A 54,319-nucleotide genomic window follows, 5' to 3' on the forward strand; every position below is an offset into this window, starting at 1 on the left:
TCGACTTTGACTGGGTAGACGCCTTCAGCGATCGCGCCTTTGGTGGCAATGGGTGCGCTGTTGTTCATGGTGGGGCAGCTCTGTCCGAAGACGTCTGCATGGCCTATGTGCGCGAGACGTCCTTGGTTGAATGCACCTTTACTGGCCCGTCCGATGTGGCCGATTTCCGGGTTCGTTATTTTCTGGCCAGTCGCGAAATCCCCTTTGCCGGGCATCCCACGATCGCAACCGTAGCTGCAATGCAGTCCAGAGGAATGCTGCAAGGCAATACCCTGACGCTTGAAACCGGCGCGGGGATCGTTTCGATCTGCATCAGCGGTGATGAAATCGAGATGACGCAGATTGCACCACAATTCGGCGCCTATGTTCCCGCCGAGCTGGTCGCCTCTGCCATCAGCCTGCCCAAAGAGGCGATCATCTCGCCGCCGCAATTTGTTTCTACCGGGCTGCCCTTCTGTGTCACTGTTCTTCGTGATCACGACGCCCTGCGCGCGGCAAAACTGGTCGAAAGGCCTTTGCGCGAGATTGCCGAAAAGGCGGGCTTTTCCGGCTCCGATATGGCCGAACCTTTTCTTGTAACGCTCAAAGGCGCGACCAAAGCAGGCGATACATTCTCGAGATTGCTGTTGGCCCCGCCCAGCCCGCCCGAGGATCCGTTTACCGGATCTGCCACTGGTGCGATGGCGGCGTATCTCTGGAAACATGGGCTGATGCCAAAGGACGTTTTTATTGCCGAGCAAGGCCATGATATGGGGCGCCCCGGTCAGGCGACTGTTACCCGAGCTGGCCCATCGGATGCGATGACAGGCATCAAGGTCGCCGGTCGCGGGCATATCCTTATGCGGGGTCAGGTTAATTTACCAGATGCCGGATGATGACAGAACCTGCAATCGCCATACTGCCCTATGGGCATCGGTTGGGGCCGAAACTGGCCACGGTTCCTTTGTCGGAACTGACTTGGCCCGAAGGTTGCCCGGATCGTCTGATCGGAAAAAAAGTGGGCGATCTTGCGCACACGGACCATCTGATCATGTACCCCAATTCCACCGTACATTTGCGTCTTCGTCGGGGAACACGTGCGCGGATATCTTTGATGATGGGAGAGCCTTCGGCCATCCATGCCAAACATGATCGCATGTTGCGCTATACGTGGCGGCGGTTCTTCCGGGTGCTGACCTTTCATGATGTATTGTTGCAAGGTATCCCAAACGCCGTGTTTCTGCCTTATGGCGTGACGATGGTGCCTGATTGGCGAGAACTTTTGGTCGAGAAATCTAAATCCTGTTCTTTGATCGCCTCGGCCAAACGTGATCTCGAAGGACATCAGCTGCGCCATTCCGTGATCGACTGGGTTCGTGAATCCGGGGCAGATGTCGATATTATGGGGCGTGGCTATACTCCGTTTGACCGAAAGTCTGACGGGCTGGCCCCATATCGCTATTCGGTGGTGATCGAGAATGTGCGGGAGCGAAATTACTTTTCGGAAAAGCTGACAGACGCGATCTTGTGCTCGACTGTGCCGATCTATTGGGGCTGTCCCAATATTGGTGATTTCTTCGACACATCCGGGATGGTCCTGTGCGATTCCGAGGCCGACATTCGGAGTGCGATTCAAGCCGCTTCGGTCGATGACTATGCCGCGCGTCTAGATGCCCTGCGGGCCAGCCAGTCCAAAGCGGCGGAATTTGGTGATTTCGAAGGACGCGCTGTCGCCGCCATTCGGGCAGAACTATAATCCAATAGAAAAAGGCCCCCGGAAACCGAGGGCCTTTTGCTTGATTCTTTGCGCAGGTTACGATCCGGCGATCAAACCCATGCTTTCCAGCTTGAGCAGAACCTGGTGGGCACAGTTGTCTACGTCCACATTCTCGGTCTCGACGCTCAGCTCAGGATTGGCAGGTACGTCGTAGGGATCGGAAATTCCGGTGAATTCCTTGATCTTGCCTTCACGCGCCAGCTTGTACAGGCCCTTGCGGTCGCGGCGTTCGCATTCTTCGATGCTGGTGGCCACGTGAACCTCGCAAAAAGCGCCGAACGCTTCGACATCTTCACGGACGGCACGGCGGGTCGTGGCGTAGGGTGCGATTGGGGCACAGATAGCGATGCCGCCGTTCTTGGTGATCTCGCTGGCCACATAGCCGATGCGGCGGATGTTCAGGTCGCGGTGCTCTTTCGAGAAGCCCAGTTCCGATGACAGGTTTTTACGAACAATGTCACCATCCAGCAGGGTCACCGGACGACCGCCCATCTCCATCAGCTTTACCATAAGCGCGTTGGCGATGGTCGATTTGCCCGAGCCGGAGAAACCGGTGAAGAATACGGTAAAACCCTGCTGACTGCGCGGCGGTTTGGTCTTGCGCAGTTCGGTCACAACCTCAGGGAAGCTGAACCATTCGGGGATTTCCAGGCCTTCGGCCAGACGGCGGCGCAGTTCTGTGCCGGAGATGTTCAGGATCGTGACGTTGTCTTTGTCGGCGATCTCGTCATTCGGTTCGTATTGAGCGCGTTCCTGCACAAAGACCATGTGCTTGAAATCGACCATTTCGACGCCGATTTCATCCTGGAACTGGCGGAACAAATCCTGTGCGTCGTAGGGGCCATAGAAATCTTCGCCGGCTGAGTTCTTGCCGGGGCCTGCGTGGTCACGGCCGACAATGAAATGCGTGCAGCCGTGGTTGGCGCGGATCAACCCGTGCCACACCGCCTCGCGCGGGCCTGCCATACGCATCGCCAGGTTCAGCAGTGACATCGAAGTTGTCGAGGCCGGGTACTTGTCCAGAACAGCCTCATAGCAACGTACGCGGGTAAAGTGGTCCACGTCGCCCGGCTTGGTCATACCAACAACCGGATGGATCAGCAGGTTGGCCTGCGCCTCTTTGGCGGCGCGGAAGGTCAGTTCCTGATGCGCGCGGTGCAGCGGGTTGCGGGTTTGGAACGCAACAATACGGCGCCAACCCAGCTTGCGGAAATAGGCGCGCAGCTCGTTCGGTGTGTCGCGGCGAGCGCGGAAGTCATAGTGAACGGGCTGTTGGATACCAACAACAGGACCGCCCAAGTAAACCTTGCCCGCAGTGTTGTGCAGGTAGTTGACCGCCGGGTGAGCATCGTCATCTGCGCCAAAGACCTTTTCCGCCTCGCGCGCCTTGTTCGGCGTCCAGCGGTCGGTCACAGTCATGGTGCCCAAAATGACACCTTCTTGGTCGCGCAGTGCAATGTCCTGACCCAGTTTGATGCCCTCAGCGAAGTCTTCGCTGACATCCAACGTGATTGGCATCGGCCAAAGGGTGCCGTCGGCCAGGCGCATGTTTTCGACGACATTGTCGTAATCGGCCTCGCTTAGGAACCCTTTCAGCGGGTTGAACCCGCCATTCATCAGCAGTTCCAGATCACAGATCTGACGAGGGCTCAGGTCCCAGCTTGTCAGGTCGGCAGCTTCTACTTTCAGTTTCTGTGCGGACTCGTACGAAACATAAAGTTCAGAGATCGGCGCCAGATTGCTTAACATCGTCATGGGAATTCTCTTGTCGAAGGATGGATTGGCCAGTGATTCAGGGGCGTTTGCCGGGCATGTGCCCCGGCGGCCGGGTGAAGTCCAGATGGATTTATGAAACAAAGGACGATATGCGCGGTTTTTCTCCGGATTGGAAGGATTTTCCACATTTTGACGCGAAACCCGACGACAATCCCTTGGATCAAGGCCAAATAGACCGGTTTGAATGAGTGTGTTCTCAGGCGGCAATCTTGGGGCTGAGGTCGGATGCACGTTCGACCGGCAGGGCAGAAATTGGCCTTGTTACCCCACGCAACTGGAAGGGGCGCAGATCGTTCTGCCAACCGTCATGCCCCGCTGCCTTCAGCAGATCGCCCGAAACCAAAAGCTCGACACCCAACCCCTTGGTCTCGGCCTCCAAGCGGCTGGCGACATTCACGGCGTCGCCGATAATCGTGCGGCTTGCAGTGCCCACGGCGCCGATTTCGCCCAGAACCAGATCGCCCAGATGTAACCCCATTCCAATGCGAATAAGCGGGCTGCCCTCGGTTTCGAGTTGCTCGTTGAACCGTTGCAATGCGCGGCTGACATTGGCTGCAGCTTTCATCCCGGCCCGTGCTGAACTTGCAGCATCGGTGGTTTCAAACACTGCCAGCAGCCCGTCACCCATATACTTGTCGACCACACCCCCATCCGAGGTGATGGCTGGTACGATGGCGTCAAAGAACCGGTTGAGCAGGAAAACGATGTCATAGGGCAACTGCCCGGTGGTCAGTGCCGTGAACCCACGCATGTCCAGAAACAGCACCGCCAGTTTACGTTCCTGCCCCTGACTGGCATGGGCGCGATTGCGACCGCTACCGGGATTGTACATCCGAAAGGCCGTGATTGGCTCGGTCGGGCGGATCTGACAGGCCAGGCGTGCGCCTTCGGGTGCTTTTACGGCAGCCAAGCTGCGGGCCTCGATCTCACTGGGGACGGGGAGCTGATCTGCACCATTCTCGACAATAACGCGACAGGTGGTGCAGCGCCCCTTGCCACCACATAGCGCAGTGTGGGGAATGCCGTTGGCCTGAGAAATCTCAAGCAGAGTCATGCCTTTTTCGGCCACAATTTCGGGGCCTTCCACATATTTGATGCGCACCGAATGCCGGCGTCGCAAAATTTTGCGCACCAGAAACACAAGCAATGTAGCGCCAACCGCCAGCCCGAATGCAAGCAGCGTATCTTGCCTCACACCCATCAGAGCCTGAAATGCCTCGGGCGATGGCCAGTTGTAATGTTCGATATACTGATCGCGCAGAAACGGGTCGGCGAAATCAGCCCAGATGCGTCGGCCCTCTGTCAAAAGACCTGCCAGAGCGAAAGACGGAATGAACACGGCGAGCCCGATCAAATAAGGTAGCGTCCTTTGCCACCAGGATGTCAGGCGCAGCCACATGTGAAGACCGATGCAACTGTGGACCCAAACCACCAGCAAAAGCAGGCTTTGTGTCCAGATTGCATAGCTGGGCCACATTAGCGCGATGATATAACCCATCTCATCATTAACCCCGAAAACTGAATGTGCGTATCGGGTGTGAACAAGGTGCGAGATCAGTTGCAGTGGAATCACAAATCCAAGCACCACCTGTAGCCCCAGACTGAAAGGCATTCGCATGGTTCTGCGCTGAGCTAACGAATACAGCGCCAGCCCAAAATGCACGAGCAAGGCCAGATATAGAATCGCGCTGCCGATGTTATTGCGCGTAATGACATGGCGGCCTTTCTGCATTCCGTGGAGATAATCAGTATGAAACAGTCCCAGACCGATATTGATGAAGTGAAAGAAGGCAAAGATGAACAGGATCAGGCCGCTCATGATCCTCAGCCGGGTAGCCCACCCGCCTTGCCATAGTACGCTTTTCACTCGGTTCACCTGTGTTCGTTTTGCTCGCATCTCAGAGTCTGTAACGGCGCAGAGCGGGGGTCAAGCGAAGCCTCTATGCCCCGGCAACCAGGGATGCGGATCCCCATCCAGGCACACTACCTCTGGCGAGGTGCTAAACAAAACCGCATGACTGAGTTCTGGCCGGGATCGCGAGCTGTATAGCAAGCCATCGGCGCCTTTGGCGCGGGCGTCATCCGAAAATAGCCAGGTGGGTGAGGCGCCTTCTTTTTCGTGGGTATCCTGCCACACGACCGAGGCTTCGCTGCGCCCCCGCAGATCTACCAGCCGAGCGCCGGTGATCCGGCATTTTTGAAGAATGCGTGGTGGATCGGATGGGCAGACATAGCGTTTGATGGCTATTTCGGCACCCTCAGCGCTCAGCGAAGAATAAAGCGCGAATTGGCCCGCATAATGAAAACGCCCCTCTGGCGCCCGTGCTGGGGCCAAAGGGGCGTCTATCTGTGACAGGAACAGAATTCTCCAGATCGGGCCGGAGAATTCGATCACCTGATTAATCCTGCTCGGCCAGGAACCGTTCAGCATCCAGCGCGGCCATACAGCCCATCCCGGCGCTGGTAACGGCTTGACGGTAGATGTGATCTGTCAGGTCTCCGGCAGCAAAGACACCTGGAATGGAGGTTTCTGTGGAGCCCGGTTTGGTGATCACATAGCCGCCCATATGGGTTTCCAGCGAGTCCTTGACCAGCTCATTCGCGGGCGCGTGGCCGATGGCGATGAAAACACCTTTGCAGGGGATTTCGCGAATCTCACCGGTTTTCACATTCTTGACGCGCACGCCTTCGACACCCAAAGGCGCATCGGTTCCGGTGACCTCGTCCAGTTCGTGGAACCACAGGGGCTCGATCTTGTCGTTCTTCATCAGCCGATCCTGCAGAATCTTTTCGGCGCGCAATTCATCGCGGCGATGGATCAAGGTGACCTTGCTGGCAAAGTTGGTCAGAAACAGCGCCTCTTCCACGGCGGTATTGCCGCCGCCGATTACAACGATCTCCTGCCCGCGATAGAAGAACCCGTCGCATGTGGCGCAGGCGGAAACGCCAAAGCCTTTGAACTTCTCTTCCGAGGACAATCCCAGCCATTTCGCCCGCGCGCCAGTGGCCAGAATGACCGCATCGGCGGTGTAGATGGTGCCGCTGTCGCCCTTTGCGGTGAACGGGCGTTTCGAGACATCCAGATCGCTGATGATGTCGCCGATGATCTCGCACCCCATCGCGGCGGCGTGCTCCTGCATCTTGATCATCAGATCAGGCCCCTGGACTTCGGTAAAACCGGGATAGTTCTCGACCTCGGTGGTGGTCGTCAGCTGTCCGCCCGGCTCGATGCCCTGAACCAGGATCGGTTCCAGCATCGCACGGCTGGCATATACGCCCGCAGTATAACCGGCAGGTCCTGATCCGATTATCAGAACCCTGGTGTGTTTTGTTTCGGCCATGATACCCCCGACTCGATCTGCCTGATACGGGCCTGCGGCCCCTTGGCGAATGGATATAGCGACCCCCTTGAGGCGCTTAAAGCCCCTTCGTGCCGTATCGGAGAATCCGTTTCACAACTCGCGCTAGAAAAATACCTGGAAAACCAAAGAATATTGCGCAAACGCGAAACATTATTGCGCATCCCTTGGGTGCTGATATAACAACCGAAAATTCAGGAGCTTTTTATGGTCGCGACACGGCTGGACGAGATTGACCGCAAGATTCTGGCAGAATTGCAGGCAGACGGTCGCATGACCAATGTAGAGCTCGCGAAACGTGTGGGAATTTCCGCGCCTCCGTGCCTGCGGCGCGTGCGCACATTGGAGGACTCGGGCCTTATCCGCGGATACCACGCGGAAGTGAATGCGCGTGAGCTGGGTTTTGAGGTTCAGGTCTTTGCAAGCGTCGGACTGGAAAGCCAAGCCGAAGCCGAACTCAGCGCATTCGAGGAACGCTGCCGCGAGTGGCCACTTGTCCGTGAATGCCACATGTTGAACGGCGAAGTGGATTTTATTCTGAAATGCGTCGCTCCTGATCTCAGCAGCTTTCAGCAGTTTTTAACAGGCGAGTTGCTGACCACGCCAAACGTAGCCAGCGTTAAAACCTCACTTGTGATACGCGGCGCTAAGGACGAGCCCGGTGTACCGTTTGACGTCCTGGAAGAACGAATGAACCGGACGGCGTAAAGCGCATCCTTTTGTGACGGCTGGTGCACGGCGGCAGAATCGCCGTGACAACCAGAAACAAAACCCAACTAATTAAAATCTGCATAAAGCCCCCACTTTGCAGTACTGGTTAAAACTCAGGCAGTGATTGCGTCCACCTCTCCATCTCCGGCACGCGGTAACTGCAGCGGGCCAAAGTCATTCAGCGATTCGACATGCTCGAACAAGTTCAAATAGATTGAGCGAAGCGAATGGCTGATCATCCGAACCGCATTTACGCCTGGATGATATGATTCAAACTGTAATCCGTCTACCTTGATAACCGAATGGCGTTTCAGACAGATGTGAAACAATTCGATTGGGGTAGGCGGTAGCATCTCGATGACGCCCATCCCGTCTTGGAACTCGTGTGCGGGCGTCAAAACAGGAGATCCGCCATACAAGTGCCGCAGATGTGCTGGGGTGCCTAACAGGCGCGCAGCCGGACCGACAGTCACGCCTGACATCGGTTTTTGCATTCCGAAGGTATCCGCCATGATGCGTGTCAGCGGGCGCGTGCGACCACGCGAGTCTTCGCGCCCGGGGATCAAAGTAACCGAGCCCTTCCAGACCACGGTTTCCGAAGTTCCATTCTGGGTCAAAACCGTATCGCCAGGTAAAAGATCTTCGATCGCTATCGGCCCGTTTTCGGTTTCGACAAGCGAACCCCGCGTAAAGGCACAAAACGCATCCTCGAACATGGGCAGCGCTGGCGCGATGTGGCGGGTTTGGGATACCTCGCCATTGCTCAACAATGAACTGACCTCATAGCGCCGCAGCTGCGCTTTTTGTTTTGTTGTATTTCTTGGAATCTCGCGCAGCATTGTCGACGTATCGACGGCGTTTCTGGCGGCGCGGGCCAAAGAATGTGGAATAGTCATACTAATTCCGTCCCCTCAAACATCCGCTCAGGAAGGCTGAACCCCCGTACAGGCCCGCCTGATCGGTTTTCTTTGTCTTGAATGCTATGGCGACTTCGAGACGTCGGCTGTAACGGCCGCGCGGTGCGATGGAATTTCGCAAACTCTTGGTCAACACATTGACCCCCCAGACAAACTCACAACTCGCAGACGAAAATTGTCTACGCACACAAACCCCTAAACACATTCACAGAAAGCGTCTGTGAAGCGCCACACACCGGATCGGAGCACCCCCGCTGTGTGTCTTGACCCTCAAAGCCGGCAGAATGGCTTTGGTAGGCCTGTCTAATCAGCGTCGCGAAGCCAAACGGCGCGCCACACTGGCAGAACGGCTGGAAACCCGCTTCCACGGCATCTCCAGTTTTTGCTCTCTGGACGCTTTCAGAACAGCGCTGAGAAAGCGGGATCTTTGTTTCATCCTGTTGTCCTACTCGTTCAAGGCTTAGTGCCTAACGACCCAATCTGAGCCTAACGTGTCGCCATATTGAGGCGGCCATAAGGCTGACGCGGGTTGAATCTGGGACAAAAGAAAGTTGGTTGTTTCCTTTTCTTAATCTAGCCGCGCTCACATTCGGAAATATGCAGATAACCATCTGAGAGAGGGCAATAAAACCTAATTTTGGCGACTCATATAGACACAACAAATGTGGCGAAAAAGCGGCGATTTCGCCACAATCAGGACGCGCGTCACAGTTTGATTGCGGAAATCAGGCGGCCGTAGTCGGCTTCTTTTGCATGAACCGATCGGCGGTACGAATAGAATCTGTTCGGGTCCGAATAGGTGCAATGACGAATCCACTCTGCATGCCCGACACCAGCCTGACGTAACCGGTGCAGCCCATAGGACGGGAGGTCAAATTGCATCCGATCACCCGTTCCATTTGCGAAGAATCGCAGGTTTTCTGATGATTCAGTGGCAAATTCTTCTAGGAACTCGGGTCCGACCTCATACACAGTTTGAGAGATTGTGGGCCCTATGACAGCCACTGTATTCTCGCGCCGTGCTCCTAGCGCCTCCATGGAGTCCAACGTGGCCTCAAGCACACCGTCTAGCGCGCCGCGCCAACCCGCATGTGCAGCTCCTATCACTTTTGCGTGGGTGTCGGCAAAAAGAACAGGTTGGCAATCCGCCGTGAGGATGGTCAGCGCCAGCCCGGGATAGGCCGTAACCAACGCGTCTGCTTTAGGCTTTTCCCCGTCGATTGGACCATCAACAGTTATGACCGTCGGTGAATGCACCTGATGCACCCCGATAAGGGATCCGGGATCGACCTCCATCGCATCCGCTACGCGGTTACGGTTTATCGCGACAGCCTCGGTCTGGTCAGATGATCCATGACCGCAGTTGAGCCCTGCAAATATCCCGGATGAGGCCCCGCCTCGGCGGCAGAAAAAACCATGGCGTACGGATGACAAGAGATCCGAAGTCAGAATTTCCAGCGTCATGATTCCAGTCCCGGTGGTAATGCGGCATAAGATGGGTACAGGCCCAGTACTTTGAACAGGTTTCCCATTTCCTCTGGGTGCGTCAACCGGCGATGTGCGGCTACCAACGCCTCAAGCTTGGACCCGCTGAGTGGTTTCGCCAATGCTTGCGCCCGCGCAGTGATGCCCAGCCGTTCCAGAAAAACGCCTTGGGGTGTCAGGCGCGAATGGGCGCAGCCTGCCGCTCGCGCTGCGCTCGCTAGAGGTTCGAAGTCCACATGGGCGGTCAGATCAGCTTGTCCGGGGCTGGAAAGCGGGTCTATCGGCTTGTGGGCATGTAGCGCCTGAAAAGTATCCCCAAGCGAATGCCAGTCGCCATAATCCTGGATCAGTCCGGCCCCGCCATGTGTCGCGATCCGTCCGGCGATCACAGTGATGATCGGTATGGCCGAAGGGCAAAGCTCGACCAGATCCCCATCCTGCGTGTCCTCAAGCCGGTTCTTCAAAGCGATCTGTGGCGACCGCGGCCCCAGGCCAAAAGCCAGTGATTCGTCCTTCATCCCGATCAAACGTTCCCGCCAATCGCTGTCATCGCGGATGAATTGGCGAATGGGCAGAGCGTCAAAGAACTCGTTTGCCACCAGCAAAAGCGGGGAATCGGGTAGATCGGTGACCGATGTAATCCAGCGTGGAGCATAGGCATCCAGCGTCTTTGCCTGAATGGTGCGCAGGGTTGGTGAGGCCTCAAGCAGAACAATATCTGCCGCCGCGTGAAAGCCATCCACGCCCTGTGTTGCACGCAGTATGTCAGCCATCAGCGTTCCGCGCCCGGGACCCAGCTCCGCTAGCGTGAAACGGCCCGGACGCCCCTGGTCAATCCAGCATTGCGCAAGGCTGAGCCCGATCAGTTCGCCAAACATCTGGCTGATTTCCGGGGCGGTGATGAAATCGCCCTGCGGGCCAAGGGGATCGCGGGTGGTGTAATATCCCAGTGTCGGGTGCAGCAGGCATTCGGTCATATAGTCGGCTACACTCATCGGGCCGTCTTGTGCGATACGAGCCTGTAAGAGGTTGGCGAGGGTCATCACTTGGCCTTAGCGCGTGATGCCAGCCAAAGGCCAAAGGCAATCATTGGCAAAGACAGTAACTGGCCCATGGTCAGGCCGTAGCCGCCCATTTGCCAGGCAAGTCCAAGCGGATTTCCGGCCGAAACAAACTGCGCATCGGGCTGCCGGAAAAACTCGACAATGAAACGCGATGCGCCATAGCCGGACAGAAACACTCCCGTGACCAATCCAGGTCTTTGGAAAGCGTGGCGCCGATAGACCAGCCACAAGAGCAAGGCACCCAGCAGCAACCCCTCAAGCGCGGCTTCGTAAAGCTGAGAGGGGTGGCGGGCGCAAAGACCAATAACCTCCGGGCAGTTTTGGGCGGCGGCACCGGGGAATACAAAGGCCCAGGGCAGGTCGCTGGGCCTTCCCCACAGTTCGGCGTTGATGAAATTCGCGACACGACCCAATAACAGCCCAGGCGGCACGGTATGCGCGATCAGATCAGCAAGCGGCAAAATCGAAATTTGGTGACGTCTTGCATAGATATATGAGGCCACGACGACGCCTAGCAATCCACCGTGGAAGGCCATGCCGCCCTGCCAGACCATCAGAATTTCGATCGGGTTCGAAAGGTAATAGGCTGGTTGATAAAACAGCACGAACCCAAGTCGCCCGCCCAGAATCACGCCCAGAATGATCCAGGTGATCAGATCCTCAAGCTGGGCGGGTTGCATAGGTGGCGCCTTGTCGGGCCACAGGGCGGGGCGCTTTAGGGCGATCACCCCCAGGCGCCATGCAATCACAATCCCAGCGATATAGGCGAGGGCGTACCATCTAAGTGCGAACTCCATCCCGAACAGCGAGATCGAGAAAAGTTCGGGCGACAGATCGGGGAAATTCAGAACAGCCTGCATGTGCGTCTCATTGCCCGGGCTTTGAGGGTTAAGTCAACCTTGAGCCTGCGCCAATCATTCCCCATATAGAGACCAACCGCCAAATCGGAGGATAACCATGCAAACCCGCAACAAGATTCTGGATGATGTTTCCCAACTCATGACCAACGCCATGGGTGTTGCCCAAGGCGCAAAGGACGAGGCGGAGAACGCCATGAAGTCGATGATCGACCGTTGGCTGGCTGATCGCGATTTCGTCACACGCGAAGAATTCGACGCTGTCCGTGCCATGGCTCAGAAAGCGCGCGAGGAAAACACAGCGCTCGAGGCGCGCATTGCAGCGTTGGAAGCCAAGCTGGGCGAATAATCCCCCGCGAAATTTTCGAAAAAAGACAAACGCCGCGCAATCCGGTTCTGGGTTGTGCGGTGTTGTGCATCATGCCGTCTTGCGGGAATTAATCAAGACAAAGCTGCATCTGATGCCAATATTTTGATCCCCGTTGCCAGCTATCCACAACTTATTGCTGTTATCCCCAAAAATGGGGGTTGTCAGGCCACCACCCACAGCGCACCATATTTAGTACAGGCCTATGGGGGAAGCCCGGCTTGTAGAGCAGGCAACTAGCGCTGGGGCGCTGCCAGCCCCGAAGTGCTAGAAATTAGTGAGGTGGCATTATGGCCCTTTCCGAGCAGTTTCTTGAAGAAGACCTTCATCCAATCGACATTGTTGAACATCTTGCCGAACATCACGATTGGGACTTTGATCGGATCGGGGATGATCAGATCGCAATGGCTGTCGAAGGACAGTGGCGCACCTACTCGATTACGCTAGCCTGGTCGAATTATGACGAAACGCTGCGTATGGTGTGCTCGTTCGAGATGGAGCCACCTGAGGCGCGCGAGGCCGAGCTTTATGAACTGCTGAACAAGATGAACGATCAGTGCTGGGCCGGGGCCTTCACATACTGGGCCAATCAGAAGCTGATGGTTTACCGCTACGGTCTGGTTCTTGCGGGTGGTCAGATGGCCAGCCCGGAACAGATTGATACGATGATCACTGCAGCGGTCCTGAGCGCCGAGCGTTATTATCCCGCGATCCAACTGGTCACATGGGGCAACCGTACCCCGGAAGACGCGATGCAAGTCGCCATTGCAGAGGCCTACGGCCGCGCGTAAAGCTTTGCCCCGAGCCAAATAAGCGGAGGGGCAATCATGGACATGTCACGCGTCGCCGAACAGGGGCTGGTGCTTTTGGGATGCGGAAAGATGGGATCGGCCATGCTTGCCGGGTGGTTAGAGCATGGCCTTCCTGCCTCGTCAGTCTGGGTGATTGATCCTTTCCCGTCGGATTGGCTGAAATCGTCGGGCGTCAACATCAATACCCCGCTACCCGAAGCGCCTGCGGTAGTGCTGGTCGCGGTAAAGCCACAGATGATGGGCGATGCACTGCCCGCAATTACAGCCCTGGGCGGTGGGCGCAGCCTGTTCGTGTCGGTGGCGGCGGGCACCTCGATCTCAACATTCGAAGAGGTGTTGGGCCAGAAAACACCAATCGTGCGTGCCATGCCGAACACCCCGGCGGCGATCCGACAGGGAATCACGGCGTTGATTGGAAATTCTGCTGTTTCGGATGCGGATCTGGCCCTAGCCGAAAACCTGCTATCTGCGGTCGGTGAGACGGTCAGATTGCAGGATGAGGCGCAGATTGATGCCGTTACCGGGCTGAGCGGGTCCGGCCCTGCCTATGTATTCCACCTTATAGAAACGCTCGCTGCTGCGGGTCAGGCTCAGGGCCTGCCACATGATTTGGCGATGAGGCTGGCCAAGTCCACGGTCGCCGGGGCAGGGGCCTTGGCCATGGCGTCTGACGAGGACCCTTCGCAACTGCGCGTCAATGTCACTTCGCCTAATGGAACCACGCAGGCCGCGCTTGAGGTCCTGATGCACGACGAATTCGGTTTTCCCGACCTGCTGCACCGCGCTGTTAAAGCCGCAACTGATCGGTCCAAGGAGCTGTCTCGTGAGTGAAATTACATTCGACGATTTTCTCAAGGTCGACATTCGCGTCGGCGAGGTTATCCGCGCCGAGCCCTTCCCCGAAGCGCGCAAGCCAGCGATCAAGATGTGGATCGATTTTGGACGAGATATCGGCGAGCGGAAAACCTCGGCCCAGATCACTGCGCATTATGATCCCGCCTCATTGGTGGGCAAGCAGGTGATGGCGGTGGTAAATTTCCCTCCGCGCCAGATCGGCAAGTTCCTGTCCGAAGTGCTTGTTTTAGGATTGCCGGATGAGACTGGTGAGATCGTCCTGATCGGGCCGGATGGCAAGGTTCCAACCGGTGGGCGGATGCACTGATGCGTGTGTTCATTGCCCGACCGATGACCGCCTCTGTCGCAGCACGTGCACGCGCAGAGTTTGACGCAGAGATGCGCAGTGAAACCTTGCCGATGTCACTCAAGGAAATGGGGCATGCGCTGTCCGAATTCGATGTGGTGGTGCCGACCTTGGGCGACCTGTTTTCTGCCCAGATCTTTGCTGAGGTGCCGGAACCGCGGTGCAAACTGCTGGCAAACTTTGGGGTTGGGTATAATCACATAGATGTGGAGGCGGCCCGTCAGGCCGGAATCGCGGTGACCAATACGCCGGGCGCTGTCACAGATGCGACTGCCGATATTGCCATGACATTGCTGCTGTCCACGGCCCGCCGCGCCGGAGAAGGCGAACGGCTGGTACGTTCAAACCTTTGGCAGGGCTGGCACCCGACACAGATGTTGGGCCATCACGTGACCGGCAAACGGGTCGGCATTGTGGGCATGGGGCGCATTGGGCAAGCCATCGCGCGACGTTGCCACTATGGGTTTGGTATGCACGTCGCCTATCAATCGCGCAGTCCAAAGGAGTTAGAGTTTCCGGCGGATTATGTCTCAGACCTCAAAGCTTTGGCTGCCGGTGTCGATTTCCTGATCCTGGCTGTGCCGGGCGGTGCCGAAACCCGGCATCTGATCAATGCGCAGGTGCTGCAGGCGATGAACGCTGCTGCCATCCTGATCAATATTTCTCGGGGAGAGGTATTGGATGAATCGGCCCTGATTTCGGCGTTGCAAGAAAAGCAAATCGCGGGTGCGGGTCTGGATGTCTACGAATTCGAACCCGCAGTGCCGCAAGCTCTGATAGATTTGCAGAACGTGACCCTGTTGCCCCACCTGGGTACCGCGACTGAGGAGGTCCGCAGCGCTATGGGGCACATGGCGCTAGATAATGTTGCGGCCTTTGTTCAGGGGCGCCCGCTGCCAAATCCGGTTTAGGTGCCCACGGCCTCGCGCCAATGCCTGCGGCACAGCGAGACATAGGTTTCGTTGCCACCAATTTGGACCTGAGCACCTTGGGTGATGGGATTTCCATTCTCGTCCTGACGAATCACCATTGTTGCCTTGCGGCCGCATTCGCAGATCGTGCGAACCTCACGCATCTCATCCGCCAGCGCCAGCAAGGCGGCCGATCCGGGAAACAGCCGGCCCTGAAAATCGACCCGCAACCCATAAGCCAGCACCGGCACGTTCAGGTCATCTACGGCGCGGGCCAGTTGCCAGACCTGATCTTCGGTCAGGAACTGGGCTTCGTCGATAAAGACACATGCAATTTTGCCTTGCGCCAGACGGGCTTCGATCATGGCGAAAACATCATCATCGGTGTCAAAAGTATCAGCCTCGGATGATATCCCAATCCGCGAGGCAATTTTCCCAGCACCGGCGCGCCCATCCAATGCAGCCGTCATCAGGTAAGTATCCATGCCGCGCTCGCGATAATTATGCGAGGCCTGCAGCAACACGGTCGATTTGCCCGCGTTCATAGTCGAGTAGTTGAAGTAAAGTTTTGCCATGGCTCGGGTCTAATTCGCCAGCCCCGCCTGGGCAAGCCATCTCATGTGGCGAAATGAGCGACGCCGCCGTTGTCCAGTTAGGGGATGAGCTCACGCTCTTTGGGGATGGAGCCCCTGCACTCACAACAGCGACGCCTTCGGCCTATAAGCGGCCTAAACGAAGCGGGGCTAATATGTGCCCCGCTATCACTCGCTACCGGCATTATTGCCGCCACTCACTCACAAAACCCTCGCATATCTGAGGGATAGCCAACATATCGCATTTCAATTATGAATCAGGTATGGGAAATTTCATTTCCCTTTCCCCCGCAATGGCAGATGTAGTGGGGAAGGCAGGTAGCAAAGGTAAAAACATGGCAGATATCGGGGCCTATCTCAAAAAGCACACCGAAGCGTTGGTCAAGGACGTTGGAATTGAGTCCGCGTGCGAGATCACGGGTAAATCCAAAGCCACGCTTGGCCGATATTATTCAGATAATGCAGAGCATGCTGATCGGTTCATGCCGGTTGATGCGGTTGCACGCCTTGAAGCGGTGGCCAACTTTCCGCATGTGACGTCGGCGTTGGCCGACCTCAAGAACATTACGCTGTCATATGATGGCCGCAACACGGACGCTCCTCGCACCGGAGGTGTGAATTCGGATGTCATCGCGTTGAGCCAACGCTTTGCCATGCTTATGACCGAATATCAGTCAGCTATCGAAGACGGTATCATCACGGTGAACGAGGCCAAACGCCTGTTGAAGGAAACCAGCCTGCTGCAGCATGTTCTGATCGAGATGAAGCTGCACCTGGAAGAAGAAAGCGTGAGCTGAGGCAAGGGAAGTTGCGTGTCTTGATCCAGTTTGGTGTGCGTACCGATACTCATGACATGCTAGGTCAAACTTGACCCGATCTGAACGCTCGCATGCTGGGGCTTTTGCCGCTTGCCGCCGGACGGGGTGATGCCAGTGCTGAAACAAGGATCAAACAACCAAGCAGGGTAGAATAAGCCAGGCTTTCTTGTACGAATTTGTGGTTGCGCGGAGTGTTGTCTTAACCGTGCCGTTTCACGATTACCGAACCCACGGAATACCCTGCTCCGAAGGAACAGATAAGGCCGATCTCGCCATCGGTGAAATCGTCAGAGTATTTCGAAAATGCGATGATCGACCCAGCCGAGGACGTGTTCGCATAGTCTTGCAGGATGTTTGGCTGCTCTCCGGGGGCGGGTTCGCGGCCCATGACTTTTTTACCGATAAAATCATTCATCGTTTTGTTCGCCTGATGCAGCCAAAGACGTTTGAGATCGGCGTTGCTGATCCCTTCGGCGTCCATGTGATCGGCAATGTGCTTGCTGACCATTGGAAGAACCTCTTTGAACACTTTACGGCCGTTTTGCATGAACTGCATATCGCGGCGGTCGGTCAATCCCTCTGGCCGAGTGCGACGCAGGAAGCCATTATTGTTTCGGATGTTGTTGGAAAAATCCGTGGCGCAGCTGGTCGACAAAATCTCGAAATGCGGTCCGGTCGCATCCTCGATCCGTTCGATCACGGTGGCCGTTGCCACGTCACCAAAAATAAAGTGGCAATCTCGGTCACGCCATTCCAGGTGGCCCGTGCAAATCTCGGGGTTTACCACAAGCGCACATTTTACCGAACCGGACCTGACCATATCCGCTGCCGCCTGAATGCCGAACGTGGCCGAAGAACAGGCAACGTTCATGTCGAATCCGAACCCTTTGCATCCCAGCGCATGCTGGATCTCGATCGCGATTGCAGGATAAGCCCGTTCATGGTTCGAAGCCGCGCAGATTACCAGATCAACATCGTCCCCGTTGCGCCCGGCCTGTGCCAGCGCTTTCTTGCAGGCGTCAACGGCCATTTCGGTCATGATGCCAGGTTCATCGTCAGAGCGCTGACGAAACAGCGGGTGCATCACGTCGGGATCCAGAACGCCCGCTTTGTCCATCACATAGCGGTTTTCGATTCCGGAGGCCTTCAGAATGAACTCTTCAGACGAATGCTGCATCGGCTCAACGTCACCAGCGGCAATCGCCTCTGCGTTCTGGGTGTTCATCTTGTCGGCATATGCATTGAAGGCCGAAACGAGCTCGGCATTCGTAATGACATTATCTGGCGTGAAAACACCCGAGCCGGTGATTGCTGGCGTATACATGTTGGGTCCTGGATTTCTGGATTCACCCAAAATGCCGTTATGATTGGTATTGTTCAAGAGAGATTGACCCGAGGGAATGTTAAGCTTGGTTGGAAATTGAGCTTCAGTTCTTGAATAGTTCGTTTTTCGAAGTATATACGCGTCAAATTCTGCAAGGAATCATCCCATGGCCCATGATCATAACACTCTGTTGCATCGCTTAAGCCCCGAGATGCAGGCGATGATGGGTGTGTATGCGCTCTATTGGAAGCTCGAGGAGAGCTTCGATGCCATCGAAATAGAGCTGAGCCATCAGGAATGCCATATGGTGATCAAATTGGACCAGCCCAGGCGCATGGGCGTTTTAGCGGCTGACATGCTGTCAGTTCCTTCGACAATCACCTCGACCGCCGATGCCTTGGAAAAAGCGGGCTATCTGAGACGTGAACGCGATCCAGAGGATCGCCGTGCATGGCTTTTGGTTTTGACCGAAAAAGGCACAGAAACACGCCAGATGCTTGTGGCCCAAGCGGGCGCCCTGTTTCAGCGCGCGTCCGGACTGAACAAAGATGAAACCGCAGAATTCGCAAGACTGGCCCGGAAGATCCGGGAAAACATACTGAAAACTGGAATTCCCGAGGGACTGAAGAAATGAAACTGATCTCTGCTTTGGGCGTGGCCCTGATCTTTCTCTCCAGCTCAATCATGGCTGAAGAAGCTGCCAAGCCGGTAAAGCTGATGGTGGTAAAGGAAACCACGCCTGGGTTCACACGTCAGTTCTTTGGTCGCGTCGCTGCGCGGCAAACGGTTGATCTGGCCTTTCAGGTGGCTGGACAGATTGTTGAAATGCCAGTGGCTGAAGGATTTGTCATCCCCAAGGGTGAGCTGATCGCCGAGCTGGATCGTGAGCCGTTCCAGCGCCGCTATGATCGTGCCGTTCTGCAGAAAGATCAGGCGGACCGGACCCTGGCCCGCCTGTCTCGGCTGCGGGGAACTGCGGCCAGCCAAGTGGCTGTGGACGACTCTGAGACTGCGGCGCAACTGGCTGATATCGCTGTGCGTGACGCGCTTTACGATCTGGAACAGGCGACATTGACGGCACCATTTAACGCGCTGGTGTCCAGCCGGGCGGTCGAGGCCTTTACCACTGTTTCCGCAGGTACCCCGATCGTGCGCATCCATGATATGTCCGAACTTCGGATTGAGGTCGACGTACCCGAAATTTTGTTTCAACGGTCGGGCCAGCAGGATGACATCACCATCACCGCGAAATTTCCGGTGAGCGACGAAGTCTTCCCGCTTCAGATCCGCGAATTCGACGCCGAATCTTCAAGTGTCGGTCAAACCTTCCGCATCCAATTTGGCCTGACACCGCCTGAAGGGCTGCAAATTCTGCCTGGTTCGTCGGCTACTGTGACTGTTCGGGTCAAGGACCAGAAACGGGGGATCTTTGTTCCGCCTACAGCCATTGTGGCCGATGTCAAAGGGGCGCTGGGCGTAATGATGTTTTCTCCGACTGGGGCTGACCAAGGGACACTGCGCCGCGTCCCCGTTACCATCGAGCCCACGGAAACCGGTGATGTCAACGTACTGGACGGCCTAAGTGACGGGGAAGAAATCGTTGTCGCCGGCGGCGACGTTTTGATTGACGGTCAGGTGGTGCGCCGCTTTACCGGTCTTGCCAACTAAGGGGCGGATTGATGAACATCGCACGCGCATCCATTGATCGCCCTATCTATACATGGCTGGTCATCCTGATCGCCTTGTTCGGCGGCATCTGGGGATTTCTGTCGCTTGGCCGTCTGGAAGATCCAGCCTTCACAATCAAAAACGCCGTCATCGCTACCCAGTATCCGGGGGCAACGGCTGAACAAGTGGCGCTGGAGGTTTCAGAGCCACTGGAATCCGCCATCCAGCAGATGGGCGAGGTCAAGACAATCACATCAATGAACCAGCCCGGTTTTTCGCTGATCGAGGTCGAGATTAACTCAGCCTATGATGGGACCGAGCTACCGGAGATCTGGACCAAATTGCGCGCCAAAGTCCGTGACGCCTCACGGGAGCTGCCATCGGGGGTGGGTGAACCGCTGGTCAATGACGGGTTTGGCGATGTGTTTGGCTTGTTTTATGCGGTCACGGCCGAGGGCTTCTCGGACGCTGAAAAACATGAGCTTTCCACATTTCTTCGGCGCGAACTACTGACGGTTGACGGTGTCGCGGATGTCGAGGTGATGGGCCTGCCGCAAGAGGCGATCTTTATCGAACCCGACCTGTCTATTTCGGTGAACCAGAACGTGCCTCTGCAGGCGCTTACCGACGCGATTACAAATGCGGACTCGGTAAACTCGTCGGGGTCATTGCGATCAGAAGATGGCCGGACCGCGATATTAACCGCCGAAGGGTCCGATACGGTTTCCGCCATTGCTGGCCTTTCTGTTGGATCGCAGGGCCAGGTTATCAACCTGTTCGATATGTCGAATGTACATCGTGGTCGCCTAACCGATCCTAATGTCATCATCCGGTTCAACGGGACCGAAGCCTTCACTCTGGGTATTGCTGGGCTTTCGACTGATAATATCGTTGAGGTCGGCAAGCGTGCTGACGCGAAATTTGCCGAGTTGGATTCTCAGATCCCCTATGGTGTCGAAATCCTGCCGATTTACCAGCAGCACGTCGTTGTTGAGCAGGCATCGAACGACTTTCTGGTGAACCTCGCGCTGTCGGTCTCTATTGTTGTTGCGGTTTTGGCCCTGTTCATGGGTTGGCGCGCGGCTGTGGTTGTGGGAACAACTCTGTTGCTGACCGTGGTTGGCACGTTGTTGTTCATGGCATTGTTCTCGATCGAAATGGAACGAATTTCGTTGGGCGCTTTGATCATCGCGATGGGTATGTTGGTGGACAACGCCATTGTGGTGGCCGAAGGAATGCAGATTGCAATGCTGCGCGGCAAGAATTCGCGCGATGCGGCGGATGAGGCTGCGGCCAAAACGCAAATCCCGCTGTTGGGAGCAACGGTGATTGGCATCATGGCTTTTGCCGGGATTGGTCTTAGCCCTGATGCGACGGGCGAGTTCTTGTTTTCGCTATTTGCTGTTATCGGGATATCGCTGCTGCTGAGCTGGACCCTGGCGCTGACGGTGACTCCGATGCTTGGGCACTATTTCTTCAAGCAGGGCAAAGAAGGTGAAATTGATGCCTATGGCGGGATCATGTTCCGTGTTTATGGCGCGATCCTAAACTGGGCGCTGCGGTTCCGTTGGATGGTGATTGCAATGCTGGTGGGCATTACCGTGGTCTGTTTCGCAGGATTTGGTTTGGTCAAACAACAGTTCTTTCCAGACTCGAATACACCGCTGTTTTTCGTGCATTACAACCTGCCGCAGGGCACACCCATTGCGCGCACCGCCGAGGATATGGCTGTTTTCGAAAACTGGCTGGCGGATCGGGACGATGTGGTATCTGTCACGACATTTGTTGGGCAAGGAGCAACTCGTTTTTTGTTGACCTACTCTTCGGAAAAACCGAACCCCAGCTACGGTCACATGATCATCCGGACGGAAACATTGGATGACATTCCGGCTTTGCGGGCGGATCTCGAGGCGTTTGGCTCGGCGCAGTTCCCCGAAGGCAAGTTCCGCACCAAGCGGCTGGTCTTTGGTCCTGGCGGCGGTGATCCAATTCAGGCCCGTTTCTCGGGAAGCGATCCGGCGGTGCTTCGGCAACTTGCGAATGAGGCTGTGCAGACGATGCGCGCGGCCTCGCCCAATGCGCTGAACGTCTATCACGACTGGCGCGAACAAGGGCTGGCTGTCCAGCCAATTTATGCGACCGAACGGGCGCAGACCGCTGGGGTGTCGCGCGAAGATATCGCGGCGACTCTGCAATTCTCGACCGATGGGATCACCGGTGGTGTGTTCCGCGAGCGCGACCGCCTGATTCCGATCATCTTGCGCCGCCCGGTGGACGGGGATTATTCGATCGTGGATCAGGTTGTATTCTCGGACCAGTCGCAGAAATTCGTACCGATTGAGCAGATGGTCGACAGGTTCGAATATAAGGCACTCAATACGCTGGTTCACCGCCGGGATCGTGTGCTGACCATTACGGTAGGGGCCGACATCCCGCCGGATTTGACAGCTGCGCAGGTTCATTCCGAAGTCCGCACAGCTATTGAAAGCATGGAGCTGCCAGCGGGCTATCGACTGGAATGGGGTGGAGAGTTCGAGAATGCTGGCGATGCAAATAAAAGCCTGGGTCGTCAGTTGCCGTTGAGCCTGTTGATCATGGTTCTGATTTCGGTGCTGATATTCAACGCCATTCGTCAGCCGATCATTATCTGGCTGTTGGTACCGATGTCGGTAAACGGAGTGGTGATCGGTCTGCTGGGCACGGGTCTGCCGTTCACATTTACGGCGCTACTGGGACTGCTTAGCCTATCGGGGATGCTGATCAAGAACGGTATCGTTTTGGTCGAAGAGATCGACTTGGTACGTGCAACCGGGCAGGGGTTGCGTGAATCGATCATAGAGGCTTCGGTCTCGCGTTTGCGCCCCGTGATGCTGGCCGCAATCACGACGATTTTGGGTATGGCTCCGTTGTTGACGGATGCGTTCTTCAGGTCGATGGCGGTGACCATCATGGGAGGTCTGGCCTTTGCCACGGTCCTTACCATGGTGGCGGCCCCCGTGTTCTACATGGTGTTCTTCCTGCCGGAGGAACGGCGCAAGAAACCACCGCAGCCGGTTGTCTAAATGAAAACCCCCGGTCATGGACCGGGGGTTTTGCTTTATTCTGGTGTAGTGGGGGGAAGGTCAGCCTTGCAGGGACCTGACCTCGACATCACCTTCGGCTTGCGCCTTTATCGCCAACGCGGCAGCGTGGCTGGCGGCGGCGGTGGTGAAATATGGGATCTTGTCATAAAGCGCGATGGATCGGATGGCCTTGCTGTCCTCGACCGCCTGTGCACCTTCGGTGGTATTCATCACCAACTGTACCTGACCATCTTTAAGCATGTCAGCGACGTCGGGGCGACCTTCGTAGACCTTGTTGACCAGATCACAGGCAATACCGTGCTCGGCCAGCCAGCTTTGCGTTCCGCGGGTGGCGACAAGGGCAAAGCCCTGCGCGGCCAGAACCTGTGCGGCCTCAAGCATGGCCGGGGTCTTGTCGGCATCCTTGATCGAGATAAACGCACGACCCGAGGATGGCAGAACCATGCCCGCACCCATCTGTGCTTTGAGGAAGGCACGGGGGAAGTCGCGGTCCCAGCCCATGACTTCTCCGGTCGAGCGCATCTCAGGCCCCAGAATAGTGTCGACGCCGGGGAACCGGGCGAAGGGCAGCACTGCCTCTTTCACCGAGAACCACGGCATATCCGGATCGGCCAGCGTCATCTGGTCGGCGATCTTGGTGTCGTCCACGGTCTTGTAAGCCGGGCGCAACGGGAAATCCGCGAGCTTCTCGCCGGCCATCACACGCGCGGCGATGGAGGCAATGGCGCTGTCCGTGGCTTTGGCCACAAATGGCACGGTGCGTGAGGCGCGCGGGTTGACTTCGATCAGGTAGATATCGTCATCCTTGATCGCAAATTGTACATTCATTAGGCCGACAACGTTCAACGCCTTGGCCAGCTTGAAAGTCTGATCCTTGATCCGGCTAATCACCTCTTTCGACAGCGAGTAGGGCGGCAGCGAACAGGCGCTATCGCCCGAATGCACGCCAGCCTCTTCGATATGCTGCATGATGCCTGCGACATGTACGTCCGTGCCGTCGCACAGGGCGTCGACATCCAGTTCAACCGCGCCCGCCAAATAGCTGTCCAGCAGCACGGGGCTGTCGCCCGAGACCACCACGGCCTCGTTGATATAGCGCCGCAGCTGGTCCATATCGCGCACGATTTCCATCGCGCGGCCACCCAGTACATAGGACGGGCGGATCACTAGCGGAAAGCCGATATCCTCGGCGATTTTCAGCGCCTGCTCGTCGGTCGAGGCAATGCCGTTATTGGGCTGTTTCAGGCCCAGATCGTTGACTAGCGCCTGGAAGCGTTCACGGTCTTCGGCCAGATCGATGGCGTCTGGCGTGGTGCCGAGGATCGGGATGCCTTCCTCTTCCAGCGCATTTGCCAGTTTCAGCGGGGTCTGACCGCCGAACTGCACGATTACTCCGTGCAACGTGCCGTTTTCTTGTTCCTTCGTCAGGATTTCCATCACGTGCTCGAAGGTCAGAGGCTCGAAATACAACCGATCCGAGGTGTCGTAGTCGGTCGACACGGTCTCGGGGTTGCAGTTTATCATGATAGTTTCATAGCCCGCTTCAGTCAGTGCGAAACAGGCGTGACAGCAGCAATAGTCAAACTCGATCCCCTGACCGATCCGGTTCGGGCCGCCGCCAAGGATGACGACCTTTTTGCGATCGCTCGGGCGTGCCTCGCACTCAACATCACCCATCATAGGGGCTTCGTAGGTCGAGTACATATAGGGCGTCTGCGCCTCAAACTCGGCAGCGCAAGTGTCGATGCGTTTGAACACTGCGTTAACACCCAGATTGCGGCGGGCGCGGCGTACATTGCCTTCGTCACGGCCTGTCAGGTTGCCCAAGCGCGCATCGGTAAAGCCAAGCATTTTCAGCCTGCGGATGCCTTCTTCGGTCACCGGCAGGCCGTCTTTGCGCAACTGACGCTCGGCCTCGATGATCTCGCGGATGCGGGCCAGGAACCAAGGGTCAAATTTGGTGACACCAAAAATCTCATCATCGGTCAAACCGTGACGCATGGCCTGCGCGATGGTGCGCAGACGGTCGGGGGTTTGCTTGCTGATCGCTTTGATCACCGCGACTTTGTCACTGACCTCGTCCCAGACACCAACGTTCAGGCCGGGGATTTCCACTTCATCAAAGCCAGTCAGGCCGGATTCCATCGAGGCCAGCGCCTTTTGCATCGATTCGTGGATCGTGCGGCCAATGGACATGGCCTCACCCACCGATTTCATCGCCGTGGTCAGGTAAGGTTCAGAGCCGGGGAACTTTTCGAACGCAAATTTCGGAATTTTTGTCACGACATAGTCGATGGTTGGCTCGAAGGAGGCGGGCGTGACCTTGGTGATGTCATTGTCCAGTTCGTCCAGCGTATAGCCAACAGCCAGTTTGGCCGCGATCTTCGCAATCGGGAACCCGGTCGCCTTGGACGCCAGCGCGGACGAACGCGACACGCGGGGGTTCATCTCGATCACGACCATTCGGCCGTCTTCGGGGTTGATCGCCCATTGTACGTTCGAACCGCCGGTCTCGACCCCAATCTCGCGCAGAACGGCGATGGAGCCGTTGCGCATGATCTGGTATTCTTTGTCGGTCAGTGTCAGGGCAGGGGCCACGGTGATCGAGTCGCCGGTATGCACACCCATCGGGTCGATATTCTCAATGGAACAGACGATGATGGCGTTGTCGGCCGTGTCGCGTACCACCTCCATCTCATACTCTTTCCAACCCAGCAGGCTCTCATCGACGAGGATTTGGTTTACCGGCGAGGCATCCATGCCCGAGCGGCAGAAGTGAATATAATCCTCGCGGTTATAAGCCACACCGCCGCCGGTGCCGCCCATGGTAAAGGCGGGGCGAATGATGGCAGGCAGGCCGATGTCTTCCAGATCGCCCAAGGCAATCTGGACGCCAGCATCAAGATCGGTGGAGCCGTCGTCGCGCTTGGGGGCGGTAACAATGGTGGCCTTGGGGTTTTCGATGCCCAGCCGATCCATCGCTTCGCGGAATAGTTTGCGGTCTTCGGCCATTTCGATGGCGTCGCGGGTCGCACCGATCATCTCGACACCGAACTCGTCCAGTACGCCCATCTCTTCCAGTGCAAGTGAGGTGTTCAGTCCGGTCTGCCCACCCATTGTGGGCAACAAGGCGTCGGGGCGTTCCTTCTCGATGATCTTGGCGACAACTTCGGGCGTGATCGGCTCGATATAAGTGGCATCAGCCAGACCGGGATCGGTCATGATTGTCGCCGGGTTTGAGTTTACCAGAATGACCCGGTATCCTTCTTCGCGCAGGGCTTTACAGGCCTGTGCGCCTGAATAGTCGAATTCGCAGGCCTGACCGATGACAATGGGGCCCGCCCCGATGATCATGATCGACTGGATGTCGGTTCTTCTCGGCATAGCCTGTTTCCTTCGGTTAACTGCGAGTCAGGGCACCGCCCGCGTGCCCAAATTGTTCTGCGTTATAGGGACCGCGCCAAAAGGTTCAAGAGGTATCGGAAACAGGGGCGAAATTGCCGCTTTCCCCTCTTTCCCTTACCGCCGTATTGTCTATACCGCGCAGCACGACAAATGAGGATGCACGTGCGTATTCGTTTTGATCAGGGGCCGGCCGGATCGGGAACTTATTTCGAACGGCCAGACCGGGTGATCCGCGCAGACAAAGCGGAAGACGTGCCACAGGCTTTGGCGGCGCTGGATGAGGCACGCGCGGATGGGGCCTGGCTGGCCGGTTATGCAAGCTATGAGCTTGGATATGCGTTGGAACCCCGCCTGTTGGTCCGGATGCCTACTGACCGCCGCCTGCCACTGCTGTGTTTCGGCGCCTATGATGCGCCAGGCCAGGCCGATCTGCCCGCACCCCTAGGCGGTGTTGCCGAATTCACACCGCGCTGGGACGAGGCAAGATATGCACGCGCCTTTCAGCTGGTCCACGATGCGATCGGGGCCGGGGATATCTATCAGGCCAACCTGACGTTCCCCATTGATCTGACGGTCCAAGGCGACAGCGCCGCGCTTTATGCCGCACTGGCAGCAGGCCAGCCCGTTGGTCACGGGGCGTTGGTGCTGCAGGATGGTCTGCCCGATCTGCTCAGCCGTTCGCCCGAGCTGTTCTTTCGCACCGATGCTGATCGGATGATCGAAACCCGCCCGATGAAGGGCACGCAGCCGCGCAGCGAAGACATGGCCGAGGATGCGCGCCGCCGCGATTTCCTGTCGGTTGACGACAAGAACCGCGCCGAAAACCTCATGATCGTCGACCTTCTGCGCAATGATATCAGCCGCGTCGCTTTGCCGGGGTCGGTGAAGGTGCCCGAGCTGTTCAAGGTCGAAACATATGCAACCGTGCATCAGATGATCTCGCTGGTGCAGGCACAGCTGCATCTTGGGGCAGAACTTTCCGATATCCTAAACGCGTTATTTCCCTGCGGCTCGATCACAGGCGCGCCCAAAATTCGCGCGATGGAGATCTTGACCGATCTCGAACCCTGGCCACGCGATATCTATTGTGGTGCTATCGGTTGGGCCGCGCCAGACGGGCGATCCGAGTTCAACGTGGCTATTCGCACGCTGATGGTCGACGGCAACAAGGCCACGCTGAATGTGGGTGGGGGCGTCGTTTGGGACAGCACTGCCCCATCCGAATATGAGGAAGCGCTATGGAAGGCACGTTTCGCCCACCAGCTGACCCTGACTTCCGTCTGATCGAAACGCTGGCATTCCGGCCAGAGAGCGGGTTTGTGCGTGTTGGAAAACATCTGGCCCGGATGGAGCGTTCGGCACGGGCATTGGGGCTTCCTTTCGATGCAGGGCGCGCGATTGCAACGCTTGACCAAGTTGCGGGTTCAATCTCGTTGCGCTGTCGATTGACGATGGACATCAGTGGCGGGTTTGGCGTGACAACTGGTGCACTGGCGGATAACCCGTCCGTCTGGCGGGTCGCAGTTTCCAATACGAGGCTTGCCGCCTCTGATATCTGGTTGCAGCACAAGACGACGCAGCGCGATGTTTATGACCGGGCCCGGGCGGCACTGCCCGAGGGCGTAGATGAGTGGCTGTTTCTGAATGAGCGTGACGAAGTGTGCGAGGGCACCATCACTAACATCTTTCTGGGCATGCCCGATGGTCGTTGCCTGACGCCGCCCTTGTCCTCCGGTTTGCTTCCCGGGATCTTGCGCGAAGACTTGCTGGAAAATAATAAAGTCAGCGAGGCGGTGCTGACCATGACCAACCTGCAAAGCGCGGAAAGGTTCTGGATGGGCAATTCCTTGCGAGGCCTGATCTGGGCAGAATTGGCGGTACTGTGAACAGGCAAACCGATTGGGCTGAAGCCGCAGCATCTTCCCGTTGGTTGCGACTGGAATTCGGTTTGTTCTTCGTCGCCATACCTGTGCTGATCGCCGTACTTTTCCCGCCAAACTGGATGTTTCCATCGCTGTTTACCTTTACGGCCATCGGGATCGTGTTGTTGCATTTCACGCACGGATTTGCTTGGGCTGAATTGCGATATAACTGGCGCAACTGGTCCTGGCCCGAAGTCGCCGGCTTTGCTGTGGGAATGACACTGTTTTGTGTTGCGCTAGTACGACTGACCCGTCCCGAAGCTGCCTTTTTCCTGTTGCACAACCAACCCGAGCTGCTGGCGATGATTTGGGTGTTTTACCCATTCGTTTCCGCCCTGCCGCAAGAGCTGCTGTTCCGGTCGCTGTTCTTTCGTCGTTACCACGCGATCCTGCCCAATGGACGCACAGCTTATCTGCTGAATGCATCGCTCTTCTCGCTTGCGCATTTGATGTATTGGAGCTGGATCGTAGCTCTGATGACATTTGCCGGAGGGTTGCTGTTCACCTGGGCCTATCGCAAACGCGGATCGTTTTTCTATGCGGTTCTGCTGCATGCCATCGCGGGGAACATCATCTTTGCGGTGGGTCTGGGCATCTATTTCTACTCAGGCAACGTGCAAAGGCCGTTTTGACGGTGCGACTTGCCTTGACTTTCCCAGTCTGACGCGGTGTATCGGCCCGACCAATTCTGCGCCCGAAGGGATATGATCCATGCACGCCTATCGCAGCCACACCTGCGCCGCTCTGACCGCCGCCAATGTCGGTGAAACCGTTCGCCTGTCTGGCTGGGTGCATCGGGTCCGAGATCACGGCGGCGTTCTATTCATCGACCTTCGCGATCATTTCGGCGTCACACAGGTTTTGTGCGACGGCGACAGCGCGGCATTCGCCGAACTGGAAAAAGTCCGCTCGGAATGGTGTATCCGTATCGATGGCACAGTCAAAGCGCGCGCCGCCGATCTGGTGAACGCGAAATTGCCCACGGGCGAGATCGAAGTTTACGTGCGCGAGTTGGAAGTACTGGGCGCCGCTGACGAGCTGCCGCTGATGGTGTTCGGCGATCAGGAATACCCTGAGGAAACGCGCCTGCGCTATCGCTATCTGGACCTGCGCCGCGAAGTGATGCAGCAGAATATGACCTTGCGCTCGGACGTTGTTGCCTCGATGCGCCGCCGGATGTGGGATCAGGGCTTCCGCGAGTATCAGACGCCGATTATCACCGCATCGTCGCCTGAAGGCGCGCGTGACTTCCTTGTGCCGTCGCGTTTGCACCCGGGCAAGTTCTACGCGCTGCCGCAGGCCCCACAGCAGTTCAAACAGCTGATCATGGTGTCGGGCTTCGACAAGTATTTCCAGATTGCGCCCTGTTTCCGCGACGAAGATCCGCGTGCCGACCGCTCACCCACCGATTTCTACCAGCTTGACCTTGAGATGTCGTTTGTTGAGCAGCAAGACGTATTCGACACGATTCAGCCCGTTCTGACCGGCGTGTTCGAAGAGTTCGGCGGCGGCCGTAAAGTCGATCAGGACTGGCCGCAGATTTCCTACAAGGACGCGGCCCTGTGGTATGGCAGCGACAAGCCCGACCTGCGGAATCCTATTAAAATGCAAGTGGTCTCCGACCACTTCCGCGGGTCTGGCTTCGCGATTTTCGCGAAGCTGTTGGAGCAGGATGGCACCGAAATTCGCGCCATACCAGCGCCCACAGGCGGCAGCCGCAAGTTCTGCGATCGCATGAACGCCTTTGCCCAGAAAGAGGGTCTGCCCGGTATGGGCTATATCTTCTGGCGCGATCAGGGTGAAGGGATGGAGGCCGCTGGTCCACTGGCCAAAAACATTGGCCCTGAACGGACCGAGGCGATCCGCCAGCAGTTGGGTCTGGGCGTCGGAGACGCGGCGTTCTTCCTGGGTGGCAAACCGAAAGCCTTTGAAAAGGTGGCCGGCAGGGCGCGCGATGTGATCGGTGATGAACTGAACCTGACCGAGAAAGACCGCTTTGCCTTTGCCTGGATCGTCGATTTTCCGATCTATGAGCAAGACGAAGAAACCGGTGCGATCGACTTTGAACACAACCCCTTCTCGATGCCGCAGGGCGGGATGGAGGCGCTGCAGGGTAATCCTCTTGACGTGCGCGGTTATCAATATGACCTGGCCTGTAACGGATACGAGCTGGTCTCGGGCGCGATCCGGAACCACAAGCCCGAGATCATGCTGAAGGCTTTTGAGCTGGCTGGCTACGGCGCGGATGAGGTGAAATCCCGCTTTGGCGCGCTGTTCAACGCCTTCCACTATGGCGCCCCGCCGCACGGTGGCTGTGCAGCTGGTATCGACCGGATCGTGATGCTTTTGGCCGATGAAGCCAATATCCGCGAAGTCATGATGTTCCCGATGAACCAGCGTGCCGAGGATCTGATGATGCAGGCACCGTCCGACCCGGCCTCGGACCAGCTGATGGAGTTGGGCCTGCGGATTATCCCTCAGGACTGATAGAAAACCCGCCACAGTCGCCTGTGGCGGTTTTTTCTGTTTTCAACCCATTCCCAATTCGCTGTTAGCGGGTTTACAGGAAATGGTCCTTTTTCCTCTCGCGGCTGTTCCGAATGTCACGCGCGCTGACGCGTGTCTGTCTGTATGCCCACAGACAAAGGAGCGATGCGGTAATTAGATATGCGGTTGTCACTTCAGATAGCCTCGCGCTGTTCCAGACGGGCCTGCACTATTCCCGCAACCTGGGCTGTCAGAGCGGTGATGGGCATACCTGCGGCGCGTGAGGCTGCCAACTGCTGGGCGGCTTCGGCCAGAACCGTATCTTCAGCATCACGGGCAACGCCGCGCAGGAATTGGGCCGCATAGTCCAGTGACCAATGGTCATTCGGTCCGGCCAGAACATCTGCGATATGTGCCATGTCGTCCTGATAGGCCATAGGATCGGGGCATATCACCTCATCCTGAACGGCGTGGAGTGTGCAGGGGCGGCGGTCTTCAGGTAGACAATTCAGAATAGACGACTGGAAATAGGACAGTGAGTTAAGCGGTTTGGCAAGAAACCCGTCCGCGCCAACCTCTGTCGCAAGGGTTTCTGAATTGTCGTCTCCTGACATGCCCAGGATCGCTCCGATCCGGGGCGTAGTCATGGCCAATTCGGCAATCAGATCAGCACCAGAGCCATCTGGCAGCCCCATATCCACCAAGATCACCGAAGGTCGATAGATCTGAAGATGGCGCCGGGCGGACTTCAGGCAATCGGCCCGCCTGATCCGCGCACCCGAATGCAAACACATTAACCGGATAGCGTCGCAGGCATAGCGGCTGTCTTCAACAACCAAAATGGTTTGTCCCAGCAGCGGCCGCGTGGCCGTTGGCTGTGCGGGTGCGGTAAAGGGGCTCGAATCGTCCATGGCAGAACTCCTATTCAGCAGATGCTTCACGCTAGGAACTTCTGGCTAACACGGGGTTAACGGCAATTTGGCGCACTTGTCCTTTGCCTGATCTGTCCCCATAACCGCTGCAACTCAGAAGGTAGGAGAGTTCCATGATTGGCCGCTTAAACCACGTTGCCATTGCCGTCCCTGATCTTATGGCGGCGTCTGAACAGTACCGCAGCGCTTTAGGTGCCAAGGTTGGCACGCCGCAGGATGAACCTGATCACGGCGTTACTGTGGTGTTCATTGAATTGCCCAACACCAAGATCGAGTTGCTTTATCCTTTGGGCGATGACAGCCCGATCAACGGTTTTCTAGAGAAGAACCCCGCCGGCGGAATCCATCATGTCTGCTATGAGGTGGAGGATATCATTGCCGCGCGTGATCACCTGAAAGAAACCGGCGCCCGGGTGCTGGGTAGCGGTGAACCCAAGATCGGCGCGCACGGGAAACCGGTTCTTTTCCTGCATCCCAAAGATTTCAACGGTTGTCTGGTCGAGTTGGAACAAGTATAAACACCGGAGGTGTACACATGACGATCACTGCAGGACTGGTTCTGTTTGCCGTCATCTGGTTCATGACGCTTTTGGTGATTCTGCCGATCCGCATCAAGACCCAGGGTGATTTGGGCGAGGTCGTTCCCGGCACCCATTCAGGGGCCCCGGAAGTGCATCACATGAAGAAAAAGCTATGGATCACCACCGGGGTGTCGGTCATGCTCTGGGCTATCATTGCAGGGATTATTATTTCGGGCGTGATTTCGGTACGGGATTTCGATTGGCTAAATCAAATGGAGCCGCGAAACTAGGCGTCAGGGCGTTGGCCCTGACAGCTTATGAAAGATATGCGTGAATGTAGCAGCTCCGATAATCGGGATCACAAGGTTCACCAGCGGAATAGACAGTGGGATGGCCATCAATGTGCCCGCAAGCCAAATTGTTGACGAATGTTGTGCCCGCAGTTTTCGCGCGCCCTCACGCCCGATACGGCGCATGGCTGCCAGCGTAAAATACTCACGCCCCAGCAGAAATCCGTTCATCGCCCAAAAGATAAACGGGGCCAGTGGCGTGAAGATCGCATAAAGGATCAGCGCCAGAAGGTTGGCCAGGATCAACACGCCCATAAAGCCAAGCGCGTCAGTGATCGCATCGCCTATCGGGATGCGTGGAACCGCGGGCAGGCTCGGATAATGCCTGTCCTCTACAGCTTGCGCGACATCGTCCAGAAACACAGACGTGATGGCTGAGGCGACGGGAATCATCAGAAACACTGGCAGGATCAGCACCAGGAAAATGCCGGAATAGCTGAGGACGTCATTCAGCCAGGGAACTGCACCAATGAATGGGAGCGATATCTCGTCCCCTGACAGCCGGTTGATCAGCCAAATTGCACCGGCGCAGGCTGCGATCAGCATCAGGATGGTCAGGCCGATACCTCGCAGCAGAACCCCGCGGAATTTCGGGTCTCCGATCTGACCAAGCGCTGAAAAAAAGGCGTTGAGGATGATCATTCTGTGACCCATTCGGTCAGGGCATCAACATCCGGGCGGGGGCGTTCGGGCGGGGTCGAGCCCTCGGTCGCGATATGGATCAGACCGGCAACCCGTTCGTTATCCTGCAATTCAAACGCCTTGCGACAGAATTCCGGATCGTGGGTTTGCCAGCCAGACAACCAATTCGCGCCCCATCCTGCGGTCAAAGCAGCGTTCAGCAAAGCAAGGCAAACAGCCCCGGCAGAATAGGTCTGCTCGATGGCTGGAATCTTTTCCGAAGGCTTCTGAACCTCGATCACAGCGACGGCGAGATGGCCTAAATCGAACTGCCCGCGCGCTTTTTCAATGTCTTGAGGGGATTTGCCAAGCGCCTCACCGCATTCCTGCGTTAGCCCTGACAGGCGCCCCATTGCGCCTTTTTCAAGCACGATGAACCGCCAGGGTTCCAGTTTTCCGTGATCCGGGCTGCGGGCTGCTGCGGTCAGCAGGGGCATCAGCTGCTCACGGTCGGGGGCTGGTTCAATCAACGTTTTGGCTGGGCGCGATCGACGGGTCTGCAGAAACTCAAAAGCGGCCGGATTCTTCAAGGACATATGTTAACTTCCTTTACATAGGCTGTCTGTATCTGGTTGAACGTCTGGCGAGTTTCAAGTGCAATCGGCTGGACCAGTTGGATCAATTTCATTCCCCGCCCAACCGTGCAAGGGTCTTTGTTAACAGAAGGTGCCAATGGGAAAACCGAAACTAAGAAATCTTCCAGACCTGAGCGACCGTGTTGCACCGAATGCTGAGATTGCGGTCAGGGTTACCCCGAAAGCCGCAGCAGACAGGATTTTGGTTCGGGACGGAACGATCAGAATATATATCACTGCACCGCCCGAAAACGGCAGGGCAAATGAAGCCACACGTGAGCTTCTGGCGGTGGCGCTGGGGGTTGCTCCGTCCGCACTGATCCTGAAGCGCGGCCAGACATCGCGCGAGAAAGTCTTTGTGTGTCAGGCCTGATCGGGGGTTTCGCGAATTTGGTAAACACCTTCGGGCAGATCCAGTGCCGCAGCCAGATCACGAACCTGTTCGGGCGAAAGCGTAATCTTCTGAACCTGGTCAGTGCGCGGATCCAGTTGTTCCAGCGTTACGCATTCTGCAAAATTGTTAATAACCACATCCTCGTTCAAAGGCTTTTCGCCTTCGTCCACCAGGGTTATGACCGTCGAGTCGAATTCATGCTCAATCGAAAACATGTGTCCAGCTTGCCGGGCGGAACATTGCAATGCAACCCGTTCTTGGGAAATCGTCCGGTGGCGAACCGCCTTGTGTCGGGCTATGTTCGACGAAAAGGCATGACCGGACCAAAGGAAATAGTATGCGTCGCCTGATCTTGATGATATTTGGTCTGGTTCTGTCGGCCTGTGACACCGGTTCGTTACGCGTTCAGCCGGTAGAGGAATGGCAACAACCTTCAACTGATTTTCAGGTCGATGTGCTGACCTTTCGCGAAATCAGTCAAAGGGTCGGGGATGTGGCGCGCGCAGAGTGCAAGCGGCGCAGTAATGTCAGCAACTGCGATTTTTCGATCGTGGTTGATCTGAACCCTCGCGCACCAGCAAATGCTTTTCAAACCTTGGATGACGACAATCAACCAGTCATAATCTTCACCCGCGCGATGATTCAATCGGTGGAAAACGCCGATGAACTGGCCTTTGTGATGGGGCATGAATCTGCTCATCACATCCTGCGCCATATTCCCCGCCAGTCCGAAAACTCACGGGAAAGTGCCGCGATTTTTGGCGAGCTTGCACGCATAGCGGGGGCAAATGACGCCGATCTTGAACAGGCGCAGAAGCTGGGCGCGCAGGTGGGTGCCCAGATTTATGTCAAGGACTTTGAACTGGAAGCGGACCGGTTGGGAACGATCATCACGCACCGGGCAGGTTATAATCCCTTGTTAGGAGCCCGCTATTTTGCCCGAATTCTTGACCCGGGCGATCGTTTTCTAGGCACCCATCCACCGAATGCTCAGCGCGTCGAAATTGTTTTGGAAACCTCGCGGCAGCTTGGGCTGACACAATGACGGGACTGAAACGGTTGGGGGTTGTCTTGACGGACCGCGGATCGAAATATGCGGTGTCCGGCGCTTTGGTCAGTTCCCGTGACGAGGTGGCAGCTGTCCTGCAGGACCTGAAATCTGACAAAAGCTATGCCAAGGCCACGCACAATACCTGGGCCGCAATCCTGCCTACTGGTGCGCTCAAGGCGGATGACGGGGAAAGCGGTGCCGGAATGGTGATTCTGCGCATGCTGGAAAGGGCCGAACTGAGCGGTCATATCGTCATTGTCACTCGATGGTATGGCGGAAAAAAGCTGGGCGGTGATCGATTTCGCCGGGTTCAGGATGCAACACGGGCTTATCTGGACGAACTGGAATTGGGACTTTGACCTGCGTCAAGGCTTGGGCTGTTTCGTATTGCTAGTCTGATCGGACAAAGCGAAACGGAAAGGAATGCCAATGCCCGATCGCGAAACGCTTAGGCATCATGCTGGTCTTGTTGACCGTATGGCTGGCAAGCTGGGGGTGGATCTGCAGGAATCTGCAATCGCTGGACATATATCGGTGGATCAGATTACCGATGCGGTTCTGCGATGCACCGATTGCCCGAACCCGGGCCATTGCCAATCATTTTTGAATCAACCGGTTCTGGCAACGCAGACACCCGAATATTGCCGGAACCAGGATTTGTTAAGCAAGTTGATCCCTTAGGGGGGCCGCAATGCCGCGCCTTGGACACCTCATGACCCATTTGCGCCTTGTGTTGAGGATGGGGCAAGCGACGGGTAGGGATATTGTACGGGCCCACAATAAAGGTCGGCTAAGTCAGGAAGACTGGGCTGAAATGATCCGCCTGTGTCAGGGATGTGGCTGGGCGGCTGCCTGCCCGGATTGGATGGAAAGACATCCAGATATTGCAGGAGCACCGCAAACCTGCCCGAACAAACATCAATTCGCCGCGTTGAAAGCAATACAAATGCAGGAATTGGGATGAAACACGCTGTACTGGGCGACGTGGAAAAGCACTTTTGGCTAACTCGATCCGTGGCCCGATGCCTTAAGATCTCGTTGACCGAAGCCATGTCCGACGGGCGGTTGAGCCCGGATGAATACGCCGAGATGGTAACGCGTTGCCGGGCCTCGGACTGTCACGAGAAATGCACGATATGGCTGGCCGTACAGCAATCTGATCCCCGTTCAGCGCCCGGGTTCTGCGTAAATAGCCATGTTTTCAACCGGCTGAAGTGATCAGATCTTGGAATGTGTCCCGTCGCAAAACGGTGGGCTAGCGCAGTTTTTGCAGCCGCAGAAGAACAGTTTCTTGCTGGTATCAGCCGTGAACTTGACCGGTTCAAAGCCGGTTCCTTTGTGAGATCCATCACAAAATGGCTGCCGATTGGACCGGCCGCACGAGCACCAGAAATAGCTTTTTCCTTCGGTTACTTCGATTGGATAGGGCGCTTTTTGCGCAATGACTGGACCTTCTGGCATCTGATTTCTCCGTTCGCTGACTTTCCCCAGTCTATCGCCTGAACAGATGTGCCGAAAGCAGAAGCTGCCACGCGGCACCCATTCCATGGGCAATCCCCCCGGCATGGTTTTGCCTGCTTTCGCAAACGCGCTGTTGATTTTATTGCAAAATTAGCAACCACACCGTATTGTGAAGTCGGCCCCATGTTCAGGGCAATAACAGAAATTAATTAGAGGAATGACGGACATGAAACTCAAATTTGCTGCCGTTAGTGCGTTTGCCCTGGTTCTGGCTGCTTGCTCGCAACAGGAAGAGCCGACACCGGTATACATTACCCCAGATTATGACAAATACGGCACGCCGAGCTGCCCGGCAGGGACAGATCTGGCGACGACCGAAGCAGGTCAGACCGTATGTAATCCGACTGCTCAATAAGATTTTCGCGGGCGGATTCCGACATAGCCGCCCGCACAATCGAACAAAAAAGCCGCCCTATGGGTGGCTTTTTTATTGCCTGTCATACGGTGTTCGGGTTTCTGTTTGACCTATTGAATTACCGAGGTCGCATGAGAAAACTTGTCACCCATCTAAAGGACCGCATCCGCTGGAGCTGGCAGGGATTGGCTGCCACTTGGCACGGTGAATACTCGTTCCGCGCTTGGGTCTGCGCTAATCTTGTTTCTGCGGGTCTGGCCCTGTGGCTGCCCCTGAGCGATGGCGTTCGGGCTCTGATACTGGTGATCGGTCTGTTGGTTCTGGTGGCCGAACTGTTCAATACGGCGATCGAACGGGCGGTGGATCATACTTCGACCGAACACAGTTTATTGGCCGGGCAAGCTAAAGACGCCGCCAGCGCTGCGGTGGCACTGACTGCTTTGGCTGGCGGATTGGCCTGGGTTATCGGGCTGTTGAGCCTTTTCTGACTGCCGCTGGGTCGGTCAATTCAGTTAGTTGTGGTTAGCGCAGCTTGCCCCATAGATCATATTCCCCGGCCTCGTCCACCTCGACCGAGACAATGTCGCCCGGCTTCAGGGCCTCAAACCCCTCGTCGATGAACAGATTGCCGTCGATCTCGGGCGCATCAGCTGTGGTGCGACAGATCGCGGCCTCATCGTCGATATCATCCACGATGACTTGCAGGGTATGGCCGACCTTGGCGGCCAGTTTGGCCTCGGAAATCGCCTGAGCCTTTTCCATGAACCTTTCCCATCGGTCTTGTTTGACATCGGCGGGCACATGGTCAGGAAGGTCGTTGGACCGGGCTCCTTCGACGTTCTCGTACTGAAAGCAGCCGACGCGATCCAGTTGCGCCTCGTCCATCCAGTCCAGAAGGGTTTGGAACTCAGCCTCGGTCTCGCCGGGATAGCCCACGATAAAGGTGGATCGCAGAGTGATGTCAGGACAGGTCGCGCGCCAGGCGGCGATCTCGTCCAATGTTCTGGCAGCTGCAGCTGGGCGGGCCATTCGTTTCAAAACATCCGGATGTGCGTGTTGAAAAGGGATATCCAGATAGGGCAGCACGTTGCTGCCCGGATCCGCCATCAGCGGGATCAGTTCACGTACATGCGGGTAGGGATATACATAGTGCAGACGAATCCAGGCATCCAACTGACCCAATTCACGCGCCAGATCGGTGATATGGCTGCGGACCTCACGGTCTTTCCAGGGATTCACGTCATACTTCCGGTCCAACCCATAGGCCGACGTGTCCTGAGAGATCACGAGCAATTCGCGCACACCGTTATCGACCAGCTTTTCCGCCTCGCGCAGAACAGCATGCGCCGGACGGCTGGCCAGTTTGCCGCGCATGTCCGGGATGATGCAGAACTTGCATTTGTGGTTACAGCCCTCGGATATCTTGAGATAGCTATAGTGGCGCGGCGTCAGTTGAACGTTGGCCGCAGGCAGCAGATCCACGAAAGGGTCGGGATCAGGCGGCACGGCCTTGTGTACCGCGTCCAGCACCTGCTCGTACTGATGTGGTCCGGTGACGGCCATGATACGGGGGTGATGCTCGCGGATGTAATCGGGTTCGGCCCCCAGGCATCCGGTTACGATAACCTTGCCGTTTTCCACCAAAGCCTCGCCGATGGCATCCAGAGACTCCGCCTTGGCGCTGTCCAGAAATCCGCAGGTATTCACAATCACGGCATCCGCGCCTGAATAGTCCGGCGAGATGCCGTATCCTTCGGCCCTCAGGCGCGTCAGAATCCGCTCGCTGTCGACCAAAGCCTTGGGGCAACCCAGCGATACCATGCCGATGGTCGGCTGGTTCGGACGTGGTGTATCAGTGATCCGGGCAGCAGGTGCCAGGTCGGGGCGGAGGTTTGGCGGGTTTGTGGTCATGGCGCGGCATATAGTGGGGAAAGCTTCCCCTTGCAAATGCGCTGCCGTCTTTGAATGATCTTTTTATAGCGTGCCAAATAAGTCGGAGAGCAGAAAATGAAATGGCTAATGCGCATCCTGTTCCTTTTGGTGGCTGTGGTCGGTCTTGTCATCGGCGCATTGCTGCTGATGCCGGGCGACAAGTTGGCGACCATTCTGGCCGAGCAGGTCAAGGCACAAACCGGGCGTGATCTGAAACTGTCGGGGGGCGTTAAGCTGTCCTTCTGGCCAGTGCTGGGCATGGAAACCGGGGCGGTTTCCTTCGGAAATGCCTCGTGGGCGGGATCTGAGCCGATGCTGAGCGCCGAAAGCCTGGCGGTTGGGGTCGATACCTTGGCCATTTTGTCCGGCGATGTGCTGATCAAACGGATTATTGCCGAGAATCCGACCCTCAGACTTGAACTGTCAGACGGGCGCGGAAACTGGGAGTTTGACACGGCCGTCGCCCCGACAGCCAGCGGCACGGGTGGATCAAAACCGGCCGATGCATCGCGTGCCGTGACACTGGAGCATCTGAAACTGACTCAGGCGCGTCTGATCTTTGTTGAAAATGGATCGGCCCGATTTGATGTCGCAGATGTGGATTTGTCTGCCAGTTGGCCAGCAGTCTCGGCCCCCATGGTTCTGGATGCACAAATGCCGGTTCCGGGCGGTGAGGCCCGCGTGGATATCAAGATACCCGACTTGCCGGCTTATGCCACGGGCGCGGCATCCGAGATTGAACTTGCACTTGCGGCCCCTGGTGGTGACATCGGATTTGACGGGCGCGTCAACCTTGCCGGAGAGATGGACGGCAAGCTGCAGTTGAAAACCAAAGACACGGAAAAAATGCTGGCCGCGTTTGGTCAGGAGGGCGTTGGAGTGCCGCACGGGTTGGGCCGCGCTGCGAATGTGTCGGGGCAGATGACTTATACCAGAGATGGCCGCATATCTGTGCGCGATCTGGTGGCTTCACTCGACAGTAACCGTTTTACAGGCGAAGTTGATATTGTCATTTCCAACCCGCCACAGATCACCGCTCGGTTGGATGCCAGTGATCTTGATCTTTCTCGCTATAATCAAAGTGATCAGACGGTCTCGTCCAGTTCAGGCGGTTCCGGCGCGGGTGCTGCCTCGGAGGGGTGGTCAAGGGAACCGATCGACGCCTCGGCGCTGGCTTTGGCCAATGGTGAAATTCGACTGACAGCCAAATCTATCGCGCTGCCCGAGCTGACGCTTGGCCCCAGCGACCTGACAATGCGGCTGGACCGGTCTCGGGCTGCATTGGAGATGAACCCGGCAACCTTGTTTTCCGGAACGCTGAACGGGCAGGTGGTGGCCAATAATCGGAATGGGTTGTCCGTTGGCGGCAAGATAAAGGCCAAGGGCATTGACCTCAAACAAGCTCTGACAGCCTTGGTCGGGGTCGAGCGGCTGTCCGGGACCGGGTCAGGATCATTCGAGTTTCTGGGCGTTGGCCAGAACGAGAATCAGATCATGCGTTCTCTCAGGGGTAAGGGCCGCTTGGATGTAGGAAAGGGGTTGATATCGGGCTTTGACCTTGATCGTCTCATGGGACGAGGCAAAGGATCGGGTGGCACCACCGTGTTCAACAGCCTGACGGGTAGCTTCACCATTGATCAGGGCGTTTTGCAGAACAACGATTTGTTGATGTCGCTGGACAATTTCCGCGCGGATGGCAAAGGAAAAGTCGGGATCGGAGCGCGCAATATCGACTATCTGTTCACGCCGGTCGCTCTGCGTGCGAATTCGGGAGAGGGCCTGTCGGTTCCGGTGCGTATCGTTGGACCATGGAGCAATCCGTCGATCAAGCCGGACCTGACCAAGGTGATCGAAGCGGCCGCCGGAGGAAAGGTCAAAGAGCTTGAGGATGATGTCAAAAAGAAAGTCATCGACAAGATAGGCGGCGATACCGGTACGGCCGGGACTGACGGGGACAGCGTCGAGGATGCGCTGAAGAACAAGCTTGAGGACGAGGCCAAGAAAGGACTGCTTAAGCTGTTTGGCGGAAATTGAAGTGTCGGGGCCAGCGCCCCGACACCAACGCTCAGATGGTCTGGTCGTAATCTCCGACACCCGGTTCGGTTCGGATAACCGCGTCGATATCCGCAAAAATGGCACGCATCTCTTCTTCGCTTTCGCTGCTTTCGCAGACGACCACCAGATTGGGCGTATTCGACGAGGCGCGGACCAACCCCCAGCTGCCATTGTCCAGAATGACTCGGGCACCGTTGACAGTGACCACTTCTTTGATCGGGCGACCTGCTAGCGTCTCTCCGGCCTCGGATTTGGCGACCAGCTTTGCGACCAAACGGTCGAGTATGTCGTATTTTTCGATATCCGCTGCATAGGGGGACATGGTCGGTGTCGACCATGTTTTCGGTAGTGCCTTTCGCAGGTCGGACATGCTTTGGTCCGGGTTGCGGTCCATCAGTTTACAGATCTCAACCGCGACGCGCATGCCGCAATCATAGCCACGGCCAATCGGTTCGGCCAAAAAGTAATGCCCCGACTTTTCGAACCCAGCCAGCGCGTTGATCTCTTTGACTCGCCGCTTCATGTGGCTGTGGCCGGTTTTCCAATAATCTGCCTTGACCCCGCGGGCCTTCAACTCGGGGTCGCTGGCAAAAAGGCCGGTTGATTTCACGTCGGCGACAAAGGTGGCATTGGGGTAAATCTTGGCCAGATCGCGGGCCATGATCACGCCGACCTTATCAGCAAAAATCTCCTCCCCCTCGTCATCCACAACGCCACAGCGGTCACCGTCACCATCGAACCCCAGCGCCATGTCGGCACCGCTGGCTTTCACGGTATCGGACATGTCGTGCAGCATTTCCATCGCTTCTGGGTTCGGGTTGTAATGCGGGAAAGTATAGTCCAGCTGGTTATGGCTGGGCACGACTTCTACCCCCATGCGTTCAAAGATTTCCGGGGCAAAGGCGGATGCTGTGCCGTTCCCTGTGGCACAGACCACTTTGAGAGGTCGGGATATTCTGAAATCGCCGACCAGATCGTCGATATAGGCCTCTTTCACGCCATCAACGAATTCGTAGGACCCGCCAGGGTGGGTCTGCCCTTCGCCATTCAGAACAATGTCTCGCAGCTCTGACATCTCGTCCGGGCCATGGGTCAGGGGACGTTCGAACCCCATCTTGACCCCGGTCCAGCCATTTGGATTGTGGCTGGCCGTGACCATGGCCACGGCTGGAACGTCCAGATGGAACTGAGCGAAATAGGCCATCGGGCTAAGCGCCGGACCGATATCCTTTACCTGAATTCCCGCCTGCATCAGGCCCAGGATCAGGGCATTTTTGATGGCCAGAGAATAGTCACGATAATCATTGGCTACAGCAATCACGGGTTCAATCCCACGCTTGCGCATCTGTGTGCCCAGACCCAACCCCAGTGCGGTCATGCCCGGCAGGTTGATCTCTTCTGGATATTTCCAGCGGGCATCATATTCGCGAAAGCCGGTTGGCTTGATCATTGCGTCGCGCAGAAAGCTCCAGGTGTTCGGAGTCACCTCGGGGTTGGGTTTGGTCATGGGAATACTCTTGTTCAGATCTGGATAGGGTTGGCCTTGGCCAACGCATCAAAACGCATCAATGTATCGATGAGCTGCGGCATCTGGTCCAATGGGATCATATTAGGACCGTCGGAAGGTGCAGTATCAGGGTCCTGATGGGTTTCGATAAAAACCGCACCGATGCCAAGCGAAACCGCAGCGCGGGCCATCACAGGCGCGAATTCTCGCTGCCCACCAGTAGAACCACCTTTGCCGCCAGGCTGCTGTACCGAGTGTGTGGCATCCATTACGACCGGGTATCCCGTTTTGGCCATCTGCGGCAGGCCGCGCATGTCAGCGACCAACGTATTATATCCAAACGAAGTTCCGCGTTCTGTCAGCAGGATGTTTGTGTTCCCAGTGCTTTCGACCTTGCTCACGATGTTGCCCATCTCCCATGGGGCCAAAAACTGTCCTTTTTTGACATTAACCGCCTTGCCGGTTTCGCCAGCTGCGAGCAGCATATCTGTTTGTCGGCATAGAAAGGCAGGGATTTGCAGCACGTCCACAGCCTCGGCCGCAATCGCGCACTGGGCTTCGGTATGTACGTCAGTCAGCACTGGAATGCCCAAGGTTTTGCGGATGTCATCCAGAACCTTGAGCCCTGTGTCTATTCCCATACCACGCGCACCCGACAGCGAAGTTCGGTTCGCCTTGTCGTACGAGGCTTTAAAGACGTACTGCGCCCCGGCGGCGTCGCAGGCCTCTTTCATTTTTCCTGCGATCATTTGGGCATGATCGGCAGTTTCCAGTTGGCAGGGACCGGCGATGATCGTCAGCGGAAGATCATTGCCGACCGTGAGATCGGAGATTTTTACATGTTTCATGTGTCTTACGAGGATACCTGTTCACGAAGGACCGACGCGGTAAGCGAGATCATCAGGTAGATACCAGCAAACAACAGGAAAGCCAAAATCGTATTTTCGAACTTGCGCGGATAGCTGGGTTCCTGACTGGGAACAGGATTGACGGAAACCGTCAGATACCGAACCTGACGATTGGCTTCGGTCCTGGTTGTCTCCATATGCTGCATAGCTGATTGCAGGATCATATCCCTAGCGGCCAGATCGGCCTGTGCCATCTGAATCCGAACACTCAGCCTGGCCAGCGAATTCTCGCCGGCAGAGACATCCAGCATTTCGGCGTTCAATTCCTCCAGCACAACCGTAAGCCGTGCGATATCGGCCTGCGCGCCATCCACCTTGGCTTTGTTTGGGCGGCGATTGTCCAACAAGGCTGCAAGCTGCAGTTCTTTGTCCTGAATAAGCGTCTCGATTTCGTTTATGCGGCCCCGCAACCCGGCAATGACGCTTTCAGGGTCAAGGATTGCGCCTTGCAGCTGAAGCTCGATCAGGTCTTCCTGAGCTTTCTTGCGTTCTTCCTGAGCGCTTACAAACCCTTCCCGGGCATCTTTCATCTGGTCTTCGCGTTTCTTTTCGGTCAGCGCGTTTACCCGTTGCTCGGCATAGGAAATCAGTTCTCGGGAAAACGCGGCCGAAGTCTGGGGGTCAGGTGTCGCCACCTCCATCCGGATCAGGCCATCGGTCGGGTCATATCCGACCGTGATCATGCGTTTGTACAGCTTGTAAGCCTCTTCGAGACTGGCGTCCGGGGATAATCGCTGAATGGGGTCGATCCAGTCCTGTTTGAACACATCAGCGAAACCGGCCTCTGTGTCCAAAAGTTCAAGCGCATCTTTCGATTCCAGAAACTCCTGGGTGGCAACCGAATCCTGCGTGGTCGCAAATTGGGTCCCTGCCAGAAGCCCTCCGATAGAGCCTGCGCCCCCATCCGCCTGAAGGATCAGAAAGGCAGAGTTGCTGGCGTACATTGGGGTCGCGATCCGATAGAAATAGAGACCCACGACAAAGGTAGGTAGCAGGACAAAGGCCGCAAGCCGTGCAAACAGAGCGAACAGTTTGCGACGGCGGCGGCGGGCGATGTCCCTCTGAATCTGTCCGATTTCACGTTCACGCCGCTCGGCCGGGCTCATCTCGGGCCCGGGCAAGTTCTCTGGTGCATCTTTCACGGTCTGGGGCAGGTGGATCGTGATGCGATCATTCGTCTGCTCGTCCGAAGTTTTCTTTTCCGAGGCAAGGTTCAGCAGACTGGAGCGTTCAAACGGATCAATTCCCTTTTTGCGCAACAACCGAACTGCATCATAGTCCGAAGTCGCCGCAAGACCGTTTTTCTGGGCAAGACGACGTGCCACCCGCAGTTGGCGGCCGGTCAGTCCTTCGCGTTTGATAGCGTCGATCTCGGTCCCTACTGGCGGTTCATTTTCTGGGCCGGGCGCCTTTGTGGCCTGGCGAATACGCGAGATCGCGTCTTCGCGCGTTTCGGCATTTCCCGCAGACCGCCGTTTGCGGCGCCAGTTGTATTTATCAGCCCTGGGTTTGGTAGTCATATAACTGCTTTGCCTCTTCCAAGGTTTCGAACAAGTGAAGCTGACCATCCACTAATACCGCCGCCTGACGCGCGAATTTTTCAAGCAGGGCCGGGTTGTGAGAGACGATGACCAGTGTTGTTGTGCGCAGCCGTTCCTGCAGAATGTCGCCTGCCTTTTTGTTGAATTCAACATCCGTTGTGGCCGGCATCCCTTCGTCGATGAGGTACATGTCGAAATCCAGAGCCAGCATCAACGCGAATGTGAACCGCGACCGCATACCGGATGAATAGGTCGCCAGCGGTTGATTGAAATATTCACCCAGGCCACACAGCCAACTGCAATATGCCTCGACATAGTCCGGGTCCATACCATAGATCTTGGCGATATAGCGCGAGTTCTCCAGAGCCGACAGCTTGTTTGAAACTCCGCCGGTAAATCCCATCGGAAAAGAGACGCGGCAGGATTTGCGAATGACCCCTTCGTCGGGTTTCTCTAGTCCGGCCATCATGTTGATCAGGGTGGTTTTCCCGGTACCGTTCGGGGCCAGAATACCGATGGATGTGCCAAGTTCGACGCGAAAAGACACTCTGTCCAGAATCACCTTTCGGCGCGTCCCGGTCCAAAAGGACTTGCTGACATTTTCAAACTCAAGCATCCAAGGCCTGCGGGTTTATCTTGTTGTTGCGCCGTTCGGATCGGCGAAAGAACGGTACCTCTACGGCGCCATATAGGCCACATTATGTCGAATTATGAAACAAATGATCAATGCGTTCCGGGGGTCGTTTTTGGTAATGTGACTTTTGCATCTGTTGGCGTCTGGATGTGTGTTACCTATCTTGCTTTCAGAACACCAACCATCTGATGCGGCACTGATTGCGATCTCATGAACCCACTCGAAAAAGAAATAGAGGCCTGCCGTATTTGTGCCGACCGATTTGCGGCAACCGAAACCGCGCATGAACCAAGACCCATTGTCTGGTTCCGCAAAGACACGCCTATTTTGGTCTGTGGTCAGGCTCCGGGGGCACGTGTGCATGCGTCGGGTCGCCCTTTTACCGACCCTTCCGGTGATCGGCTTCGGGCGTGGTTGGGTGTTGATGAGGAGCTGTTTTATGACCGTTCACGTGTCTCGATCGTTCCAATGGCGTTTTGCTTTCCTGGCTATGATGCGCGCAAGGCAGATTTGCCTCCTCCGCCAGTATGCGGTCAGACTTGGCATGATCGGGTCATGGCGGATCTTGGGCCTGTGCCGTTGACCATTCTTGTCGGGGGGCACGCCCATAGATATCACCTGAAGTCACGTGGGTCAGTCACCGAAACCGTCCGCAACTGGCGGGACTATGCGCCGCGGGTCTTTGCCTTGCCTCATCCGTCCTGGCGGAATACGGCATGGATGAAGAAAAACCCGTGGTTCGAAGCCGATCTGTTGCCGGTTTTGCGTGCACGGGTGCAAGAGGTTCTGAATGACTGAGATTTCGGCTCTGGACGCCGCCCATGCCGCGGCTGAGGCCGCTCCGCAGGATGATGCGGCCCGTCTGCGTTTCTTTGAACGGCTGGCTGACAGTGAGCTGTTCCTGATGCTGACGGAAGAGGCAAAGAACGAGAATATTTCGCCCGAATTGTTCGACGTGGCAGATGGGCGTTTTGTGCTGGCTTTCGATCGCGAAGACCGGCTGGCCCGCTTCGCAGACCGCCCAGTGCCCTATGTTGCGCTGTCGGGGCGGGTTTTATCGTCTATGTTGTCGGGGCAGGGGATCGGGCTGGGGTTGAACCTTGAGGTTGCCCCGTCCTCGATGTTGATCCCGCCCGAGGCATTGGGCTGGTTGGTGGAAACTTTGCAGCATGGTCCAGAAGAGGTGCAACAGCACCTGTCCGAGTTCCTGGCTCCATCGGGGTTGCCCGACGAACTGCTGACAGCTTTGGACGCCAAGCTGGCTACGGCCATTGGGTTGGCGCAAGCCGCCTATCTGGTCAGCACCAAAACGGCTGAAGGTGGGTTCGGGCATTTGCTGGGTTTTGTCGATGCCGTCGAAGGGGCAGAGGCAGCTCTGGCCAAGGCCGCATCCGAAGCGCTTACCTTTTCCGGGGTCGAAGCTGGGGCAATGGACGTAGGTTTTTTCAAATCAAGTGACACGGCCGCAGCGTCTTTGGCGCGGGTGGGTTTGCGGTACGATCTGCCGCAGCCTGAGGCGCGTGTGAATGCGCATATCGCTCCTGGGCGCGATCCGGACAAACCGCCTTTGCTTAAGTAATGGCGGAATGGGGCTTCGCAGATTGATCCGCGAAGCCCGGTTTGTTTACTCGGCTGCCGGCTCCAGCTTGTCCTGTGTACGCGTTTCAAAGTCGCCGGCCTCGTGACGTTCGTGAAGCTGTGTATGCTTTTCGCCGAAGGCACGATTGACCATGCGACCGCGTTTCACGGCGGGACGGGCGTCAATCTCCTTGGCCCAGCGCATGACGTTCTTGTAGGATTCGACGTCCAGGAACTCGGCTGCGCTGTACAGGCGGCCAAGAACCAGTTGTCCGTACCAGGGCCAGATCGCGATATCGGCGATAGAGTAATCCTCGCCTGCGATATAGGTTTTCTCGGACAGCTCCCGATCCAGAACATCCAGCTGCCGCTTGGTTTCCATGGCAAAGCGATTGATGGGATATTCCCATTTCTCGGGCGCATAGGCGTAGAAATGGCCAAACCCGCCACCCAGATATGGTGCACTCCCCATTTGCCAGAAAACCCAGTTCATCACCTCTGTCCGTTCGGGCCCGGATTCGGGTAGGAAAGCGTTGAACCTTTCAGCCAGGTGAAACAGGATCGAGGCACTTTCGAACACGCGCACAGGTTTTTCACCGGACCGATCCCACAGGGCAGGGATCTTCGAGTTCGGGTTGGCCTCTACAAAGCCCGAACTAAACTGATCTCCCTCGCCGATGTTGATCAGCCAGGCGTTATACTCGGCCTCTTCATGGCCTAGCGCCAGAAGCTCTTCCAGCATGACGGTTACTTTTACCCCGTTCGGAGTGGCAAGCGAATAGAGCTGCAGAGGATGGCGCCCAGCAGGCAAATCCTTGTCATGAGTTGCCCCCGCAATCGGGCGGTTGATATTAGCGAATTGTCCGCCGTTTTGGCTGTCCCATGTCCAGACCATCGGGGGTGAATAGGTCGATTGCTCGCTCATTTCTTGCCTTTCTCAGCAAAGTTCGGGTGAATTATCCGTTCGCTTCAACAGCTAATATTGCAAAGGGCAAAGTCCAACCCTGCCCGTTGGGAAGATTTTGTAACATTCAGTGCAAAAGACTTCACGTTTTCTCATTCGATGTCACAGCGACGCGAGCGGGACTGCGTTCGATCGAGGAATCACCTATTCTCTGCACAGCCCCGTATTCCGGGCCGATCATCCATCCAATAAAAAAGGACCGCCCTTATGAAACGACTTGCCTGGACCTTAGCTGCGACCTTGGCATTTGCCATGCCTGCCCTTGCAGGTGATCAGTATGTGGACGGCACCGGCTATGCGGTGTCGGGATATGACGTAGTTGCCTATCGCAGTCTGGATCAGGTTGCTGTCGGTCAATCACAGCCCGAAGCCGTCCGCGGAAGGTCAGATATTACGGCCGAATACAACGGCGTTACCTGGGCATTCTCAACCGAAGAGAACCGGGACAAGTTCTTGGAAAACCCTGCTTATTATGCGCCGCAATATGACGGTCACTGCGCCTATGGCGTGTCACGCGGTGGCAAGGTGCCTGCGAACCCGAACCTGTGGCGGATTGTTGATGACAAGCTGTATCTGAACATTACCGATGTGGTTGTCGGGTTCTTTGAAGAAGATATTCCCGGCAATATCAATCTGGCTGAAGGAAACTGGCCGGGCATCGAGGCCGACGGGGCCTCCAGCAGCGTGATCCCGAAGTTTACCTCCGAAGGCCCGGTCGCAAACTGAGAGTTCTGCAACGGATGCAAAGCCCGGCATTGATTTGCCGGGCTTTTTGTTTGTCATCCGGCCAACCAGTACTCATCCTGCGTTTGCTGGTCGGCGTTGAATCTGATCCGCACGCTGCGGGCGCCCGGAAATTTCTTGGTCGCAAGCGCAACGGGTACGACAACTTCGCCAGTGCCCGCATCTTTGGACTGAAAGCTCAGAATCTCTGTCTTGACGCGCTTGGAGCCAGCGAGAACACTCGTCGGCAATGCGACGCGGTTAGCACCTTCGCAGACAGGTGCGGAAATGAAATAAGTCAGGTTGCGGCCATGCAAGCCGACAGCGTCCGGAATGTGGTCAGCATCTTGCAGGCGATCCGCATCTTGACTGTCCACCGGGGTGTCCTGCAAGTGGGGCAGCGCCGTATTCAGCATTGCACGACAGGCATCAATATCTTGGGTTTCCAGCTGAATAACGCGTTTGCGCAATCGGGGGCGGCGTGGTTTCCCCGCCGCCGAGCCCGCCAGACCTTTCCCAGCCAGCCCCTCGCTGCGCAGCAAATCATAGGCCGCCTTGGCGTTGGCCAAGGCCGCACCGTCTCCGCCATTCTTGTCGGGGTGGGCTTCGAATGCGATGTTGCGCCAGGCTTCTCGAATGTCATCTGAACTGGCGCTTTGAGCCAGACCAAGTGTGCCGAAGGCATTGGCGCGGGCACTAACCTTGTCAAAAGGTTCCATACTAAATTCACTCATAAACAAACTATACGGCCCCACAATGAATGGGCGGTTGCTAAAGTCAAATTTGTAACAGAATTGAACGGTTTATCGCGACAATGATTAAGGCTGCAGCTGGATTGTTCAAGTGGCCCAGTCAGACAGGGTAATCCCAACTTATTCCGCAAAAACACCCGGGGTTTTGGCCTCGGGTGCACAGTCTGAAACAAGCGGATATCAAGCGACGTTCTGAAGCTCGGCCTTTGGTGTGACGCCAAGGGCAAAGCACACATCCCGGGTCAGTTCCGGCCGGTTCAGGGTGTAAAAGTGGAGCTTGTCCACCCCGCCCTCGATCAGGTCTGAACAAAGTTCTGTGCACAATGCGGTGGCCAGCAGGTCTTCGCGGTCGTCACGAATGGCCTTCTCAAAGGCATTCTCGATCCAATCCGGAATATGTGTCCCGCATCTGCGGGCAAAGTTGCGCGCCCCTTTCCAGTTTTCGATCGGCAGGATGCCCGGAACGATGGGCTTGTCGATCCCTGCCTTTTCACAGGCATCGCGGAAACGGAAAAATGTCTCGGCCTCAAAGAAGAACTGAGTCAGGGCTTCGTCGGCCCCAGCGTCCAGCTTGGCCTTTAGCCAGTCGATATCGGCGGCAAAATCCTGTGCTTCCGGGTGTTTGTCCGGATAGGCGCCAACACGGATACTGAACATCTCGGTTTCTGCCAGTGCTTCGATCAATTCGACCGAGTCCGCGAACCCTTCCGGGTGCGGCGCGAACCGATCCTGACCCTTGGGCGGATCACCGCGCAAGGCGACGATGTTCTCCACGCCCGCCCGAGCAAAGGTATCTGCGATTTCCAGTGTTTCCTGACGTGACGCATCCACACAAGTCAGATGTGCAGCAACAGGCAGGCCAGAGGACTTGTGCAATGTGGCCACCGCATCGCGCGTCAGCTCGCGCGTGGTGCCCCCCGCGCCATAGGTGACAGAAACAAAGCGCGGTTCAAGCGGTGCCAGTGTTTGCACCGTATCCCAAAGGCGGAATGAAGCCTCAAGCGTCTGTGGCGGGAAAAATTCAAATGAAACTTCTGGTCTTGTCATCTCGGCCTCACGGGTGAAATCTCTGACCCTTGTGCCAGCTAACGCATTGTGAGACAAACTCATATTATTCAAGAACAACATGAGTTCCACGCAATGCATATCGAATTCCGCCACCTGCGTACGATCAAGGCGATCCATGAATGTGGCGGGCTTGCCCGTGCCGCAGATCAACTGAACATCACTCAATCCGCGTTGAGCCATCAAATCAAAGGCCTAGAGGATCAGGCCGGGGTCGAATTGTTCTTGCGCCGGTCCAAACCGATGAAACTTTCGGCGGCCGGTTTGCGGCTGTTACGCCTGGCCGAGCAGATCCTGCCGCAGGTCGAGGCGACACAGCAGGAGTTCTCTTCTTTGCGCGACGGGCGCACGGGCCGTATGCATATCGCCATTGAATGCCACGCCTGTTTTGAGTGGCTGTTCCCGGTGCTGGAATCCTTTCGTAAATCCTGGGGCGATGTGGATGTCGATATCCGCCCCGGCCTAGCCTTTGATGCCTTGCCGGCTTTGCAAAAAGAAGAGGTCGATCTGGTTGTTTCCTCGGACCCAGAAGATCTGCCCGGTGTCGAATTCATCGAACTCTTTGACTATGACGCGGTGTTTGTCGCGGCTTCGACACACCCGCTTGCCCAGAAAGAGTTCATTGAGGCCGAAGATTTTCGGGGCCAGACCCTGATTACCTATCCGGTCGAACGGACACGGTTGGATGTATTCAGCCAGCTGCTGATCCCTGCGCGGGTTGAACCGGCTGCGATCCGGCAGGTTGAGCTGACCGCAGTGATCCTGTTGCTGGTCGCGTCAAACCGGGGGATATCGGTGCTGCCGGACTGGGTTGTGCGTGAGGTGAAGTATAATTCCGACTATGTTACCCGCCCGCTGACCAAGGCGGGCATTGCACGTCGCCTTTATGCTGCAGTGCGCACCGAGGACCTTGAAAAACCCTTTGTGCAAGTGCTGATCAAGCTGGCCAAAACCGAGGCGCGCAAGCTGCAGGAGCAATAGGCACAAAACGCGGGTCTGCTATGCGTATCATTCCTCTTGGCAAGGGCGCATTGCCCCAGTATACGCGCGGTTTGACCGGACAGGAGCCTTTGGACAATGGTTGGCAGTGCAAACCTCAACATCATGATCAAAGCCGCGCGCAAAGCGGGGCGTTCACTGGTCAAGGATTTTCGTGAAGTCGAGAACCTTCAGGTGTCGATGAAAGGCGCCGGGGACTTTGTGTCCAAGGCAGACATTGCAGCCGAGGCGATCCTGAAAGAGGAACTGCTTGGCGCGCGCCCGACCTATGGCTGGCTGGCCGAAGAGGGCGGCGAGATTGCCGGTGAAGATCCCACCCGCCGCTGGATTGTGGATCCGCTGGATGGCACCACGAATTTTCTGCACGGCCTGCCGCACTGGGCGATCTCGATCGCGTTGGAACATAAAGGCAAAATTGTTGCCGGTGTGATCTATGACGCCGCCAAGGACGAGATGTTCTTTGCAGAAAATGGCGAAGGCGCATGGATGAACGACACCCGTATCCGCGTTTCGGGTCGTCACCGCATGATCGAGTCGATCTTTTCGACCGGGCTGCCTTTTGGCGGACGGTCTGACTTGCCTGCGACCCTGCAGGATCTGGCACGTCTGATGCCAGTCTGCGCCGGTGTACGTCGGTGGGGCGCAGCAGCGCTGGACATGGCTTATGTTGCTGCTGGCCGGTATGAAGGCTTTTGGGAACGCCGTCTGAATGCCTGGGATGTTGCCGCCGGGATCATCATCGTGAAAGAGGCCGGTGGCTTTGTGCAGGCTTTGAACCCGGAAGGTAACGTGCTGGAGGATGGCGAGGTCATCTGTTCCAACGAGCCCATCTTTGATCAGTTTTCCAAGGTCATCCGGGGCTGAGCCACCAACAGGCAGGTTAAGCAAGCGCGCCCGATTGAGGCGCGCTTTTTCGTTTCAGAGGGTCGCGCGCTGGGCTAGATCCGCCTCTTCAGCCAATCGTGCAGCGACTGAGGCGACTGCAAGATCCTGCAACCCGACCCCGGTTCCATCAAACAGAGTGATCTGATCGTCGCTTGTCCGACCGGGGTGGTCACCATTGATGACGGCGCCGATGGGCGCGATTGCATCCTCGGTCAAGGCGCCAAGGTTGATGGCATGTTGGGCCTCGCCGATTGTCACGGACTGGGCGACCTCGTCGGTAAAGACAGTCGCCGCAGCGACGAGATCCGCGTCAACCTCCTGTTTGCCTTTGGTGTCGGTGCCCATGCAAGCCAGATGTGTGCCGGGCTTGATCCAGTCTTTCATCAAGAGCGGCTCAAAAGCCGAGGTGATGGTGATGATCACATCCGCCTGTGCGCCCAGTTCCTGTTGGCTGACGGCCTCGAATTCCAACCCAACCTCAGTGGCCACAGCTGCAAGGCGGGGCAGCATGTCGGGATGCGGGTTCCAGGCAACGACCTTTTCGAAGTCGCGCTGTTCCGCCGCCGCCCGCAGCTGGAAAGTTGACTGATGTCCGGCCCCGACCATGCCAAGTACTCTTGCGTCTTGCCGCGCCAGATGCGCGATCGAAACCGCCGAAGAGGCCGCTGTGCGCACCGCTGTCAGGTAATTGCCCCCGACAAGCGCGGACAATCGCCCGGTATCGGGGTCGAACAGAAACACTGTGGATTGGTGGTTGGTCAGGCCCTTCGCCGCATTGCCCGGCCAGTATCCACCGGATTTGAGGCCCAGCACCTGACCGTCGCGGTCAAATCCCGATTTGAACCCATAGAGAGCGTCGGCATGGCCCAAAGCCTCGCGGATAACGGGAAAGTTCCACGCGCCACCTTTAGCCATCGCACCGAACACAGCCTGTACAGCGTCAAAGGCCTGCTGGCGTCCTACCAGTTTCTCGCACAGATCTTCGCCTACAATCAGCAGGCCGTCGCTTTTCATAACATCCCTCATCTCAATAGGCTTTCCCGCGGGCCGAGACCGGCCACAGGGCTTCGACTTTGCCGCCCCGTACGCCCACATACCAATCATGGACATTGCAGGTGGGGTCACAGTGGCCCGGCACCAACCGCAGCTTGTCATTGACCTTCAGTACGCCGTCTGGATCCCCGATAACCCCATGCTCGTCCGAGCACTTGAGGTATTCGACATCATCACGCCCGAACACAAAGGGCAGGCCGCTATCGACCGACTGCGCCTTGAGGCCGGCGTCGCAGATGGCCTTGTCTGCTTTGGCATGGCTCATGATGCTGGTCAGGATGAACAGCGCATTTTCCCATTCTCCCTGATCAATCCGCTGGCCGTTCTGATCCAGAATCCGCCCATAATCCGCGTCCATGAAGGCGTAAGAGCCGCATTGCAATTCGTTGTAAACGCCCGAGTTACTTTCGAAGTAATAGGAACCGGTGCCGCCGCCCGAAACCAGTTCGCACTCGATCCCTTCTGCTTTCAACCCGGCGACAGCGTCTTCGACCATGGCAATGGCAACATCCAGCTTCTCTTTACGGGCCTCATAGGTATCGAGATGTTGCATCGCACCCTGATAGGCCTGAATGCCGGTGAATTTCAGATTTGGCGCTGCTTGCACAGCTTTGGCAATCTCGATGACCGCCGGTGTCGTGGTTACACCACAGCGCCCTGCGCCGCAGTCGATCTCGATGAACACTTCCAGTTCTGTGCCGTGACGCGAAGCGGCAGCCGACAGGTCGGAGATATTGTCGATATCGTCCACGCAGACAATGATACGTGCGCCGAAATTGGGCAGCCGTGCCAGTCGGTCAAGCTTGGCCGGGTCGCGCACCTGGTTG

General features: G+C 56.7%; 59 protein-coding genes (2 of these 59 running past the window's edge). 33 read left to right on the top strand and 26 right to left on the bottom strand.

The genetic code is table 11. From position 1 onward, the window contains the following. Both AC2FH8_RS09410 and AC2FH8_RS09415 read left to right on the top strand, forming a co-directional pair. On the top strand, window positions 1–875 hold the 3' portion of the coding sequence (locus AC2FH8_RS09410) for a PhzF family phenazine biosynthesis protein (RefSeq protein ID WP_142636545.1). The gene continues 10 nt to the left of window position 1, outside the view; only the last 875 of its 885 coding nucleotides appear in the window; its start codon lies off the left edge, out of view; it ends in the stop codon at window positions 873–875. Beyond that, on the top strand, window positions 875–1,735 hold the full coding sequence (locus AC2FH8_RS09415) for a hypothetical protein (RefSeq protein WP_496689551.1): 861 nt from the start codon (window positions 875–877) through the stop codon (window positions 1,733–1,735). The genes AC2FH8_RS09410 and AC2FH8_RS09415 overlap by 1 nt, the downstream gene beginning before the upstream one ends. Window positions 1,736–1,792: 57 nt before the next feature. Here AC2FH8_RS09415 and AC2FH8_RS09420 read toward each other — a convergent pair whose 3' ends face one another. The 4 genes from AC2FH8_RS09420 to trxB form a co-directional block, all read right to left on the bottom strand. Next, complete coding sequence (locus tag AC2FH8_RS09420) at window positions 1,793–3,511, bottom strand: bifunctional sulfate adenylyltransferase/adenylylsulfate kinase (RefSeq protein ID WP_142636548.1); 1,719 nt, start codon at window positions 3,509–3,511, stop codon at window positions 1,793–1,795. 217 nt (window positions 3,512–3,728) lie between these two features. Continuing rightward, the gene (locus tag AC2FH8_RS09425; protein WP_271949208.1) at window positions 3,729–5,399 is read right to left on the bottom strand and encodes an adenylate/guanylate cyclase domain-containing protein; all 1,671 of its coding nucleotides are present in this window, start codon (window positions 5,397–5,399) and stop codon (window positions 3,729–3,731) included. Window positions 5,400–5,459: 60 nt separating this feature from the next. Further along, a complete protein-coding gene (locus AC2FH8_RS09430; protein WP_282021516.1) occupies window positions 5,460–5,927 on the bottom strand; it encodes an RES family NAD+ phosphorylase in 468 nt (155 codons plus the stop codon). Window positions 5,928–5,931: 4 nt separating this feature from the next. Further along, window positions 5,932–6,873, bottom strand: a complete 942-nt coding sequence (gene trxB / locus AC2FH8_RS09435; RefSeq protein WP_496677643.1) for a thioredoxin-disulfide reductase — start codon at window positions 6,871–6,873, stop codon at window positions 5,932–5,934. A gap of 225 nt (window positions 6,874–7,098) precedes the next feature. On the opposite strand from trxB, the gene AC2FH8_RS09440 reads away from it, so the two are divergent. Then, window positions 7,099–7,599 carry an Lrp/AsnC family transcriptional regulator gene (locus AC2FH8_RS09440; RefSeq protein WP_142636556.1) on the top strand — a complete coding sequence of 167 codons (501 nt, stop codon included), beginning with the start codon at window positions 7,099–7,101 and terminating at the stop codon, window positions 7,597–7,599. Between the two features lie 116 nt (window positions 7,600–7,715). On the opposite strand, the gene AC2FH8_RS09445 is transcribed toward AC2FH8_RS09440, so the two are convergent. Beyond that, window positions 7,716–8,498, bottom strand: a complete 783-nt coding sequence (locus tag AC2FH8_RS09445; RefSeq protein ID WP_271949219.1) for a Hint domain-containing protein — start codon at window positions 8,496–8,498, stop codon at window positions 7,716–7,718. A 305-nt stretch (window positions 8,499–8,803) separates the two neighbouring features. On the opposite strand from AC2FH8_RS09445, the gene AC2FH8_RS09450 reads away from it, so the two are divergent. Further along, complete coding sequence (locus tag AC2FH8_RS09450; protein WP_185956677.1) at window positions 8,804–8,983, top strand: hypothetical protein; 180 nt, start codon at window positions 8,804–8,806, stop codon at window positions 8,981–8,983. A gap of 241 nt (window positions 8,984–9,224) precedes the next feature. Here AC2FH8_RS09450 and pgeF read toward each other — a convergent pair whose 3' ends face one another. Genes pgeF through lgt form a run of 3 tightly spaced genes read right to left on the bottom strand, consistent with a single transcriptional unit; the run spans window position 9,225 to window position 11,928 of the window. Next, the gene (pgeF, locus tag AC2FH8_RS09455; protein ID WP_496689554.1) at window positions 9,225–9,983 is read right to left on the bottom strand and encodes a peptidoglycan editing factor PgeF; all 759 of its coding nucleotides are present in this window, start codon (window positions 9,981–9,983) and stop codon (window positions 9,225–9,227) included. After that, a complete protein-coding gene (locus AC2FH8_RS09460; protein ID WP_496689556.1) occupies window positions 9,980–11,047 on the bottom strand; it encodes a class I SAM-dependent methyltransferase in 1,068 nt (355 codons plus the stop codon). Before AC2FH8_RS09460 ends, pgeF begins: the two co-directional genes overlap by 4 nt. Further along, window positions 11,047–11,928, bottom strand: coding sequence for a prolipoprotein diacylglyceryl transferase (lgt, locus tag AC2FH8_RS09465; protein ID WP_496689558.1), 882 nt, complete (start codon window positions 11,926–11,928; stop codon window positions 11,047–11,049). The genes AC2FH8_RS09460 and lgt overlap by 1 nt, the downstream gene beginning before the upstream one ends. A 97-nt stretch (window positions 11,929–12,025) precedes the next feature. On the opposite strand from lgt, the gene AC2FH8_RS09470 reads away from it, so the two are divergent. The 5 genes from AC2FH8_RS09470 (at window position 12,026) to AC2FH8_RS09490 (ending at window position 15,216) form a co-directional block, all read left to right on the top strand. Beyond that, window positions 12,026–12,274 carry an accessory factor UbiK family protein gene (locus tag AC2FH8_RS09470; RefSeq protein ID WP_142636566.1) on the top strand — a complete coding sequence of 83 codons (249 nt, stop codon included), beginning with the start codon at window positions 12,026–12,028 and terminating at the stop codon, window positions 12,272–12,274. Window positions 12,275–12,582: 308 nt separating this feature from the next. Continuing rightward, window positions 12,583–13,083 (top strand): type III secretion system chaperone family protein, encoded by a 501-nt coding sequence (locus AC2FH8_RS09475; RefSeq protein WP_281972666.1) that lies wholly within the window; start codon window positions 12,583–12,585, stop codon window positions 13,081–13,083. A gap of 36 nt (window positions 13,084–13,119) precedes the next feature. Then, window positions 13,120–13,935: a pyrroline-5-carboxylate reductase gene (proC, locus tag AC2FH8_RS09480; protein ID WP_142636570.1), complete on the top strand. Its 816-nt coding sequence runs from the start codon at window positions 13,120–13,122 to the stop codon at window positions 13,933–13,935. Beyond that, window positions 13,928–14,266, top strand: a complete 339-nt coding sequence (locus AC2FH8_RS09485) for a tRNA-binding protein (protein ID WP_271949232.1) — start codon at window positions 13,928–13,930, stop codon at window positions 14,264–14,266. The genes proC and AC2FH8_RS09485 overlap by 8 nt, the downstream gene beginning before the upstream one ends. Further along, on the top strand, window positions 14,266–15,216 hold the full coding sequence (locus AC2FH8_RS09490; RefSeq protein WP_271949234.1) for a 2-hydroxyacid dehydrogenase: 951 nt from the start codon (window positions 14,266–14,268) through the stop codon (window positions 15,214–15,216). Before AC2FH8_RS09485 ends, AC2FH8_RS09490 begins: the two co-directional genes overlap by 1 nt. Here AC2FH8_RS09490 and AC2FH8_RS09495 read toward each other — a convergent pair. Further along, window positions 15,213–15,791 (bottom strand): thymidine kinase, encoded by a 579-nt coding sequence (locus AC2FH8_RS09495; protein ID WP_142636576.1) that lies wholly within the window; start codon window positions 15,789–15,791, stop codon window positions 15,213–15,215. The two genes, AC2FH8_RS09490 and AC2FH8_RS09495, sit on opposite strands and share 4 nt — an antisense overlap. A 353-nt stretch (window positions 15,792–16,144) precedes the next feature. Between AC2FH8_RS09495 and AC2FH8_RS09500 the strand changes: the two genes are divergently transcribed. Then, window positions 16,145–16,606 (top strand): hypothetical protein, encoded by a 462-nt coding sequence (locus AC2FH8_RS09500; RefSeq protein WP_142636888.1) that lies wholly within the window; start codon window positions 16,145–16,147, stop codon window positions 16,604–16,606. 220 nt (window positions 16,607–16,826) lie between these two features. On the opposite strand, the gene AC2FH8_RS09505 is transcribed toward AC2FH8_RS09500, so the two are convergent. Next, window positions 16,827–17,951 carry a beta-ketoacyl-ACP synthase III gene (locus AC2FH8_RS09505; protein WP_496689561.1) on the bottom strand — a complete coding sequence of 375 codons (1,125 nt, stop codon included), beginning with the start codon at window positions 17,949–17,951 and terminating at the stop codon, window positions 16,827–16,829. Between the two features lie 166 nt (window positions 17,952–18,117). Here AC2FH8_RS09505 and AC2FH8_RS09510 point away from each other — a divergent pair, with 166 nt between their 5' ends. The 3 genes from AC2FH8_RS09510 to AC2FH8_RS09520 are packed head-to-tail and all read left to right on the top strand — an operon-like array spanning window position 18,118 to window position 22,681. Next, window positions 18,118–18,585, top strand: coding sequence for a MarR family winged helix-turn-helix transcriptional regulator (locus AC2FH8_RS09510; RefSeq protein WP_185956678.1), 468 nt, complete (start codon window positions 18,118–18,120; stop codon window positions 18,583–18,585). Next, entirely contained in the window at window positions 18,582–19,619 is a 1,038-nt protein-coding gene (locus AC2FH8_RS09515; protein WP_496689563.1) for an efflux RND transporter periplasmic adaptor subunit, read from the top strand. Before AC2FH8_RS09510 ends, AC2FH8_RS09515 begins: the two co-directional genes overlap by 4 nt. A gap of 11 nt (window positions 19,620–19,630) precedes the next feature. After that, window positions 19,631–22,681 carry an efflux RND transporter permease subunit gene (locus tag AC2FH8_RS09520; RefSeq protein ID WP_281972672.1) on the top strand — a complete coding sequence of 1,017 codons (3,051 nt, stop codon included), beginning with the start codon at window positions 19,631–19,633 and terminating at the stop codon, window positions 22,679–22,681. A gap of 60 nt (window positions 22,682–22,741) precedes the next feature. On the opposite strand, the gene carB is transcribed toward AC2FH8_RS09520, so the two are convergent. Next, window positions 22,742–26,086 carry a carbamoyl-phosphate synthase large subunit gene (gene carB / locus AC2FH8_RS09525; RefSeq protein ID WP_271949249.1) on the bottom strand — a complete coding sequence of 1,115 codons (3,345 nt, stop codon included), beginning with the start codon at window positions 26,084–26,086 and terminating at the stop codon, window positions 22,742–22,744. Between the two features lie 177 nt (window positions 26,087–26,263). On the opposite strand from carB, the gene AC2FH8_RS09530 reads away from it, so the two are divergent. The 4 genes from AC2FH8_RS09530 (at window position 26,264) to aspS (ending at window position 30,516) form a co-directional block, all read left to right on the top strand. Further along, the gene (locus AC2FH8_RS09530; RefSeq protein ID WP_496689565.1) at window positions 26,264–27,391 is read left to right on the top strand and encodes an aminodeoxychorismate synthase component I; all 1,128 of its coding nucleotides are present in this window, start codon (window positions 26,264–26,266) and stop codon (window positions 27,389–27,391) included. After that, window positions 27,346–27,993: an aminotransferase class IV family protein gene (locus AC2FH8_RS09535; protein ID WP_496689567.1), complete on the top strand. Its 648-nt coding sequence runs from the start codon at window positions 27,346–27,348 to the stop codon at window positions 27,991–27,993. The genes AC2FH8_RS09530 and AC2FH8_RS09535 overlap by 46 nt, the downstream gene beginning before the upstream one ends. After that, on the top strand, window positions 27,990–28,661 hold the full coding sequence (locus tag AC2FH8_RS09540; protein ID WP_496689569.1) for a CPBP family intramembrane glutamic endopeptidase: 672 nt from the start codon (window positions 27,990–27,992) through the stop codon (window positions 28,659–28,661). The genes AC2FH8_RS09535 and AC2FH8_RS09540 overlap by 4 nt, the downstream gene beginning before the upstream one ends. A gap of 79 nt (window positions 28,662–28,740) precedes the next feature. Further along, entirely contained in the window at window positions 28,741–30,516 is a 1,776-nt protein-coding gene (aspS, locus tag AC2FH8_RS09545) for an aspartate--tRNA ligase (RefSeq protein WP_496689571.1), read from the top strand. A 194-nt stretch (window positions 30,517–30,710) separates the two neighbouring features. Here the strand turns inward: aspS and AC2FH8_RS09550 are convergent, their stop codons facing one another. Continuing rightward, window positions 30,711–31,427 (bottom strand): response regulator, encoded by a 717-nt coding sequence (locus tag AC2FH8_RS09550; RefSeq protein WP_281972676.1) that lies wholly within the window; start codon window positions 31,425–31,427, stop codon window positions 30,711–30,713. Between the two features lie 134 nt (window positions 31,428–31,561). Here AC2FH8_RS09550 and mce point away from each other — a divergent pair, with 134 nt between their 5' ends. Beyond that, window positions 31,562–31,966: a methylmalonyl-CoA epimerase gene (gene mce, locus AC2FH8_RS09555; RefSeq protein ID WP_281972677.1), complete on the top strand. Its 405-nt coding sequence runs from the start codon at window positions 31,562–31,564 to the stop codon at window positions 31,964–31,966. Between the two features lie 17 nt (window positions 31,967–31,983). Next, window positions 31,984–32,259 (top strand): DUF1467 family protein, encoded by a 276-nt coding sequence (locus tag AC2FH8_RS09560; protein ID WP_496689574.1) that lies wholly within the window; start codon window positions 31,984–31,986, stop codon window positions 32,257–32,259. 3 nt (window positions 32,260–32,262) lie between these two features. On the opposite strand, the gene AC2FH8_RS09565 is transcribed toward AC2FH8_RS09560, so the two are convergent. Further along, window positions 32,263–32,961 carry an EI24 domain-containing protein gene (locus AC2FH8_RS09565; RefSeq protein ID WP_282021506.1) on the bottom strand — a complete coding sequence of 233 codons (699 nt, stop codon included), beginning with the start codon at window positions 32,959–32,961 and terminating at the stop codon, window positions 32,263–32,265. Further along, entirely contained in the window at window positions 32,958–33,536 is a 579-nt protein-coding gene (locus tag AC2FH8_RS09570; protein ID WP_281972678.1) for a nitroreductase family protein, read from the bottom strand. Before AC2FH8_RS09570 ends, AC2FH8_RS09565 begins: the two co-directional genes overlap by 4 nt. 136 nt (window positions 33,537–33,672) lie before the next feature. Here AC2FH8_RS09570 and AC2FH8_RS09575 point away from each other — a divergent pair, with 136 nt between their 5' ends. Further along, window positions 33,673–33,948: a DUF167 domain-containing protein gene (locus AC2FH8_RS09575; protein WP_281994966.1), complete on the top strand. Its 276-nt coding sequence runs from the start codon at window positions 33,673–33,675 to the stop codon at window positions 33,946–33,948. Here the strand turns inward: AC2FH8_RS09575 and AC2FH8_RS09580 are convergent. Then, complete coding sequence (locus tag AC2FH8_RS09580) at window positions 33,939–34,184, bottom strand: DUF8831 family protein (protein WP_271949269.1); 246 nt, start codon at window positions 34,182–34,184, stop codon at window positions 33,939–33,941. The two genes, AC2FH8_RS09575 and AC2FH8_RS09580, sit on opposite strands and share 10 nt — an antisense overlap. Window positions 34,185–34,306: 122 nt before the next feature. Here AC2FH8_RS09580 and AC2FH8_RS09585 point away from each other — a divergent pair, with 122 nt between their 5' ends. The 5 genes from AC2FH8_RS09585 to AC2FH8_RS09605 all read left to right on the top strand — a co-directional run bounded on the left by AC2FH8_RS09585 (window position 34,307) and on the right by AC2FH8_RS09605 (window position 36,238). After that, complete coding sequence (locus tag AC2FH8_RS09585) at window positions 34,307–35,014, top strand: M48 family metallopeptidase (protein WP_496689577.1); 708 nt, start codon at window positions 34,307–34,309, stop codon at window positions 35,012–35,014. Next, window positions 35,011–35,379 carry a YigZ family protein gene (locus AC2FH8_RS09590; protein WP_142636608.1) on the top strand — a complete coding sequence of 123 codons (369 nt, stop codon included), beginning with the start codon at window positions 35,011–35,013 and terminating at the stop codon, window positions 35,377–35,379. The genes AC2FH8_RS09585 and AC2FH8_RS09590 overlap by 4 nt, the downstream gene beginning before the upstream one ends. Window positions 35,380–35,497: 118 nt before the next feature. Further along, window positions 35,498–35,701: a DUF6455 family protein gene (locus AC2FH8_RS09595; RefSeq protein WP_246097229.1), complete on the top strand. Its 204-nt coding sequence runs from the start codon at window positions 35,498–35,500 to the stop codon at window positions 35,699–35,701. Window positions 35,702–35,711: 10 nt separating this feature from the next. Continuing rightward, window positions 35,712–35,984, top strand: coding sequence for a DUF6455 family protein (locus tag AC2FH8_RS09600; RefSeq protein WP_496689580.1), 273 nt, complete (start codon window positions 35,712–35,714; stop codon window positions 35,982–35,984). Next, entirely contained in the window at window positions 35,981–36,238 is a 258-nt protein-coding gene (locus tag AC2FH8_RS09605) for a DUF6455 family protein (RefSeq protein ID WP_496689582.1), read from the top strand. Before AC2FH8_RS09600 ends, AC2FH8_RS09605 begins: the two co-directional genes overlap by 4 nt. Here AC2FH8_RS09605 and AC2FH8_RS09610 read toward each other — a convergent pair whose 3' ends face one another. Beyond that, complete coding sequence (locus AC2FH8_RS09610; RefSeq protein WP_496689584.1) at window positions 36,239–36,481, bottom strand: CDGSH iron-sulfur domain-containing protein; 243 nt, start codon at window positions 36,479–36,481, stop codon at window positions 36,239–36,241. It abuts the gene before it with no gap. 226 nt (window positions 36,482–36,707) lie between these two features. On the opposite strand from AC2FH8_RS09610, the gene AC2FH8_RS09615 reads away from it, so the two are divergent. After that, window positions 36,708–36,896 (top strand): hypothetical protein, encoded by a 189-nt coding sequence (locus tag AC2FH8_RS09615; protein ID WP_142636616.1) that lies wholly within the window; start codon window positions 36,708–36,710, stop codon window positions 36,894–36,896. Window positions 36,897–37,027: 131 nt separating this feature from the next. Continuing rightward, window positions 37,028–37,384 (top strand): diacylglycerol kinase, encoded by a 357-nt coding sequence (locus AC2FH8_RS09620; protein WP_496689606.1) that lies wholly within the window; start codon window positions 37,028–37,030, stop codon window positions 37,382–37,384. Window positions 37,385–37,418: 34 nt separating this feature from the next. On the opposite strand, the gene rimO is transcribed toward AC2FH8_RS09620, so the two are convergent. After that, a complete protein-coding gene (gene rimO, locus AC2FH8_RS09625) occupies window positions 37,419–38,807 on the bottom strand; it encodes a 30S ribosomal protein S12 methylthiotransferase RimO (RefSeq protein ID WP_496689608.1) in 1,389 nt (462 codons plus the stop codon). Window positions 38,808–38,903: 96 nt separating this feature from the next. On the opposite strand from rimO, the gene AC2FH8_RS09630 reads away from it, so the two are divergent. Beyond that, the gene (locus AC2FH8_RS09630; protein WP_496689610.1) at window positions 38,904–40,862 is read left to right on the top strand and encodes an AsmA family protein; all 1,959 of its coding nucleotides are present in this window, start codon (window positions 38,904–38,906) and stop codon (window positions 40,860–40,862) included. Window positions 40,863–40,893: 31 nt separating this feature from the next. Here the strand turns inward: AC2FH8_RS09630 and AC2FH8_RS09635 are convergent, their stop codons facing one another. Genes AC2FH8_RS09635 through AC2FH8_RS09650 form a run of 4 tightly spaced genes read right to left on the bottom strand, consistent with a single transcriptional unit; the run spans window position 40,894 to window position 45,455 of the window. Beyond that, window positions 40,894–42,390 carry a phosphomannomutase/phosphoglucomutase gene (locus AC2FH8_RS09635; RefSeq protein WP_271949287.1) on the bottom strand — a complete coding sequence of 499 codons (1,497 nt, stop codon included), beginning with the start codon at window positions 42,388–42,390 and terminating at the stop codon, window positions 40,894–40,896. 14 nt (window positions 42,391–42,404) lie between these two features. Continuing rightward, window positions 42,405–43,238, bottom strand: coding sequence for a 3-deoxy-8-phosphooctulonate synthase (gene kdsA / locus AC2FH8_RS09640; protein WP_142636626.1), 834 nt, complete (start codon window positions 43,236–43,238; stop codon window positions 42,405–42,407). A gap of 5 nt (window positions 43,239–43,243) precedes the next feature. Then, window positions 43,244–44,818, bottom strand: coding sequence for a KpsE/RkpR family capsule polysaccharide export protein (locus AC2FH8_RS09645; protein WP_271949292.1), 1,575 nt, complete (start codon window positions 44,816–44,818; stop codon window positions 43,244–43,246). Continuing rightward, window positions 44,796–45,455, bottom strand: coding sequence for an ABC transporter ATP-binding protein (locus tag AC2FH8_RS09650; RefSeq protein WP_142636630.1), 660 nt, complete (start codon window positions 45,453–45,455; stop codon window positions 44,796–44,798). The genes AC2FH8_RS09645 and AC2FH8_RS09650 overlap by 23 nt, the downstream gene beginning before the upstream one ends. 228 nt (window positions 45,456–45,683) lie before the next feature. On the opposite strand from AC2FH8_RS09650, the gene AC2FH8_RS09655 reads away from it, so the two are divergent. Both AC2FH8_RS09655 and AC2FH8_RS09660 read left to right on the top strand, forming a co-directional pair. Then, a complete protein-coding gene (locus tag AC2FH8_RS09655) occupies window positions 45,684–46,271 on the top strand; it encodes a uracil-DNA glycosylase family protein (protein WP_282027571.1) in 588 nt (195 codons plus the stop codon). Continuing rightward, complete coding sequence (locus AC2FH8_RS09660) at window positions 46,264–47,052, top strand: SseB family protein (RefSeq protein ID WP_281972684.1); 789 nt, start codon at window positions 46,264–46,266, stop codon at window positions 47,050–47,052. Before AC2FH8_RS09655 ends, AC2FH8_RS09660 begins: the two co-directional genes overlap by 8 nt. Window positions 47,053–47,097: 45 nt before the next feature. Here the strand turns inward: AC2FH8_RS09660 and yghU are convergent, their stop codons facing one another. Continuing rightward, window positions 47,098–47,976: a glutathione-dependent disulfide-bond oxidoreductase gene (yghU, locus tag AC2FH8_RS09665; protein ID WP_496689613.1), complete on the bottom strand. Its 879-nt coding sequence runs from the start codon at window positions 47,974–47,976 to the stop codon at window positions 47,098–47,100. Between the two features lie 246 nt (window positions 47,977–48,222). Here yghU and AC2FH8_RS09670 point away from each other — a divergent pair, with 246 nt between their 5' ends. After that, on the top strand, window positions 48,223–48,741 hold the full coding sequence (locus AC2FH8_RS09670; RefSeq protein WP_496689615.1) for a YHS domain-containing (seleno)protein: 519 nt from the start codon (window positions 48,223–48,225) through the stop codon (window positions 48,739–48,741). Window positions 48,742–48,794: 53 nt separating this feature from the next. On the opposite strand, the gene AC2FH8_RS09675 is transcribed toward AC2FH8_RS09670, so the two are convergent. Beyond that, window positions 48,795–49,472 carry a J domain-containing protein gene (locus tag AC2FH8_RS09675; RefSeq protein WP_246097226.1) on the bottom strand — a complete coding sequence of 226 codons (678 nt, stop codon included), beginning with the start codon at window positions 49,470–49,472 and terminating at the stop codon, window positions 48,795–48,797. A 198-nt stretch (window positions 49,473–49,670) separates the two neighbouring features. Beyond that, window positions 49,671–50,537, bottom strand: coding sequence for a methylenetetrahydrofolate reductase [NAD(P)H] (gene metF / locus AC2FH8_RS09680; protein WP_271949306.1), 867 nt, complete (start codon window positions 50,535–50,537; stop codon window positions 49,671–49,673). Window positions 50,538–50,630: 93 nt separating this feature from the next. On the opposite strand from metF, the gene AC2FH8_RS09685 reads away from it, so the two are divergent. Together AC2FH8_RS09685 and AC2FH8_RS09690 are read left to right on the top strand one after the other, a co-directional pair. Beyond that, window positions 50,631–51,536 (top strand): LysR family transcriptional regulator, encoded by a 906-nt coding sequence (locus AC2FH8_RS09685; RefSeq protein ID WP_496689617.1) that lies wholly within the window; start codon window positions 50,631–50,633, stop codon window positions 51,534–51,536. Between the two features lie 96 nt (window positions 51,537–51,632). Continuing rightward, window positions 51,633–52,418: an inositol monophosphatase family protein gene (locus AC2FH8_RS09690; protein WP_142636646.1), complete on the top strand. Its 786-nt coding sequence runs from the start codon at window positions 51,633–51,635 to the stop codon at window positions 52,416–52,418. Window positions 52,419–52,472: 54 nt separating this feature from the next. On the opposite strand, the gene bhcD is transcribed toward AC2FH8_RS09690, so the two are convergent. Both bhcD and bhcC read right to left on the bottom strand, forming a co-directional pair. After that, window positions 52,473–53,453 carry an iminosuccinate reductase BhcD gene (gene bhcD / locus AC2FH8_RS09695; RefSeq protein WP_496689619.1) on the bottom strand — a complete coding sequence of 327 codons (981 nt, stop codon included), beginning with the start codon at window positions 53,451–53,453 and terminating at the stop codon, window positions 52,473–52,475. A gap of 13 nt (window positions 53,454–53,466) precedes the next feature. Then, on the bottom strand, window positions 53,467–54,319 hold the 3' portion of the coding sequence (gene bhcC / locus AC2FH8_RS09700; RefSeq protein WP_142636650.1) for a 3-hydroxy-D-aspartate aldolase BhcC. 311 nt of this gene lie beyond the right edge of the window; the window shows 853 of its 1,164 coding nt (coding positions 312–1,164); its start codon lies beyond the right edge, outside the window — the gene reads right to left on this strand; it ends in the stop codon at window positions 53,467–53,469.

This window comes from Ruegeria sp. CDSC025, from assembly GCF_059610805.1.

Excerpts from the sequence above, each read along its gene's own strand:
- AC2FH8_RS09505 (WP_496689561.1), bottom strand. The coding sequence starts at position 17,951 with ATGTATACGCCAGCAATCACCGGCTCGGGTGTTTTCACGCCAGATAAT.
- AC2FH8_RS09420 (WP_142636548.1), bottom strand. The coding sequence starts at position 3,511 with ATGACGATGTTAAGCAATCTGGCGCCGATCTCTGAACTTTATGTTTCG.
- AC2FH8_RS09590 (WP_142636608.1), top strand. The coding sequence starts at position 35,011 with ATGACGGGACTGAAACGGTTGGGGGTTGTCTTGACGGACCGCGGATCG.
- metF (WP_271949306.1), bottom strand. The coding sequence starts at position 50,537 with ATGACAAGACCAGAAGTTTCATTTGAATTTTTCCCGCCACAGACGCTT.
- carB (WP_271949249.1), bottom strand. The coding sequence starts at position 26,086 with ATGCCGAGAAGAACCGACATCCAGTCGATCATGATCATCGGGGCGGGC.
- lgt (WP_496689558.1), bottom strand. The coding sequence starts at position 11,928 with ATGCAGGCTGTTCTGAATTTCCCCGATCTGTCGCCCGAACTTTTCTCG.
- AC2FH8_RS09660 (WP_281972684.1), top strand. The coding sequence starts at position 46,264 with ATGACTGAGATTTCGGCTCTGGACGCCGCCCATGCCGCGGCTGAGGCC.
- AC2FH8_RS09500 (WP_142636888.1), top strand. The coding sequence starts at position 16,145 with ATGGCAGATATCGGGGCCTATCTCAAAAAGCACACCGAAGCGTTGGTC.
- kdsA (WP_142636626.1), bottom strand. The coding sequence starts at position 43,238 with ATGAAACATGTAAAAATCTCCGATCTCACGGTCGGCAATGATCTTCCG.
- AC2FH8_RS09475 (WP_281972666.1), top strand. The coding sequence starts at position 12,583 with ATGGCCCTTTCCGAGCAGTTTCTTGAAGAAGACCTTCATCCAATCGAC.
- AC2FH8_RS09605 (WP_496689582.1), top strand. The coding sequence starts at position 35,981 with ATGAAACACGCTGTACTGGGCGACGTGGAAAAGCACTTTTGGCTAACT.
- AC2FH8_RS09630 (WP_496689610.1), top strand. The coding sequence starts at position 38,904 with ATGAAATGGCTAATGCGCATCCTGTTCCTTTTGGTGGCTGTGGTCGGT.
- AC2FH8_RS09585 (WP_496689577.1), top strand. The coding sequence starts at position 34,307 with ATGCGTCGCCTGATCTTGATGATATTTGGTCTGGTTCTGTCGGCCTGT.
- AC2FH8_RS09600 (WP_496689580.1), top strand. The coding sequence starts at position 35,712 with ATGCCGCGCCTTGGACACCTCATGACCCATTTGCGCCTTGTGTTGAGG.
- AC2FH8_RS09550 (WP_281972676.1), bottom strand. The coding sequence starts at position 31,427 with ATGGACGATTCGAGCCCCTTTACCGCACCCGCACAGCCAACGGCCACG.
- AC2FH8_RS09560 (WP_496689574.1), top strand. The coding sequence starts at position 31,984 with ATGACGATCACTGCAGGACTGGTTCTGTTTGCCGTCATCTGGTTCATG.
- AC2FH8_RS09470 (WP_142636566.1), top strand. The coding sequence starts at position 12,026 with ATGCAAACCCGCAACAAGATTCTGGATGATGTTTCCCAACTCATGACC.
- AC2FH8_RS09575 (WP_281994966.1), top strand. The coding sequence starts at position 33,673 with ATGGGAAAACCGAAACTAAGAAATCTTCCAGACCTGAGCGACCGTGTT.
- AC2FH8_RS09595 (WP_246097229.1), top strand. The coding sequence starts at position 35,498 with ATGGCTGGCAAGCTGGGGGTGGATCTGCAGGAATCTGCAATCGCTGGA.
- AC2FH8_RS09415 (WP_496689551.1), top strand. The coding sequence starts at position 875 with ATGACAGAACCTGCAATCGCCATACTGCCCTATGGGCATCGGTTGGGG.
- aspS (WP_496689571.1), top strand. The coding sequence starts at position 28,741 with ATGCACGCCTATCGCAGCCACACCTGCGCCGCTCTGACCGCCGCCAAT.
- AC2FH8_RS09530 (WP_496689565.1), top strand. The coding sequence starts at position 26,264 with ATGCACGTGCGTATTCGTTTTGATCAGGGGCCGGCCGGATCGGGAACT.
- AC2FH8_RS09450 (WP_185956677.1), top strand. The coding sequence starts at position 8,804 with ATGGCTTTGGTAGGCCTGTCTAATCAGCGTCGCGAAGCCAAACGGCGC.
- AC2FH8_RS09655 (WP_282027571.1), top strand. The coding sequence starts at position 45,684 with ATGAACCCACTCGAAAAAGAAATAGAGGCCTGCCGTATTTGTGCCGAC.
- AC2FH8_RS09565 (WP_282021506.1), bottom strand. The coding sequence starts at position 32,961 with ATGATCATCCTCAACGCCTTTTTTTCAGCGCTTGGTCAGATCGGAGAC.
- AC2FH8_RS09440 (WP_142636556.1), top strand. The coding sequence starts at position 7,099 with ATGGTCGCGACACGGCTGGACGAGATTGACCGCAAGATTCTGGCAGAA.
- AC2FH8_RS09570 (WP_281972678.1), bottom strand. The coding sequence starts at position 33,536 with ATGTCCTTGAAGAATCCGGCCGCTTTTGAGTTTCTGCAGACCCGTCGA.
- AC2FH8_RS09610 (WP_496689584.1), bottom strand. The coding sequence starts at position 36,481 with ATGCCAGAAGGTCCAGTCATTGCGCAAAAAGCGCCCTATCCAATCGAA.
- AC2FH8_RS09685 (WP_496689617.1), top strand. The coding sequence starts at position 50,631 with ATGCATATCGAATTCCGCCACCTGCGTACGATCAAGGCGATCCATGAA.
- AC2FH8_RS09460 (WP_496689556.1), bottom strand. The coding sequence starts at position 11,047 with ATGACCCTCGCCAACCTCTTACAGGCTCGTATCGCACAAGACGGCCCG.
- AC2FH8_RS09445 (WP_271949219.1), bottom strand. The coding sequence starts at position 8,498 with ATGACTATTCCACATTCTTTGGCCCGCGCCGCCAGAAACGCCGTCGAT.
- AC2FH8_RS09675 (WP_246097226.1), bottom strand. The coding sequence starts at position 49,472 with ATGAGTGAATTTAGTATGGAACCTTTTGACAAGGTTAGTGCCCGCGCC.
- AC2FH8_RS09670 (WP_496689615.1), top strand. The coding sequence starts at position 48,223 with ATGAAACGACTTGCCTGGACCTTAGCTGCGACCTTGGCATTTGCCATG.
- trxB (WP_496677643.1), bottom strand. The coding sequence starts at position 6,873 with ATGGCCGAAACAAAACACACCAGGGTTCTGATAATCGGATCAGGACCT.
- pgeF (WP_496689554.1), bottom strand. The coding sequence starts at position 9,983 with ATGACGCTGGAAATTCTGACTTCGGATCTCTTGTCATCCGTACGCCAT.
- AC2FH8_RS09635 (WP_271949287.1), bottom strand. The coding sequence starts at position 42,390 with ATGACCAAACCCAACCCCGAGGTGACTCCGAACACCTGGAGCTTTCTG.
- AC2FH8_RS09690 (WP_142636646.1), top strand. The coding sequence starts at position 51,633 with ATGGTTGGCAGTGCAAACCTCAACATCATGATCAAAGCCGCGCGCAAA.
- AC2FH8_RS09580 (WP_271949269.1), bottom strand. The coding sequence starts at position 34,184 with ATGTTTTCGATTGAGCATGAATTCGACTCGACGGTCATAACCCTGGTG.
- yghU (WP_496689613.1), bottom strand. The coding sequence starts at position 47,976 with ATGAGCGAGCAATCGACCTATTCACCCCCGATGGTCTGGACATGGGAC.
- bhcD (WP_496689619.1), bottom strand. The coding sequence starts at position 53,453 with ATGAAAAGCGACGGCCTGCTGATTGTAGGCGAAGATCTGTGCGAGAAA.
- AC2FH8_RS09645 (WP_271949292.1), bottom strand. The coding sequence starts at position 44,818 with ATGACTACCAAACCCAGGGCTGATAAATACAACTGGCGCCGCAAACGG.
- rimO (WP_496689608.1), bottom strand. The coding sequence starts at position 38,807 with ATGACCACAAACCCGCCAAACCTCCGCCCCGACCTGGCACCTGCTGCC.
- AC2FH8_RS09510 (WP_185956678.1), top strand. The coding sequence starts at position 18,118 with ATGGCCCATGATCATAACACTCTGTTGCATCGCTTAAGCCCCGAGATG.
- proC (WP_142636570.1), top strand. The coding sequence starts at position 13,120 with ATGGACATGTCACGCGTCGCCGAACAGGGGCTGGTGCTTTTGGGATGC.
- AC2FH8_RS09515 (WP_496689563.1), top strand. The coding sequence starts at position 18,582 with ATGAAACTGATCTCTGCTTTGGGCGTGGCCCTGATCTTTCTCTCCAGC.
- AC2FH8_RS09520 (WP_281972672.1), top strand. The coding sequence starts at position 19,631 with ATGAACATCGCACGCGCATCCATTGATCGCCCTATCTATACATGGCTG.
- AC2FH8_RS09615 (WP_142636616.1), top strand. The coding sequence starts at position 36,708 with ATGAAACTCAAATTTGCTGCCGTTAGTGCGTTTGCCCTGGTTCTGGCT.
- AC2FH8_RS09495 (WP_142636576.1), bottom strand. The coding sequence starts at position 15,791 with ATGGCAAAACTTTACTTCAACTACTCGACTATGAACGCGGGCAAATCG.
- AC2FH8_RS09490 (WP_271949234.1), top strand. The coding sequence starts at position 14,266 with ATGCGTGTGTTCATTGCCCGACCGATGACCGCCTCTGTCGCAGCACGT.
- AC2FH8_RS09650 (WP_142636630.1), bottom strand. The coding sequence starts at position 45,455 with ATGCTTGAGTTTGAAAATGTCAGCAAGTCCTTTTGGACCGGGACGCGC.
- AC2FH8_RS09535 (WP_496689567.1), top strand. The coding sequence starts at position 27,346 with ATGGAAGGCACGTTTCGCCCACCAGCTGACCCTGACTTCCGTCTGATC.
- AC2FH8_RS09620 (WP_496689606.1), top strand. The coding sequence starts at position 37,028 with ATGAGAAAACTTGTCACCCATCTAAAGGACCGCATCCGCTGGAGCTGG.
- mce (WP_281972677.1), top strand. The coding sequence starts at position 31,562 with ATGATTGGCCGCTTAAACCACGTTGCCATTGCCGTCCCTGATCTTATG.